Genomic DNA, 57,671 nt, shown 5'->3' on the forward strand with positions numbered 1-57,671 from the left:
AAAAGCCAACAACGATGAAGTGTTACGTGATGAGCTTAACAAAGCGTTCTATAAAGACCGCCTATCTGAGCTTGCTGAAGAAACAGACGAAGGTCTAGTCGAGAGCCAAGATGATTTGATTTCCGATCTGAAGCAATCTCTTCTGGACGATATCCCTGGTGATAAAAAGCAAAAGGAAACACATGTTTCTCCGATTGCTGTTTTGATCCCGTCAGTGATTTTGACAGTGGTATTGAGCTACGGTCTTTACTACAAGTTTGGCGCATCTCAAGACGTTGTGAAGTGGCAGGAAGTAAACGATAACCTTCCTGAACTTTCTAAAAAGCTAATGTCTGCAGCATCTGAGCCACTCAGTGATGATGAAATGGCTGATCTCTCTTTGGCTCTGCGTACACGCCTGCATTACCAACCTGAAGACTCAACCGGTTGGTTGCTATTAGGTCGTATTGCTTTGGCGAACCGAGATGTGACGACTTCCATTGATGCAATGGAAAAAGCGTACAAGCTAGAACCAAAAGATCCAGATGTTCAACTTGGTTACGCACAAGCTCTGATGCTTTCCCAAGACGAGATGGATCAAGCTACGGCTCGTTCTCTGCTTGGTAAACTGATGCAACAAGATTACGTTGACCTACGTGTCTTCTCTCTGCTTGCGTTTGATGCATTTGAGCGCCAAGATTTCCCAGCCGCGATTAAGTATTGGGGTATCATGCAGCAAATGATCGGTCCTGAAGATAGCCGCTATGAAATGCTAGGTCGCAGTATCGAAAGTGCACGTAAGCAAATGGGTGAAGCGGTTTCTCCAGACAAGAGTGTGGCAGTGACTATTAACGTAGCTCCAGAAGCTCAACTTGATCCAAATGCGGTATTGATTGTGTCAGTACATCGCGCAGATGGTTCTCCGATGCCTGTCGCGGCAGCTCGCTACCCATTAGGTACATTCCCTCGTACAGTTGTACTAGATGATGGTAATGCGATGATGGACGGTCAGAAGCTATCTTCTCTAGATAAGTTGATGGTTCGCGTTCGTGTTGACTCGGATGGTAACGTTGCAACTCGTGACCAAGATTGGCATGGTGAAAGCCAAGTCGTTGATTTTGGTCAGCCAGTAGAAGTGATGATAGATAAACAGTATCAATAATTCATGAACGTCTCTAATAATTGACACTTAAGGATTGTTAGGACGGTTTTGTGGTATGACTACCAACTATCGAGTAGAATAATAAAGGCCAGCGCATGCTGGCCTTTACTTATATACCCAAATGACTTTTTCCAAAGTACTAAACGTACGTAAAACACAGGTCATTTAGGGGTATTAATCGTCGTTATGGAACGTAGAATGTATAACAAGGGTAAATCCATCTTCTTGTTGCTGTTCGCTGTTGGACTGGTTGGCTGTTCAACTGCACCCGAGGAAGCGGTAACAGAAGAAAACGAAACTAATCAAACAACTTCTGATGTTTATGACCCATTGGAAAGTTTCAACCGCACAATGTGGGAACTGAACTACGATTATCTTGACCCGTATTTAGTTCGCCCAGTGTCTCTTGCGTATGTTGATTACACGCCTGTGCCAATTCGCTCTGGTATTGCTAACTTCCTAGCTAACTTAGACGAACCTGCGAGTGTGGTGAATAACCTAGTTATGGGAAATGGCACTAAAGCCGTTGATCACTTTAACCGCTTCTGGATTAACTCGACATTCGGTATCTTAGGTCTGTTTGACGTTGCAACGGCTGCTGGTATCACCAAGTACGACAACAAAGAGTTTAGTAGTGTGGTTGGTCACTATGGTGTAGGTAACGGTCCATATTTTATGGTACCGGGCTACGGTCCATATACATTGCGTGAAGTGACAGACACTGTGGATGGTATGTACTTGCCACTTTCATACCTAAACTTCTGGGCAGGCTTAGGTAAATGGGCGCTGGAAGGTATGGAAAAACGAGCTCTGTTAGTACCACAAGAAGCACAGCTTGAAGCATCGCCTGATCCATATGTATTAACTCGTGACGTTTACATTCAACGTCAAAACTTTAAAGCAGAAATCAGTACGACTGATGAAGTAGATGCGGAAGAAGAAGCGTACTTAGACGAGTATTTAGAAGAAGACTTCTAATCGCTTTATACAGAAAAACAAAAAGGCTTGGTGAAAACCAAGCCTTTCTTTTTATCGGTAACTTTCTTTTATCGATAAATAGCGTTCAGATTAGAACTTGTAGTTCGCTTGAACACCGATTAGCCATACGTTACCTGTTACTTCACCAGAGAATTCTCCACCAAATGTAGCAGGATCTTTCATTGGTGGCATACCATCAGTGCGACCTTCATACATTGAAGCATCTTTCGCAAAAATATAGGTAAAGCCAGCGTCTAGTGTTAGATTCTTAGACCATTCGTAACCAGCACCAATACTTAACCATAGACGATCCGTTTCAGGGATAGTAGCTGTACGGTTTTCGTCACTCACAGCAGAAGTGTCGTATGCAACACCTGAGCGTAGCGTCCATTTTTGGTCAAGTTTGTAAGTAGTACCTACAGCGAAGCGGTAGTTATCTTCCCAGTTTTCTTCTTTGATCAAATTTGATGCTTCACCTGGGAAGTCGGCTACTAGCTCTTTAAAACTACTCCAATTAGTCCAGTTGATGCTCGCATGAATCGCTAATTGTTCATTTAACTGATGGTAGCTTGCTAATTCCGCTGTTGCTGGCAGAGCTAGGTCCATCGAGCCATTTTTATGAGCACTTGGATCTGCTGGGTTGAAACCAAGACCTTTTGCATAACCTTCTAGTGTTAGATCTACTTCAGATTTGTAAGCAAAACCAATACGGTTATTAGCGTTGATTTGCCATGCAGTGCCTACTTGCCAGCCCCATGCCGTATCGTCACCTTCCATGTATTTAAGAGTGGTTCCTGCTAGCTTGTCACCCATCTGTGGTGGCATAACTGCGCCGAAGCTGCCATCTGCCATGACATAGCGGATACCGCCACCAACACTAAGCTTTTCGTTTAGCTTGTATGCTGCATTTAGGTTCGCTTCCATTGAGAATACGCTAGCTTGGTTACCAAAGTTAGCTGCGGCAAAATCTTTACCTAGGTCCGTTTCCATACCGTAGTTAGTGCCAAGGGCAAAGCCAATAGCAAATTTGTCATTGTATTGGTGAGAAAAGTAGAAGTTCGGAATGACAGCATCGTGTGCAAAGTCATGAGAGTTTGCAGCGTTTGGACCATTCACGTAAGTCGACGTGCCATCAACATCGATGTTTGGGTTTACATAGATAGCGCCAACAGACACTTGTGTGCCTTCTAGGTAAGTTAGCATAGCTGGGTTACGCCATTGTGCACTTGCGTTATCAGCCATTGCCGCTTCACCAGCGTATGCACGACCTAGACCAGTCGCAGAGTATTCTGCAAGTTGGAAACCTGCTGCGTTTGCAACGCCCGAAGTACTAAGTAGACCGAATGCCACTGCTGTTGATAGGAGAGTCTTGTTGGTTTTCATTGTAATGTTCGCTGAGTTATTTATAACGTGGGGCGAAAGTTTACGTCTAGAGTTATTACTTTAAAAATGAAAAGCCAATAAAACAGTGTTTTCAGGTAAATTATCTATATATTTTAATCTATACAGAATATCTAACTAACTGTAATGGCGGTGTGAAAAAAACTCAGCGAACACTTGTGAGTCATAATTGTGAGTTTTGATTACACGTGTGCGCCCAAATTGGGTGAATGTAAAACGATAGATAAGAAAAAAGGCTGGAATTCCAGCCTTTTATATAGAGAGTGTTTATATTAGCTTGCTACGTGATGCTTAGAAGCTGCGGCTGTATTGTAAGCCGAATAGGATAGCATCTGCATGCGTTGTCGCTGACAATGATGAAATGTTTTCTGGTCCAGTTAAAGGGTTGCCCGGTACATGTGCTGGGTTTGGTGTTGACTCATTAACTTTCACATCTTTACCCATCAAGTAAGTAAAGCCGAAGTCGACGTTAGACTTGCTATCGATATGGTATGTGAAACCTGCAGAGAACCATTGACGGTCTGAGTCAGGTACTGATACTGAAGTTAGTGAATCTTGAGCACTTGTGTCGTACATGTAACCAGTACGAAGTGTCCAGCTATTGTTTAGGTAGTAAGTACCACCGATTGAGTAGTGCCAGCCATCTTGCCATGCATACTGCTTGTCGTAGCTTGAGCCAAGTGGAGAACCTTTAAGGTTGCGGAACTCAATTTGGTCAAAGTCGCTCCAACCAATGTATTGGATAGAGTAGTGAACTGCAAACTTAGTGTCGGTGATTTTGTGGAAACCTGAGAACTCAGCCATATCTGGTAGAGGCAATGTGATCTTCTGACCTTTGTCGTCTTCTGCTTCCATTTCTGGGCTGTAGCGGTAAGACAAACCAAAACGGTTGTTCTCATCTAATTCATACACAGTGCCTAGGTTGAAGCCTACAGCCCAACCATCAGCTTTATCTACGTCTACAAGTGTACCAAGCATGCCATGTTCACGCTTCATCGTACCTTCACCATAGATTAGGTCCAGACCAGCACCAAAGCTCCATTGATCGTTTAGGCGATAAGAACCTGCAACGCCGAAGTTTGCACTTTTAACGTCGGTAAGACCGCCGTATTCTTTTGCAACAAAACTATCACCGAATTCTGTTTTAGTACCAAAGTTAGAGTATGCGTTTACACCCCATGCAAACTTGTCGTTAACTGGCACGATAAGGTGGATATTTGGTGCAATAGAAGTATCGCCAGCATCGTCATAATTTGAATCTGTTGGTTTAACCAAGCCGTTTGTTGCTTGGCATTGAACACCACAGTATTTTGCATCTTTAACTTCAATCATCGAAGTGATGCTTTCAAAGCCTACTGACAGTTCCATTTTGTCAAATAGAGCCATTGCCGCAGGGTTGCGAGCCATTACAGAAGCGTTATCTGCAATTACCGCATCACCGGCGAATGCACGACCGATACCAGTCGCTGATTGTGCGTTTAGCTGGAAACCAGCCGCCATTGCTTGACCAGATGCCATTGCAACCGTCACTGCTAGGAGAGTCTTTTTAAACAGACGCGTATTCTGAGTCATTTTTTATTCCTTATTAGTTTCGTCTCTTTGGACGATAAGTTGAGCTTTTGCTCAGTGGCGCAGATAGTAGTATTAAGAGTGGACCATACAAATCCGACCATTGGATAAATTTGAATAAAAATTGCAGAAATGATGTCTAAATGTCGGGAAATTGCATCTAAAGTGCATAATTTAGAGTTTTGACTCTAAACTCAATAGTTGGCGTGAATGCTTTTTGTATTATTCATAAACAAAAAGCCGCTAAATTTCGAAATTTAGCGGCTTTTTAGTAGCTAGTAGTGTCGTTTCGCTGAAGTTATTACATCGGCTCCATCATTGGAGCAAGTTTTGCTGCAATAGCATCGATGTCTTCACCGCTGTTACCAACAAGAATCATGCTGGCTTTACCCACAGGCTTCACAACACCGCTCATACCATCTTTATCAAAATCGACTTTCTGGTCGCTCTTCACGTCAGTAACAAACATGGTTACTTTGCCTTCTTTACCTTGGAAAACCATATGAAGGGCGTTTGACTCACCAAAGCCGCAATGGTTTAAGTAGTAAACATGGTATGGAAAGCTACCATTAAGTTGGTAATGGAACGGCATCATTTTCGCGTTTACTTGCTTGCTTGAAACATCCTCATCGAGGTTGCGTACAAATGACTCTTCCGCCACCACGTGTTTCATTGCGGTATCTGCTAGGCTCGCTTGAGCTGGAGAGACAATAACGTTCCCCCAGTTGATTTGACCTACCAATAAACCAGCAGTAAAAGCAACCGATGCAGCCAATGCCATTGCTTTGCGAGCAAAGTTCGGTCTAACCACATTATCGTCATCAAGCGCATTTGACGTTTGATTAAACAGAATTTTGTCGGCTAGATCTTCAGGCACATCCACATTCATGGCTTGCTTGATTTTAAGGTCGAGATCCAAAACGTCATCAACAAACTTACTGTTAGCGTCGTTCTCAGCTAAAGCTTGAAGAATCTCTTCATCCTTCTGTTTTGGATCCGACAAAATACGACGACGAAATTCTAAATCATCCATTTTTTTGTCCTCTCTGAGTATCTTGAGAATCCAACATCTCTTTTAATTGATTACGGGCGCGGAAAAGGCGCGTCATTACAGTGTTCTTGTTTAGATCAAGAATGCTGCCGATTTCTTCTCCACTGAAACCACCAACAACTTGAAGAAACAAAGGCTCACGGTATTCGACGTCAAGCTTCATTATCTGAGCTTGTAGCCATTCCTGCTGATGATGTGGGTCATCGCTAACTTTAGCATCATTGCCGTAGTCATCGATATCAACCAAATCAAATTGTTTACGCTCGAAGCGGCGCGCGTTTTCTCGTCTCAATATAGTAATAAGCCAAGATTTTGCTGCCTTTTCATCTTGAAGACTATCCAGTGACTTCCATGCGCGCAAACAGGTTTCTTGAACCAAATCTTCTGCAATCGCCTTGTCTTTGCATAACCAGTAAGCGTAGCGATACAAGTCTCTGTGATAGCCCCGAACAAGAGCTTCGTATTTTCTTTGTCTGTCCATATCAGAGTTGACCGGACTGTTGGAATTTTTCTTTCCAAACATTTTAAATATTGCCACAGGAGCCTCCATCTTGCTCTGTGAGGTCATATATACCGATTGTATTTATGAACGATCCGACTACATCGAGATGTAGTGTCGCAGCAGCACAATATACTTCTTCAATGATCAAGCACTTATTTGAAGTGATGATAAATTATTCTATATAGTTTTAATAAGCGTTTTCATGCAACTATTTTAGAGTGATCAAGACTCTTTCGTACTTTGATACGTTCAGAAACTATAAAATCACCATAAAATTGATCTATTTCAAAATCTGATGCAGTGAAGGGGCTATAGTACATCTTGTCATCTAGTTAGTCATTGACGACTAACATGTTGAGCAAGATGACACTTCCTTTTGAAGGCTGACTTTACTTTCTCCTAATCAGGAAACTGATTAATTTTACAATTGGCGTATGTTAATTGTTTTATAGATATTCCGACCACACAGTTTTGTGTGGTTTTTTTTTGCTTCAATTTTACCTTCCGCACACTTCTCTTCATTTTAACTCACTATAGTTAATCATTCTTAATCGCCTAAGAATCAATGAACTAGAGCAATAGATCTACTCGCTTCACGTTTATTTAAACGCACGTTTGATAAATTTAACAAACTGATTACAATGCATCAGGTCAGACCTCTTGTATTTAAGGAGAAACAATGGGCAAGCAGGAAGTGAAAACACGCCACGGTGAACGTGTTGCTATTGTCGCAGGGCTACGAACCCCCTTTGCTCGTCAAAGCACTGAGTTCAGCCAGGTGCCAGCGGTCGATTTAGGCAAAATGGTAGTGAGCGAAATGCTTGCTCGCACAGACATCGATCCGAAACTCATCGAACAAGTGGTATTTGGACAAGTAGTTCAAATGCCAGAAGCGCCAAACATTGCACGTGAAATTGTGCTTGGTACAGGAATGCACATCCACACTGACGCATACAGTGTTACTCGCGCGTGTGCGACTAGCTTCCAAGCTGCAGTCAATGTTGCTGAGAGCATTATGGCGGGCAGCATTGATGTTGGTATCGCGGGTGGTGCGGACTCTTCATCGGTTTTACCAATTGGTGTTTCTAAGAAACTTGCCGCGAACTTGCTTGCGCTAAGTAAAACCAAAACGCTGGGTCAAAAGCTCAACATTCTCAAAAAACTCAGCTTTAAAGATTTAATGCCAGTACCGCCAGCGGTAGCCGAGTACTCGACGGGTCTTTCAATGGGTCAAACTGCTGAGCAAATGGCGAAGTCACACGGCATTACTCGTGCAGAGCAAGACGCTTTGGCGCACCGTTCTCACTCTCTAGCTTCGCAAGCTTGGAAAGACGGCAAAATTCAAGACGAAGTGATGACCGCTTTCCCAGAACCTTACAAAAAGTGGATCTCTGAAGATAACAACATTCGTCATGATTCGACATTAGAGGGCTACGCAAAACTGCGTCCGGCTTTCGACCGTCAATATGGCAGCGTAACAGCCGCGAACAGTACGCCATTAACCGATGGCGGTGCTGCTGTGATGCTAATGCGCGAGGGCAAAGCGAAAGAGCTTGGTATGGAAATACTTGGCTACATCCGCGGTTATGCATTCTCAGCCATTGGTGTGGAAATGGACATGCTAATGGGACCAACATACGCGACGGCAAAAGTGTTGGAGAACACAGGTCTCGAGCTTTCAGACCTGACGCTTATCGATATGCACGAAGCCTTTGCTGCCCAAGCATTGGCGAACGTAAAGATGTTTGCTTCTGATAAATTTGCCCAAGAAAACCTAGGTCGCTCGAAAGCGATAGGTGAAATCGATATGGATAAGTTCAACGTCCTTGGCGGTTCCATTGCCTACGGTCACCCATTTGCCGCAACTGGTGCACGTATGATGACGCAAACGCTGCGTGAGCTTAAACGTCGTGGCGGTGGTCTTGCGTTGAATACTGCATGTGCCGCAGGTGGTCTTGGTGCAGCAATGATTTTGGAGGTTGAGTAATGAGCGAGCAAAAAGCATTTAGTCTAAAGATTGATGAGCAGAACATTGCTTGGCTAGCCATCGATGTGCCAAATGAGAAAATGAACACGCTGCAAGCGGCGTTTGCAGATGAGATGAAAGAGATCTTCGCTCAACTAAAAGACACCAGCGGCGTGAAAGGGATGATCATTCATTCCCTAAAACCAGATAACTTTGTTGCCGGTGCCGATGTTCGTATGCTTGAAGCGTGCACAACGGCGAGTGAAGCTGAAGCATTAGCTAAGCAGGGGCAAGAGTTATTCCAGCAACTGTCTGATCTGCCTTATCCGGTTGTTGCTGCGATTCACGGTCCATGTTTAGGCGGTGGTTTAGAGCTTGCGTTAGCGTGTGATTACCGTGTGTGTACTGATTCTGATAAAACGCGTCTTGGTTTGCCTGAAGTGCAACTTGGTTTGTTGCCTGGTTCTGGTGGTACTCAGCGCCTTCCTCGTCTGATTGGTCTGCTGCCTTCGCTAGACCTCATCCTTACAGGTAAACAACTGCGTGCCAAGAAAGCGAAAAAACTTGGCGTTGTTGATGCGTGTGTACCAGAGACGATTCTTCTTGATGTAGCTAAGCAGCTTATCGAAAAAGGGAAGAACAAAGGTAAGAAGAAGCAATCGACAAAAGAGAAGTTGATGTCGGGCAGTGGTTTAGGTCGTAAGTTTGTGTTTGAGCAAGCCGCGAAGAAAACCAATGAGAAGACCCGCGGTAACTATCCAGCAACGGTTGCGATTCTCGAAGTCATTCAGCACGGTCTTGAAAAAGGCTTTGCTCAAGGTCAAGAGCTTGAAGCGAAGCGCTTTGGCGAATTGGTGATGAGCTCGGAATCGAAAGCACTGCGCTCTATTTTCTTTGCTACCACTGAAATGAAGAAAGAAAACGGTGCGGAAGCCGAGCCAGCAGCTGTCAACAGAGTTGGCGTGTTGGGTGGTGGTCTAATGGGGGCAGGCATCAGCCATGTATCTGTTGCGAAGGCGAAAGTGCCAGTACGTATTAAAGACGTCAGCAATGATGGCGTGCTTAACGCGTTGAACTACAACTATAAGTTGTTCGAAAAGCAGCGTAAGCGCCGTATTATCTCTAAAGCGGGCCTGCAATCGAAAATGCTGCAACTGTCTGGAGGCGTTGATTTCACAAGCTTCAATCATATTGATGTGGTTATTGAAGCGGTGTTTGAAGATCTTGACCTTAAACAGACGATGGTTGCGGATATTGAAGCGAATGCAAAACCAGAGACCATCTTTGCGACCAACACGTCTTCGTTACCAATTCACAAAATTGCAGAAAAAGCAGAGCGTCCAGAAAACATCGTCGGTCTGCATTACTTCAGTCCGGTAGAAAAAATGCCACTGGTGGAAGTGATTCCTCATGAAACTACGTCAGAAGAGACCATTTCTACGGTTGTTGCGCTTGCTAAGAAACAGGGCAAGACACCAATTGTCGTGAAAGATAAAGCAGGCTTCTATGTAAACCGCATTCTTGCGCCTTACATGAACGAAGCTGCGCACATCTTGCTGGCAAATGAGCCAATCGAACAACTTGATGGTGCGCTGCTTGATTTTGGTTTCCCAGTTGGTCCTATCACATTGTTGGATGAAGTCGGTGTTGATATCGGTGCTAAGATCATGCCGATCTTGGTTAACGAATTAGGCGAACGATTTAAAGGTCCAGACGTATTCGACACACTACTGAATGACGGTCGAAAAGGTCGTAAGAGTGGGAAAGGCTTCTACACCTACAAAGGTAAGAAGAAAGAAGTCGATAAGTCCGTGTACAAGCTATTGAACCTGACGCCAGAATCTAAGCTGAGCGACAACGACATTGCATTGCGTTGTGTACTGCCAATGCTAAACGAAGCGGTTCGCTGTTTAGACGACGGTATTATCCGTTCTCCACGCGATGGTGATATCGGCGCGATCTTTGGTATTGGTTTCCCACCATTCTTAGGTGGCCCATTCCGTTACATGGATCAATTCGGTTTGAAAGAACTGGTTGAGAAAATGAACGAGTTTGCATCGAAATACGGTGATCGTTACGCGCCATGTGATGGCTTACTCACTCGTGCGGGTGAAGGTCGTAACTTCTACGATTAATGGCTAGCGCCAAAAATAGAAAGGCTTGCATGACGCAAGCCTTTTTTGTTTCTGAAAGAGTGGCAATTGACAGAGAATCAGTCGTCATTCTTGCCTTTGTTCTTTCCTTTTCCTTTGTCGTTTCCATGACCTTTACCCGGGTTGTCGTCGCCATGGATACTGGCATTGCCTTTACCTTTTCCTTTGTCGTGTTTGCCAGAACAGTCGTCTGACTTAATTGATACGTTATCGCCATCAAGGCGCAAACAGTCTTCACTTAGCTCGAAATCATCACCTTTAATGGTGATATCAGCGTAAGCAGCAGGTGCCAGTGGCATTAGTACAGCAGCAAGTAAAAGTAGCTTTTTCATGTAACCCTCGTGTTTGCGTATTTATTGAACAAGGTAATTACAGCATAAACGAAATGACTACTTTTACCATTTCATGCCATTCTTGTATTTGAGCTTTTACCCGAGACCGAAGTCTTTCGGGCGCAGTTGAAACTCTTCTATCGAGCCAATCTCTAAGCCAAGATTGATTCGCGGCGCGTCTTCATGGGCGATGCCTTGTGAATGCATCACCAAACGATTAGCAGTACGAGGTTTAAGCTCATTGACCACAAAGCGAATCATATCGGTGCGGGTCAATTCTTTAAGCTCTTCCAACACTTTTTCACGCTGATTAAAGTCGGTGTCTTTGTTGCCAATTGCTACCCATAGGCGCTGCGCTCTTCCGCGCAATGTGGTGTCAGGCGTTGCAATCTGGTTCCATAATCCGCGCTTACTGCTGTGCCATTGGTATTCATTGAGCTCTAACAACACCATGTAGAACGCATTTAAAAACTCATCGATTGAGGTAACCAGTTCGGCTGGTGCAGCATTCGGTGACTGCACGTAAAGCACAATCCCCGGATGACGGTTAAGCGGCATATTGCCCGTGCCAACCATGTAGCCTAACTGTTGTTTGGTTCGGATTTCATGGAAGAAGGTTGCCGACATTAAGTGATTAGCCAAGGAATAAAGCGCAATATTACGAGGCGAGATGTCTTCACATTGATGATAAATCACCACTGCTGAGTCTTGCTGGTTACAGTTTACTTCGCGTTGGAAACTGCCGTTTTCACCCAGCATAACGAGTGGGCGAAGCGCTTCTTCGTAACGTTGTTCTTTCACGCGCAATGCGTCTTTTAATGTCGTTGCCATGTCATGAGCTTGCTGACGCTGCCAATCGCCATAAACGAACATCTCAACGTGTAGCTCAGCCAGAATCGACTCAACGAACACTGACAACTCATCCACTTCAATCTCTTCCAATGCTTCAACCAATGTTGCGAATGGCGGATTGTTTGGCTGGAGCAAGCCTGTTAGTGCATTAAAAAGCTGCGAAATCGGACGATCTTGCGATGAATTCCGCCAATTGCGTAACAGTTGTTGCTTAATGGTCTCAAAGCGAGCAGGACTGAACTCACGTGCAGCAAAGCGATGCAGAATCATTTCCAACAGTTGAGGTAGTTTCTGGCTAAAACCCGATAGGGTAAGCGTGACGCCGCCTTGGTGAGCATACATGTTGTAACCCATACCTGCGATTTCAGCTTGATAAGTCTCTTTGGCTAGAGAATCGAGGAACATCTCAACACATAGACGCGTTTTCACGATGTTTTTCGGTGATGCTACCGCGTGTGAACTGTCGATGGCGACGTAAACGACGCCTTTTGGTACTCGGAATTCATCGTCTTGCAAGTGCCATAAACGGAAGCCTTCTACATCTTCCACCAATTCCGGTAATGAGCCACCGTTTTCAAACGGTTTTGGATCGAGTTCGTAGCAAATGTATGGGTTCTTTTCTGGGAGAACGAATTGCCAACTTGGGTCGATTTGTTGATAGAAACGGCGCTGTTCTTCGCTAAACGGCGTTACTGAGTAAGGTGTGAAGTACCACTCTGCGGTTTGGTTGTATTCCAAGCCTTTTGCTATCAATGTAACGCGAACATTTTCAACCGAAAGATATTGGAGTAATGAGCGTTGAAGCGCTTCATCATAGCCTGCCATTTTGTAGTCACCATAAACCGTGTCTTCCGGTTGATAGTGCTGCATATTGATCACCAAATGGCTGACCAAATCCATTGGACGCGATGGCTCTTGGAAGCGAAAAGCAGATTCCAACACCGCTTGTTTTTCCAAGTAGCGCCACTCATCCATACCGTCTTGTTTGATCATGGACAGATATTGGAATACCGCTTGAACGATGTCATCGATATGATCCAATCCGTTTGGCGTCAGGGTGCAACTTACGGTGAAATCGCGGTAGTTACTGCCGCTCGCACCGCCACCTGCAGAGAGGGAGGTAATCCAGCCTTTCTCTTTGAGTTGAAGCATTAAACTGCCTTCACCTTCATAACCCAACAGGTGAGCAAAGTAGGAAAGGGGCTTCACGCTATAGTGCGCGTCCATTCCCGGCATTGGGAACGTGAGAATCAGTTTACGGAACTCTTTGATTGGTTCGACTTGAACCAAGATGCCTGTGCTTTCTTCAGTGCCGATAGGCACATCGATCGACTTTCCGCGTAGTTGGTGGTTTGGAATGTCGGCAAACATGGTTTCTACCCACGTTTGCTGCTCATCAAGAGATTGCGGACCAAACAAAGTCAGCGTCATCAAGTCAGCAGAATACTGAGAGTGGTGAAATTCAACAATTTCGTCTCGAATTGATTTGTCTTCGCGATCGCCAAGTGTATCTAAGTTACCGACAGAAAATTTTGAAAACGGGTGCTCTGGGTTGATGACTTCTTTGTTGACTTGATACAGACGGCGAGAATCGTCGTTCAGTTTGAGCTTGTATTCGGAATCGACCGCTTGGCGTTCTTTGTCTAACGCTTCTTCGTTAAACAGTGGTGCGGTAAAGAATTGGCTGAAGCGATCAAGCGCAGTTTCAAAAGCAGTTGGTGTGACATCGAAGAAGAAACAGGTGTGCTCGGTGCCCGTCCAAGCGTTGTTGGTGCCACCATGTTGACTAATATAACTTTGAAACTCGCCCACTTTAGGGTATTTTTCCGTACCCAAAAAAAGCATGTGTTCTAGATAGTGTGCCAGACCTTGGCGATCCATCGGATCATCGAAGTGTCCAACGTTTACTGCTAGGGCTGCTGCCGACTGTTGAGCCGTGTCGGAATGAATCAGCAACACGCGCAGGGCATTACTCAATGTAATGTAGCGGTATTGATTTGAATCGTTTGGACTTAGGTGCACGATGCGTCTCCAGATTTCGCATTACAGTAATTATGATCCCCGAGCGGGGAGGCGCAAAGTTTGCGCTTCGACAAATACTGCTTGCCGCATTTTTGTTATTCGTAAGAGTACTGCATAAGCCCATCAGCAAATTGCTATGGGGTTCGAGCTATTTGAAGGAATGCACTGAGTTCATAACTTCATCGTAGAATGTGATGAACTGAGTATATTCTTTTTAATAGATTGTTAAGAAAGTCGCTATCTTTAGCAAGCGAATTGGTATAATGAACCGATAATTATATCAGTATTTTTGTTTCGACATTATTAAAGTTAGCCCGCTATCCGTATAAAGATAGCAGTCAACCTTTTGGTAGCGTTAGCTATCCCTAGGAAATAACATGAAAATATTTATCTTGCGTCACGGTGAAGCTGAGCATTTTGCGAACACCGACGCAGAAAGACAACTGACCCCAAGAGGCAGAACTGAATCGGAAGCAGTTGCCCGAGCATGTAAAGAGCAAGGTTTTGCTCAATTCGACAAAGTACTTGTGAGCCCGTACATTCGAGCGCAGCAAACTTGGCAAGAAATCAGCGCACACTTTTCGGCTAAGAGCATCGAAACGTGTGAAGACATCACGCCTTACGGTCAATCCGACCAAGTGTTTGATTTCGCTAATGCGCTAATTGAAGTTGAGAAGCTGGAATCACTGCTGTTTGTGTCGCACTTGCCGCTGGTGGGCTACCTTACCTCGGAATTTGTGAAAGACATGACGCCACCAATGTTTCCAACATCTGGCTTGGTGTGCATTGAATTTGATCCGCAAACACAACGCGGTGAAGTGCTTTGGCATATCACGCCATAGAACACTAGCTCTCGAGACAATGGCTCGAGAAAAACAAAAAGGCAGGGTTAACCTGCCTTTGTCGTTCTTGCTCGTCCGAGAAGTACTTCTCGAAGTCGGTGAGTTATTTTTCTGGAATGGACAGCAGCACCAGTAGGGCACCATCGCCGCCAAACTCTAGAGGCGCTTGGTGGAAAGCCATTACATCTGGGTGTTGAGCTAACCAAAGCGGCGCTTTCTGCTTCAGAATGTGCTTACCGATGCCGTGTTGTACACACGCACAGTGGATTTCGTTTTTCACACAGTATGCGATCATCGCACCGAGTTCTCGCTTGGCTTCTTGTTGTGTCATGCCGTGCATGTCTAGGAAGACGTCGGGCACGTACACGCCACGACGAAGACGTTTCACTTCATAAGTGGACACATCGTCACGCGCATAACGAGTTGGTCCCTCTTCATTAAGAAGCGGAACAAACTCATCAGAAAAGTAAAACTCAGAATCACTCGCTTCACGGTTTGAGCGTTTGATTTCTTTTTGTTTAGAATTTTTTTTTGGTTGCTGGATTATGGTATCCTGTCGCAACTTTTTTACGCCCTGTACTGCATCCTTAAACAAGGCGAAATCGTCATCGTGTTCGGTGTCTTTTTTGCTCATTAGGTAAACAATTTCATTTTTACAATTTATGGCAGTATTGTAGCGCTTTTCGGAGGCAATTTTGGATAAGATTTTTGTAGAAGAGGCGGTATCGGAGCTCCATACCCTTCAAGATATGATTCGTTGGACGGTAAGCCGCTTTAACGCCGCTAACTTGTTTTACGGTCATGGCACTGATAATGCGTGGGATGAAGCGGTTCAGCTTATCCTGCCAACATTATACTTGCCGATTGATGTGCCTCCGCACGTATTGAACTCTCGCCTTACGACAAGCGAGCGTCTGCGTATTGTTGAGCGCGTAGTAAAACGCATCAACGAGCGTACACCAACTGCATACCTAACGAACAAAGCATGGTTCTGCGGTCTTGAGTTCTTCGTTGATGAGCGTGTTCTTGTGCCACGTTCTCCAATCGGCGAATTGATTCAAGCGGAATTCCAACCTTGGTTGGTGGAAGAGCCTACGCGCATCATGGACCTATGTACGGGTTCTGGTTGTATCGCGATTGCTTGTGCGCACGCTTTCCCTGAAGCAGAAGTTGACGCGATCGACATCTCTACAGACGCTCTACAAGTGGCTGAGCAAAACGTACAAGATCACGGTATGGAGCAACAAGTGTTCCCAATCCGCTCTGACTTGTTCCGCGATCTTCCAAAAGAGAAGTACAACCTGATCGTGTCTAACCCACCTTACGTGGACGAAGAAGACATGAACAGCCTACCAGACGAGTTCACGCACGAGCCTGAGCTAGGTCTAGCTGCTGGTACTGACGGTCTAAAACTGGTTCGCCGTATTCTTGCTAATGCACCAGACTACCTAACAGACGATGGTATTCTTGTGTGTGAAGTCGGTAACTCAATGGTTCACATGATGGAACAGTACCCACAAATTCCATTCACTTGGATTGAGTTCGAGAACGGCGGTCACGGCGTATTCATGCTAACGCGTGACCAATTGGTTGAGTGTGCAGAAGAGTTCAAACTGTACAAAGACTAAGTCTGTCGAAATAAACCATTCGAATAAACAATGAAAACACCGAGCCCAGTGCTCGGTGTTTTTTTATCCGCTTCGCACTGAGCTTGGAAAATTTCGGCTGTTTTGTTTTTTCCGCCAAATCGGGCTTTACATCAAAACGTAATACCGCCACTATGATTCCACGAAGAATTGAAAAGCAGTTGCGCTCATGGAGAGCGTGGCGACAAGAACTTGAGGAAGTAATGGCAGGAAACAGTATCGGACAACATTTCCGAGTAACGACATTCGGAGAAAGTCACGGTATCGCACTAGGATGTATCGTAGACGGATGCCCTCCAGGTTTGGAAATCACTGAGGCAGATCTGCAAACGGATCTCGACCGTCGCCGTCCTGGCACATCACGTTACACTACCCAACGTCGTGAACCGGACGAAGTAAAAATTCTTTCTGGCGTTTTTGAAGGTAAAACCACAGGTACTTCAATTGGTCTGATGATCGAGAACACGGACCAACGTTCTAAAGACTACTCAGACATCAAAGACAAGTTCCGTCCAGGACACGCTGATTACACTTACCACCAAAAATACGGTGTGCGCGACTATCGAGGTGGCGGCCGTTCGTCTGCTCGTGAAACGGCAATGCGTGTGGCGGCTGGTGCAATCGCTAAGAAATACCTAAAAGACGAGTTCGGTGTAGAAATCCGCGCTTACTTGTCGCAAATGGGTGACGTTTCAATCGATAAAGTGGATTGGAATGAAATCGAAAACAACGCGTTCTTCTGCCCAGATGCAGACAAAGTGGAAGCGTTTGATCAACTTATCCGTGATCTGAAAAAAGAAGGCGACTCTATCGGCGCTAAAATTCAGGTCGTGGCAACCAACGTGCCTGTTGGTCTTGGTGAGCCTGTATTTGATCGTTTGGATGCAGACATCGCGCACGCGTTAATGAGCATCAATGCGGTGAAAGGCGTGGAAATCGGTGACGGTTTTGATGTGGTAAACCAAAAAGGCAGCGAGCACCGTGATACGCTTTCACCAGAAGGCTTTGGTAGTAACCACGCGGGCGGCATTCTTGGCGGTATCTCTACTGGTCAAGAGATTGTTGCAAACATCGCGCTTAAGCCAACCTCAAGCATTACGGTGCCAGGTGAGACTATCACTAAAGAAGGTGAACCAACTCAGTTGATCACTAAAGGTCGTCATGACCCTTGTGTGGGTATCCGTGCGGTGCCTATCGCAGAAGCGATGCTGGCTATTGTCGTTATGGACCATTTGCTACGCCACCGTGGTCAAAACCATGGCGTACAAACCGAGACTCCAAAGATTTAAGTTTGAAGCTTAACTCGATAGAAACACAAAAGGCTGCTCAATGAGCAGCCTTTTTCATGTCTTTTAATAGGTTTCTATTTGAATCAGTGAATCGACCCTTCGGTTTCCAAGTGGAATGAAGGCAAGCGCCATTTAAAGCGTACTGCCGCCATACGCAACATGTAACCAGTAATCAGAGTCACAATCGTCGCGGTTACGTCCGGTACGTTGAACTCAAGTAACGCTAGGTACAAACCTGATGCGATAAGTGCTACAGAGGCGTAAAGCTCTTCATGCAGCACAAGCGGCGTTTGACGACAAATCAAATCACGTAGCAGACCACCAAATACGCCAGTTACAAGTGCTGACACCATACAAATGCCAGGGTGTAAGCCCATGCCAATCGCGACCTTGGTGCCGATGATGCTAAATACGATCAAGCCTAGCGCATCCAAACGAATGAACAGACCTTTCAGCTTGATTACCCACTTCGCCAAGCCAGTTGTCAGTACACCCGCAACGCATGTAATTGCTAAGAATTCAGGATTCTTTACCCAACCTAATGGGTAGTGACCTAGCAAAATGTCGCGTACTGTACCGCCGCCGATTGCCGTTGCACTGGCTACCAACATAACACCAAACCAATCCATTTTTCTTCGACCAGCACTCAATGCACCAGTCATGGCTTCAGCCGTGATACCAATGATATACAACACACTTAGCAGCATAAGGGGACACTCAAATAAAAGGGCTCTGTTATGTCCTTGAGATTAAGGAAAACAGCAGCAAAACTTACCAACAAGATCTAAGCCTTGGGGATAGGCTTAAATCCAAAAAGAATCTCGCTTTAAGTAGCGTTGAAGTCGCCATCATTAAGCGTAAAAATAAGGCGTGAGTGTAGTGGGAAATGTGATCTGTGACGAATGAGAAATTGTATGGAGAAAGCGACTTTCAGATTAACTCAGCTAATAACCAAACATGTTGTGTGGCTTTACCTGTGTAAGAAAAACAGCGACAATGCGCACCGCATACCAATTTGAAGTACAGAATCGATGATGAATCACGAATATCAAGACCTTATCACCATCTTCAACGACACGTTTCTTGAGTCTTTTAATACCAAATTAGAACTTGGTGGTGATGAGCCTATCTACTTACCAGCTGACGAAGCGCACCCACATCATCGGATTATTTTTGCTCGTGGCTTTTACGCGTCAGCACTACACGAGATTGCCCATTGGTGTGTAGCAGGACCAGAGCGCCGTTTGCTAGAAGATTTTGGTTACTGGTACGAGCCAGATGGTCGTACAGTAGAGGTTCAAGCTGAGTTCGAAAAAGTTGAAGTTCGCCCCCAAGCTTATGAGTGGATTCTAGCGAAAAGTGCTGACTTCCCTTTTAACGTTAGTTGTGACAATCTACACGGCGATTTTGAACCAGATCGTCTTGGTTTTATGCACAAAGTGCACAATGAAGTAATGGGTATTCTAAAAAACGGTCTTCCGCCTCGCGTACAAATGCTATCGGATGCGTTGCGTGCCTTTTACCAAACCAAGCCGCTGGAAACGTCTGACTTTATCGTTAAATAACCTCAGAGAAGCTCCATGATTATTGAATTTGAAGAAAAACTACTAGAACTGATTGATGCACGCATTGAAACCGCATCGGATGATGAATTGTTTGCTGGTGGTTATTTACGTGGTCACATTTCTCTGTCTGCGGCGGCGTGTGAAGAAGAAGGCATTAACGATGTGGCTGAGTTGAAATCTCGCATCGAAAACAGTCTTGAAGAAGCGCGTTCAGAATTAACACCAGCAGACCGCGTGATTGTTAACGACCTTTGGCAAGAGCTTCAAGCACAAGCTTAAGCCACCATCAGTTTTTATAAGCTTCGACAGGTTGCGCTAAACCTCTGGTTGAGGCAAAAAGAGTTGAATTAAACTCCTTCGAAATTTTCGAATCTCTCCTTAAAATTTTTGTGGTTGTAGCACACTCGTTCACCTCTTACTCTTGTTAGTACAAAACGTGAACAAAGGACTACAACCATGAAAATTATCGCATTCGGCGCTTCTACTAGCTCTACCTCTATTAATAAAACTCTCGCGACTTACGCAGCCAATCTTGTTGAAGGTGCAGACGTGCAAGTGTTAGATCTCAATAGCTACGATGTTCCTTTGTTCAGCGAAGACAAAGAGAAGGAAATTGGTCAGGCAGAGGGCGCAAAAGCGTTTCTTGCTGACATCGCAACAGCAGACGCTTTGGTGATTTCTTTTGCTGAGCATAATGGCTCTTACCCAGCAGCGTATAAGAATTTATTCGATTGGGCGACACGCATCGAGCGTAACGTATTCCAAAATAAACCAGCGGTGTACTTAGCGACTTCACCAGGTCCTGGTGGTGCACAAACGGTACTCGCTGCGGCGACAGGCTCTGCACCTTACTTTGGTGCGGAAGTGAAAGCATCGCAATCTATTCCAAGCTTCTACGATAACTTTGATTTAGAAGCGGGCAAGTTCCGTAATTCGGAACTTGCAGATCAAGTGAAAGCAGCAGTGGCGACATTGAATTAAGGCTTCTCTTTTGCGTCATTAACCGAGAGATTCCCGACTACACTCCTTTGTCGTTATTGGGAATGACGAGGGAGTTTTCGTTTAGAAGGTCGCTGAATGAGTTGCTCCTGTTAGCTGTTAAAGTTAAAGACTTAAATTCGAACATTCCCTAGAAGGAAGAATGATTGAGTAGGGGATCTTTTTTGTGTAATGAATCGAGAGATCCCCCAACTGCATTCGTTCGTCTTTAACAGGAATAGCAACAGACTTTTGCTTTCAGCGAAATACTAAAAGCAAATTACACCTCAGTAATTGCCTTCCCTTTATGTAGCTTTCTTACCCACATACGGCTAGGGTGCAGCTCAGTCAGGACATCAACAGGCAGTGGTAACGGATCGCCACAGATTTGTGAAGCCAACACTTCTGCCATTAGAGGTGCTGAGCTCAAACCACGAGAGCCTAAACCTAAGAAACAGAATAGGTTAGGGAACTGGTGAATCGCGTCAACGTCTTGCTCTTGTTGATTTTGCAGATCCGCATATTGCGTTTTGATGGTTTCAAAGTCGCCTACGTTCCCTACAAACGGAAGGTGGTCACGGCTAACACAGCGAATACCTTGGCGTGACAAGTTACCAGAGGTATCCACCTCTTTCGTCCAAGTTTGGTTCGGCAGGCACTTCACCAATTTCTCAGCGTTGTCTTTTTGCGCATCCTCGTCAAACTCGTAATCGAGGTGGCTGCGGTCGTAGCTTGCACCGATGCACAAGTGCTGATTATTCGGGTTAACAGGTGTCATGTAACCGTCGTAACACAGTACCGTTTTCAGCTTGGACAAAGTTTCTGTCGCTGGTGCGTGGCTAACTTGACCTTTTACCTGACCCATTGGTAAATCAGCGGTTTGGCTTAGTGTTTGGAACTCACTGCCATTAGCAACCACTACAGTTGAATGTTCAAAGCTTTGACCGTTCGCTTTCAATATCCAAACCTTGCGCGATTCGTCCCAAGTGAGCGACTCGACTTGATGCTCGAACTTCGCTTCAAAAAGTTCTGTTTTATCCAATTGAGCTATCAAGCCTCGCGTGAGTTCAGCAGGGCATAACCAACCGCCGAGAGGATAGTGAACCGATGCCATATCAATCGGCAAGCCTATCTTCTCTGCGGTCTCTTCAGCAGATAGTTTATGAATTAACTCTGGTGTGAAATTGCCAGCAAGCATTTTCTCTAATTTATCTGCAGATTTGTCATCCCACATCAGCTGAGTAATGCCGCACCAATCGTGATCAAATTGGATATCTTGCGCTGCTTGGTCAACAAACTGACGGGCAAACAAAAAGCCCGGAGCGAATACACGAGAAACGCCTTTGTGTGGACCATTTAATAATGGGTACACTGCGCCTTGGCGGTTGCCTGATGCGCCTTCTGCAGGTTGAGCGTCTTTGCAGTAAAGCGTGATATTTTGACCGCGACGAATCAGCGTTTTAGCCAAAGCCGCGCTAGCGATACCGCCACCAATAATCGCGATGGAATCATGATTGGTCGAGGCAGTGCGGTTAAACCAAGGTAGGTGGTTTGAATGCGCTTCACGCTGCTCCATCGAACCTGCAATCATTTCACGTTTGGTGCCGAAGCCTTTGACTTTTTTCATTGCAAAGCCCGCTTCGTTTAAGCCGCGACGCACAAAACCCGCTGCCGTAAAGGTTGCGACCGTACAATCCTGTTTCGCCAATTTTGCCATGCCGTTGAATAGGTTTTGGTTCCACATTTCTGGGTTTTTGCTCGGTGCAAAACCATCTAAGAACCAAGCATCAATCAAGCCTTGCTCTTCATAAGGAACAAGCGGCATGCAGTCTTTGATATCGCCAAACCAAAGATCGAGTGTGATAGCGCCGTCTTCTAAAACAATGCGATGACACTCAGGCACTGCTGCTGGATAGTGCTGTTGCAGTTTTTCGGCAAACTCTGCCAATTCTGGCCATGATTGATGCGCTTTTTCTAAATCAGCTTTGCTTAGTGGGTACTTCTCAAAGCTAACAAAATGCAATTCTTTTAGGGTTGCCTCTGGATATTCGCGACGAAATTCGGTAAACCATTGCCACACGGCTAAGAAGTTCAACCCTGTGCCAAATCCGGTTTCACCAATAACAAAACGTCTTTGGTCAAATTCCTGCCATCTTTCTGGTAGATGATTTTGTTTGAGGAACACGTAACGCGTCTCTTCGAGACCGTTTACGTTGGAGAAATAAACATCATCAAATTGGTCAGAAACCGGTGTACCAGCTTCGTTCCAACCAAGTTCTGCGTTTTTAATCGAAGTCATAATGGTGCAAATATGTGATTTGGCGCGGTTAGAATTCGGCGATTGTACGAATTTCTGGGAAAGCTGACCACTTTTGTTGACTATCTTAGTTATTATCTAGCGGATTTTTGAATTATAGGAATGTCATAATGAAACGAGTCGTAATCACCGGTATGGGTATTGTTTCAAGTATCGGTAACAACGTCGAAGAAGTTCTAGCGTCTCTTAAAGCGGGCAAATCTGGCATCACTGCGTCTGAGCAGTTTAAAGAAAACGGTCTGCGTTCGCAGGTATGGGGTGATCTGAAAATCAACCCAGCAGAATTTATTGACCGTAAGCAGATGCGCTTTATGGGTGATGCGGCTGCTTATGCATACCTATCAATGCAGCAGGCAATTGAAGACGCTGGTCTATCTGAAGAACAAGTTTCAAACGATCGTACAGGTATCGTTGCTGGTTCTGGTGGTGCTTCTGCATTAAACCAAACAGTAGCAACTGACACGATGCGTGCAAAAGGCGTAAAACGCGTAGGTCCATACATGGTTCCACGTACTATGTCTTCAACAGTATCAGCGTGTCTTGCAACACCATTTAAGATTCGTGGCGTGAACTACTCAATGAGCTCAGCTTGTGCAACGTCTGCACACTGTATCGGTCACGCGATGGAGCTTATCCAACTTGGTAAACAAGACATCGTTTTTGCAGGTGGTGGTGAAGAGCTAGATTGGTCTCAAACTATGATGTTTGATGCGATGGGCGCACTATCAACTAAATACAACGAAACACCAGACAAAGCATCTCGTACTTACGATGCAGACCGTGACGGTTTCGTAATCTCTGGTGGCGGCGGCATGCTAGTTATCGAAGAACTAGAGCACGCTCTAGCTCGTGGCGCAAAAATCTACGGTGAGATCGTAGGTTACGGTGCGACTTCTGATGGCTACGACATGGTAGCACCATCAGGTGAAGGCGCCGTTCGTTGTATGAAGATGGCAATGCAAGATGTTGATGCTATCGACTACATCAATACCCACGGCACTTCTACTCCAGTAGGTGACGTGAAAGAGCTAGGCGCTATCCAAGAACTATTCGGTGATAACAGCCCAGCAATCTCTGCGACAAAAGCAATGACAGGTCACGCACTAGGTGCAGCTGGCGTTCACGAAGCGATTTACTCAACGCTAATGCTAGACAACAACTTCATTGCCCCAAGTGTGAACATCTCTAACTTGGATGAAGCAGCACAAGGTCTAGACATCGTAACGGAAGCTCGTGAAGCTGAGTTAACGACGGTTATGTCAAACAGCTTTGGTTTTGGTGGTACAAACGCGACATTGGTAATCAAAAAGTACCAAGCGTAAGCGACTCAAAGCTAACTGAATTTGTTGGTCGGAATGTCACTATGGTTTTCTCAAATGGCGTCAACGGACCGACAAACCAGTTTCCAGAGCTTGATCAGTCAAACTGATCGAACAGACGCAGACTCTATCCCAAGGAGAGCGGGATAGGATCCTTTTGTTCTGGAACTTTGCCCGGCTAATTTAGCCGGGCTTTTTCTTTTCTGAAACCTGTTTAGGAAAGTCACTTGGGTATAGTTGTTGAGATTTTTCAAGAAAAGGGCACAATCGCTTTAGCTTCGCATCTTGCGAATAAACGAACTCATACAAATGGATGTTAAACGCTGGCGCTATGAAAATTATTGTTGATGAAAATATGCCGTACGCTGAAGAGCTATTCAGCCAACTCGGTGAAGTGATTCTAAAACCTGGTCGTACACTAACCGCCGATGATTTAGTCGATGTCGACGCGCTAATGATTCGCTCAGTTACCAAAGTAAACGCAGAACTGATCAGCAAAGCAAACAAGCTGAAGTTCGTTGGTACAGCAACCGCAGGTATGGATCATGTTGATCAAGCGCTATTGCAAGAGAAAGGTATTTTCTTCACCGCAGCACCTGGTTGTAACAAAGTTGGTGTTGCCGAGTACGCGTTCAGCGTCATGATGGTGCTAGCACAACAACAAGGCTTCTCAGTTTTCGATAAAACCGTTGGTATTATTGGCGCGGGTCAAGTCGGTAGCTACCTTGAAAAATGTTTGAAAGGCATGGGTATAAACGTGCTCATCAATGATCTATTTAAACAAGAAGAGGGTGATTCTCGCAGCTTCACTCCGCTAGCCGAGCTGATCGAACGTTCTGACATCATTACGCTGCATACGCCTATCACTAAAGATGGTCCACATCCAACGCATCACCTGATTGATGAGGCAGTGCTAAATGGTCTTCGTAGCGATCAAATTCTTATCAATGCCGCGCGCGGTCCGGTCGTTGACAACCAAGCGCTAAAGCAACGTTTACTGAAAAACGACGGCTTTACAGCGGCACTCGATGTGTTTGAGTTTGAACCAGAGGTTGATATGGAGCTTCTGCCTCTGCTAGCATTCGCAACCCCTCACGTTGCAGGCTATGGTCTGGAAGGGAAAGCTCGCGGTACAACAATGATTTTCAATAGCTACTGTGAGTTCTTAAATAACGAATTACGTGCGCATGCCAGCGATTTACTGCCAACCGCGCCTGTTCCTACTATGGTATTGGACAGAGCATGGGATGAAGCAACGCTGCACAACATCACGCAGTTAATCTATGATGTGCGTAAAGATGACGCTCTTTTCCGCCGCGAAATCAGTAAGCCAGGCTCTTTTGACCTGATGCGTAAAAACTACTGGGATCGCCGCGAGTACAGCGCTGTCACGCTAATGGGTAACGAAACATGCAATCTTGCACCATTAGCAGAACTAGGTTTTCAGGTTGAGGTAAGTCAATGAGCCAGCAATACAATGTTGCCGTATTAGGTGCGACCGGTGCGGTCGGTGAAACAATTTTGGAAGTGCTTCAAGAGCGCAAATTCCCGGTAGGTGAAATCTTCCTACTTGCGAGTGAGCGTAGTGAAGGCAAGACTTACCGCTTCAATGGTAAAACGGTACGTGTTCAAAACGTAGAAGAATTCGATTGGTCTCAAGCGCACATCGCACTGTTCTCTGCTGGTGGCGAACTGTCAGCAAAATGGGCACCAATTGCCGCTGATGAAGGTGTTATCGTTATCGATAACACGTCGAACTTCCGTTACGAATATGACATTCCTTTGGTTGTGCCAGAAGTAAACCCAGAAGCGATTGCAGAATTTCGTAACCGCAATATCATTGCAAACCCGAACTGTTCAACCATCCAAATGCTGGTGGCACTAAAACCAATTCATGATGCAGTGGGCATTGAACGTATTAACGTTTCAACTTACCAATCTGTATCGGGTGCAGGTAAAGCAGGTATTGATGAGCTAGCAGGTCAAACAGCGAAGCTGCTAAATGGTCTACCTGCTGACAAGAAGCAATTCTCTCAACAGATCGCGTTTAACTGTATTCCACAAATCGACCAGATGATGGAAAACGGCTACACCAAAGAAGAAATGAAAATGGTGTGGGAAACGCAAAAGATCTTTAACGACCCATCAATCACAGTAAACCCAACTTGTGTACGCGTACCTGTATTCTATGGTCACGCAGAAGCGGTTCATATTGAGACTCGCTCACCAATCGATGCACAAGAAGTGATGAACTTACTTGAGCAAACAGATGGTATTGAAGTATTCCACGGTGAAGACTTCCCAACACAAGTTCGTGATGCGGGCGGCAAAGACCATGTAATGGTTGGTCGTATTCGTAACGATATCAGCCATCACAGTGGCGTGAACCTATGGGTTGTTGCCGATAATGTTCGTAAAGGCGCAGCAACCAACGCAGTTCAAATTGCAGAAGTTCTGATTCGCGATTACTACTAAGTCGACCACGTTAAGAACCTTAAAGCCTCGCACTATGCGAGGCTTTTTTGTTCGAATAGCGTAAAATTGTGTGAGATTAGTACGAATATGGTGAGAGCCACACATTTTTTACCCTCAAAGCTATAGTTTTGAGGGCTATATCCGATATATTTAACCGATCACTATTTCAAATTGTTACTAGCACCAAACTGAGCCTTCTATGCGTCAAAATTATAAGCGTTTGTTAGCAGCCCTTGTGCTGATGAGCGCGACTCAGACATCGTCATTGGTTCAAGCCGAAGGTATTCGTCTTGTAGGACCCTCTGGTGAAGTGCAAGCGTCTCCGAGCTTTGCTGAGGAGATTGAACGAGCGTTGCCCGCTCCACCTAAAAATGACCAACCGTCGCGCTTCTTTGGCCCGACAGGTCAAAATGAGACTTTATGGTCGATCGCTTCTCAATTGCGACCTTCTCGAAATGTTTCCGTACAACAAACGCTGCTCGCCATCTATAGAATCAACCCTCAAGCGTTTGATAAACAGAATATCCACGAACTGATTCCTGGTAGTCGATTACGTGTCCCTTCTCTGGAGCAAGTGCAAAGCGCAACAACTGCGCAAGCTGTTGCCATTATGAAAGCGCATGAAGCTCGACTCACTCAGCCAAAAGCAACGCCTACTCAACCTGTAAAACCGAAAGTTGAGCCGCCAAAACCAGTGGTTGAAACCGCAAAGCCAGATCCAAAACCAGAGGCTGCGAAACCAGAAGCTCCGAAACCAGAGCTGGTAAAAGTGGTAAAACCTGAGACGCCAGTGCCTGCAGTGACCACCTCACCAGAAGGCGAGAAGCAAGTCAGTGCGCTGAAAGACAAGCTGCAAGGCTCGCAAAGTGAATTGGAGTCTTTGGAAGAGAAGAATCATCGCCTGCGTTTGATGCTTTCTGAAGTACAAAGCGAAGTTGAAACGCTGAAAACATCGTTGAATGACGAAGAGCGTATTCGCTCAGAAGTTGAAAAATTGTTAGCTGAAGAGCGTCAGCGTGTTGCCGAGCAACAGCGTATGCAGCCAAGTACGATGGATAAAATTCTATCGAATGGCTGGCTTGTTGGTCTTGCTGCGTTGATTCCGGGTGCGTTAATCGCCTTGTTGGTCGTGATGATGCTTGGTCGTCGCTCGAAAGCGAAAGAGGAAGAAGCGGCTGCGCAAGAGCAGCAAAGTACAGATCCTCTTGCTGCGCCAATTGGTTTAGCAGCTGCAGATGAATTAGACGAAGAGCTGAGCCTTGATGACGACTTGTTCGGAGATGATGACGAAGCTGAAAACCTATTCGAACAAGAAGAACAGCAAACTGAAGAAGAGGATGTCTTCGGGAACCTTGATGATGACGAGCTTGACTTCAATCTTGAAGGTGATGATGGCGAGGACCCATTTGCTGGCATCGGTGACGATGGCGATTTAGACGTTGGCTTTGATGAATTTGATTCCTCTAGCAATGGCATCAAGGTTAATGGCGAAGAAAAAGCCCTGGGTCTTGAAGAAATGGAGCGCGCCTTGGATGAGGTGGCACCTGAACTTGAAGTGCTAGATGACGATGATGCTGGCTTCGATCTTTCTGACGAAGATGGTTCTGATGCGATGTCTGATGATGCTTTTGCTGAATTACTCGCAGCTGATGAACCGGCAGAAGAGCTGCAAACAGATGGCGTAGACCAAGCAATGTTGGACGACTTGTTTGCTGACCTAGATGGTGATGATCTCAATCTGGATGTTGAAGAAGATAAGCCAACTGTAACTGAGAACGCATTTTCAGCTGGTGAAGCAACGGACGATGACATCGATAAACTGCTAGCACAATACGAGCAACCAACATCAAGCGAATCAGATGATGATGTATTTGATGAACTTGAGGCGCTTTCCGGTCTAACAGAAAACGACTCAAGTGAAGATGACGCATCGGCGCTTCTTGATGAGTTGATCGGCGAAGATGATGGTGAGTCCCTTAACGAGCTTGACCCTCTTGAAGAGCTAGAGGATATCGCAGGCTTGAGCGAAGAGCCTGCGATCGACGAAGACAGTACCGATTTACTCGACGAGTTGATTGGCTTTGATGATGAGGACTCATCCGACGATGACTTTGATCCGCTTGATGAGCTAGAAAAGCTATCAGGTTTCGAGAATGACGATGCTCTGGCAGACATTGATGAAAATAGCGTTGATTTGTTGGACGAGCTGTTAGATGACGATAACGAAGAATCGCACAGCGAACCGAACAGTGAAATTGACCCATTTGATGATCTAATTCGTGAAGATGACGAACCAGAGAACATTCAAGATGATGAAGACCTGCTTGCCTCGCTTGGTTTTGATGATTTAGAGCCTGTAGAAGATGAAGCGTTAACTTCGACTCCTCAACCTACTGCTGGCGTCGAATCAACATTAGATCTAGAAGATGAAAAAGCGGCACTTGGATTAGATTCCGGTTTGGATATTGATGCGCTGCTTAGTGACAACCAACCAGAGGCTGAAAGTCAGCCTCTGACTGAGCCTCTCAGCACAGAAGCTGAAGCCGAGCAGTCTGAATCCGATGTTAATTTCAACAGCAATGATTTCTTTGGTGACCTAGAAGATGCTTCACCAAAGCATGACCCGTTAATGACGGAGCTGGATGATCTCTTCGATACCGACAGCGAAGCTCTAAAACCTGCAGAGCAAGAAGGTGCGGACTTTGCTGCAGAGCTTGACGCATTGATTGGCGGTGAAACGGAATTCGCGGATGAGGCGGAGCTTGAATCCGAGCCAGAAACATCAGTTGAAGAACTAGCAGTGGTGGAAGAATCTGTTGAGCAGCTTGATACAGCGGAGCTTCCATCAGACGACGTGCCACAAGTGAACCAAGCTGAAAGTGAATCTATTGCAACTTCTGATATTGAAGAAGAGCCTGCTTTCACTCCGACGCCGAACACAGTTGAAAATGAATTTGGTATTCCTCAAGAGGAAGATTGGCTAGTTGATGATATTGAGCCTGAGGGCAAAACAGAGCAAGAGCCAGTCGCAGCTAACTCAACTGCATCTAATATCGATGAAGAAGAGTTCAACCTCGACGACTTAGAGCTTCCTGAATTCAGCGAAGAAGATGCGCTAGCGTCAATGGCAGAGGAGCCAGCGCTAACAGAATCGGAAACAGCCGATGTTGAAGCGCCAGTTGCGGACGCGGAAGAAGAGTTCAACTTTGATGAATTAGAGCTTCCTGAGTTCAGCGAAGAAGATGCGCTAGCATCAATGGCAGAAGAGCCTGCGCTAACAGAATCGGAAACAGCCGATGTTGAAGCACCAGTTGCGGACGCAGAAGAAGAGTTCAACCTCGACGACTTAGAACTTCCTGAATTCAGCGAAGAAGATGCGCTAGCGTCAATGGCAGAAGAGCCAGCGCTAACAGAATCGGAAACAGCCGATCTTGAAGCGCCAGTTGCGGACGCAGAAGAAGAGTTCAACTTTGATGAATTAGAGCTTCCTGAGTTCAGCGAAGAAGGTGCGCTAGCGTCAATGACAGAGGAGCCAGCGCTAACAGAATCGGAAACAGCCGATCTTGAAGCGCCAGTTGCGGACGCAGAAGAAGAGTTCAACTTTGATGAATTAGAGCTTCCTGAGTTCAGCGAAGAAGATGCGCTAGCGTCAACGGCAGAAGTGCCAGCGTTAGCGGAATCGGAAATGGCTGAGCCTGAAGCACCAGTTGCGGAAGCAGAAGAAGAGTTCAACTTCGACGACTTAGAGCTTCCTGATTTCAGCGAAGAAGATGCGCTAGCGTCAATGGCAGAGGAGCCAGCGCTAACAGAATCGGAAATGGCTGAGCCTGAAGCACCAGTTGCGGAAGCAGAAGAAGAGTTCAACTTCGACGACTTAGAGCTTCCTGAGTTCAGCGAAGAAGATGCGCTAGCGTCAACGGCAGAAGAGCCAGCGTTAGCGGAATCGGAAATGGCTGAGCCTGAAGCACCAGTTGCGGAAGCAGAAGAAGAGTTCAACTTCGACGACTTAGAGCTTCCTGAATTCAGCGAAGAAGATGCGCTAGCGTCAATGGCAGAGGAGCCAGCGCTAACAGAATCGGAAACAGCCGATCTTGAAGCGCCAGTTGCGGAAGCAGAAGAAGAGTTCAACTTCGACGACTTAGAGCTTCCTGAATTCAGCGAAGAAGATGCGCTAGCATCAATGGCAGAAGAACCATCAACTGCTGAATCTGACACTATTAGTCCAGAAGCATCGAATGAGCGCTTAGAAACGCCTCAGCCAGTGTTGCAAGCTGATAATGACCACGATGCTTTGTTCGAAGTCTTTGCGCAACCAGAAGCTTTCAGTGCCGATGTGGAGCCAGAAGCGAACAATGCCTTTGAGTCAGAGTTAAATGACTTCGAAGAATCAGCGATGGCGAACCTGTTATCGGAAAATGCTGAATCTGAGGTCTTTGATGGCAAGCTAGATAGTGACACGATTGCAAGCGCTGGTATGGACTTCGAGACTATGCTGGATGTTGGTGATGACTGGGACGGCTTTAAACTGTCGCCAGAAAGTACTTCATCAGCAACAGAGGTACCAGAAGATCAGCGTGAAGTATGGAGTTCGTCTGACGCGTTAGCACAGCCAGAAATCGCGCAAGAAAACTGGGGTGAGCAAGAAGACTTAACGGACTTTGATCCTAAGAAGAATCAATTCATGACGATTGATGAGTTGATGGCGCAAGTGGATAAAGACGGTGGCGAGTTTGAAGAGCAAGATCTCAAACTCGATGTGGGTCTGAACGAATTTCCTGACGTGATTGGTGATATTGGCGATGTCGATGTAGATACCAATGCAGAAGCTGCAGGTAAGCTGGATCTCGCAAAAATCTACCTTGAGATGAACGATCCTCAAGGCGCGATTAAGTTGCTAGAAGAAGCGATTGTCTACGGAGAAGATGATATTCGCCGAGAGGCTAAAAACCTCATCGATACGATTAACGGTAGGTAACTAAAAGGGCAGCAAACGCTGCCCTTTTTGTATCTGGAAGGACTTACGTATATACTTCCCGCCCCATTTTAGAGTTCGAAGGTTAAAATGAGAATCGCATTAGGTATCGAATACAACGGTACAAACTACTTTGGCTGGCAACGTCAAAGAGAAGTGAAAAGCGTCCAAGAAGAGCTAGAAAAAGCATTGTCTGTGGTAGCTAATCACCCTGTTGAAGTTCAGTGTGCAGGTCGTACAGACGCTGGTGTGCATGGCACTGGTCAGGTTATTCACTTTGACACCAACGTGAGTCGTAAAATGGTGGCTTGGACTATGGGTGCAAATGCAAACATGCCAAGTGATATCGCTGTCCGCTGGGCAGTGGAAGTGAACGATGACTTTCATGCTCGATTCTCTGCAACTGCGCGTCGTTATCGCTACATCATCTTCAATCATGCACTGCGTCCAGGTATTTTGAATTCTGGGGTGAGCCACTACCATGGTGAACTTGACGAGAAGAAAATGCATGAAGCAGGGCAGTATCTATTGGGTGAGAACGACTTTAGCTCATTCCGTGCTGCGCATTGCCAATCATTGAGTCCATTCCGTAACTTGATGCACCTTAACGTAACTCGTCATGGTGACTACATCGTGATTGATATCAAAGCCAATGCATTTGTTCATCATATGGTGCGCAACATCACCGGTAGCTTGATCAAAGTGGGTCGTGGTGAAGAAAAACCAGAATGGATAAAATGGCTACTAGAAGCGAAAGACCGCAAATTAGCAGGCGCGACCGCCAAAGCTGAAGGCTTATATTTGGTGGATGTGGACTACCCAGAAGAGTTTGGATTGCCACTTGTGCCGATCGGTCCGTTGTTTTTGCCAGATAATTTGAACTAAATTTGCGATTTTGTTTCAAAATATCGGTACTTTAGGCTGGATACGTGCTGAAACTGTGCGTTATTAATGATATCAAAAATAGGTACAACCAGTTTTTTATCTACAGTCGCGGCAAGATATGTTTTAATCCATCCGCAATATTCCCGAATTTATATCTTTCGCAATGAAGCGGAAGAGTTGAGAGAAAAGGTCTTCCATGAGTTGGCTTGAAAAGATTTTAGAGAAAAGCAACCTAGTAAGTTCACGTAAAGCTTCTATTCCTGAAGGCGTGTGGACCAAATGTACTTCTTGTGAGCAGGTTTTATACCACGCTGAGCTTGAGCGTAACCTAGAAGTTTGTCCTAAGTGTAACCATCACATGCGTATGAAAGCGCGCCGTCGTCTAGAAACATTCCTAGATGAAGGTAACCGTGTGGAACTTGGTACTGAGCTTGAGCCGCAAGATAAACTGAAGTTTAAAGATTCTAAACGCTACAAAGAGCGTATCTCTGCTGCACAAAAGAGCAGTGGTGAGAAAGATGCACTGATCGTAATGCAAGGTGAATTGTTGGGCATGCCACTAGTGGCGTGTGCTTTTGAGTTCTCTTTCATGGGCGGTTCAATGGGTTCTGTTGTTGGTGCGCGCTTTGTAAAAGCAGTAGAAGCAGCAATTGAAAACAACTGTGCACTTGTTTGTTTCTCAGCAAGTGGTGGTGCGCGTATGCAGGAGGCGTTGATGTCTCTAATGCAAATGGCGAAAACCAGTGCGGCACTTGAGCGTCTTTCTGAGAAAGGCTTGCCATTCATCTCTGTACTGACTGACCCAACAATGGGCGGTGTATCAGCAAGTTTGGCAATGCTAGGTGACATCAACATTGGTGAACCTAAAGCACTTATCGGCTTTGCTGGTCGCCGTGTAATTGAACAGACAGTACGTGAAGATCTTCCTGAAGGCTTCCAACGTAGCGAGTTCCTTCTTGAGCACGGTGCGATCGATATGATCGTTGACCGTCGTGAAATGCGTCAGCGTGTGGGTGGTCTAGTAGCTAAGCTAACTAACCACAAGTCTCCTATGGTGGTCTCGGTTAACGAATCTCCAAATGAAGAGCCATATTCTGTACCAGAAGCGGACGAAAAAGGGTAAAGTATCAACTAACATAAAAACCAAAGAAATTAATGGTTAAAGTTAGATGACCCAAAACTCTATTCCTCAAGCCACATCTCCTCTAACGATGTGGCTTGATTATTTAACAAATCTCCACACTTCAGCGATTGACCTTGGCTTAGACCGCGTTCAAGCGGTAGCGCAAAAGGCTAACCTTACCAAACCAGCTCCTACTGTGATTACTGTTGCCGGCACCAATGGCAAGGGCTCAACATGTGCGTTGATGGAAGCCATTCTATTAGATGCCGGTTACTCTGTCGGTGTTTACAGTTCACCACACCTGATTCGCTACAATGAGCGAGTACGTATCAATGGCGTCGATGCAGAAGATAGCAAACACTGTGAGGCGTTCGATTACATCGAAAAACAGCGCGGCGAGATAAGCCTAAGTTTGTTTGAATTTGGTACGTTAGCGGCACTTCGTATTTTCCAAGTTGAGAAAGTGGATGTGGTCCTGTTAGAAGTTGGTCTAGGTGGACGCTTAGACGCGACTAATGTGGTTGACCATGACGTGTCTGTTATCACTAGCTTGGCTATCGACCATGTTGATTGGCTGGGCGATGACATCAATGTGATTGGCTTCGAGAAAGCCGGTATTTACCGTGCGGGCAAACCTGCAATTTGTGGTCAGCCAACACCGCCGGCGACGGTTGCTGCCCATGCTGATGATATTCAAGCTGAGTTTTTCCAAGTCGGTATTCAATTTGATTACCAGATAACTGAGAAAGGTTGGAAGTGGAGCAGTGGCGCATTTGATTTAGAAGATCTGCCATTGCCATCTCTACCGTTACCGAATGCAGCAACAGCGTTAATGGCTCTCGGCGCGTCAGAATTGCAAATCACTGACATTAATATCGTTAATGGCTTGAATAATGCTCGCTTGGCTGGCCGAATGCAGGTTTTGCAAACGGGTCCGGAAATCGTCCTTGATGTTGCACACAACCCTCATTCAGCTGAATACTTGGTTGAGAAGGTGAAACGTCAATACGCGGATAAGAACATCCACGTTGTGGTTGCTATGCTGCACGATAAAGACATCAAAGCAACAATCGAAGCATTAACTCCAATTGCAACGCAATGGTATCCAGCATCGCTGACAGGTCCACGAGCAGCGACAGCAGATGAACTGTGCCAATACTTACCTCAAGGTCAAGTTGAGTTCCAAGCTCCAGTAGAGGCGTTTGAGAGCGCGAAGACTCACGCAGCTCACGACGATGTCATTTTGGTGGTTGGTTCCTTCCATACTGTGGGCGAGGTGTTGGAGCATTGGCAATCAAATAATGAGTAATCAAAGGTAATTTGATGGCAAGTAAATTCCAAAGTCGTTTAGTCGGCACCATCATTCTAGTAGCGGTGGGGGTCATTGTGCTCCCTGACGTCCTAGATGGTAAGAAACTGCACTACAAAGAAGAGTTTGCCAGCATTCCTATCAAACCAGAACTTGATAGCGATGTGGAAAACTTTGAAATCTTGGAACCTGAAGAAGACAACGTTTCGTTACCAGAATCTCCGGTAACTGCGACGGTGGATGAATCTGAAGTGTCTCCAATTGACGTTTCTGTACCAAAAACAGAGCCTGCTACTCAACCTGAACACGCGAACAAGCAGCCTGAAAAGGTAGAGGTCGCTGTTCGTCCGGTTGAAGAAAAAAATCAATATGAGGATTCGGCTTGGATCATTCAATTGATGGCACTGAAAAATCATGAGAATGCAGTTGCATTGGTAGAGGATTTACAGAAGCGCGGGTATCAAGCTCATGTAAAAAAAGAGAATACCTTTACTCGAGTAATTGTTGGTCCTGATGTATCAAAAAGTAAACTTGAACGACAGGTCAAGGAATTACAAAAAATTACAGGCTCAAAAGGTCAATTGCTTAAATTTAAGCCATTAAATCCATAAGAAAACGTTTGCGTCAGCATTTTTTCTGTTAAAATGCGCGCCAACTTAAGATGAAGAAAACATGAATTGGTTAGATTTTGTCATTTTAGGTGTGATCGGATTTTCAGCTCTGATCAGTTTAGTTCGCGGTTTTGCTAAAGAAGCTTTGTCTTTGGTGATTTGGTTCGGAGCATTTTTTATCTCCAGTAACTACTACGCCAAATTGGCGGTGTACTTCACCAACATCGAAGATGAAATGTTTCGAAACGGAGCCGCAATTGCGGCGTTATTCGTCGCAACCCTAGTGGTTGGTGCAGTGGTGAATTACGTCATTGGTCAACTGGTACAAAAAACAGGGCTATCAGGAACCGATCGAATTCTCGGTGTGGTGTTTGGTGGTTTACGCGGAGTACTGATTGTTTCTGCGGTGCTGTTTTTTATGGATGCGTTTACTGCATTCCCAAGCTCGGATTGGTGGAAAGAGTCACAGTTGGTCCCTGAGTTCAGCCGTATCATCGCCCCATTCTTCGAGCATTTAAAAGCAACATCAAGTTTTCTGTCTGGCACTATCTAGTAGTGCCAGCTACTGTCGCAAATCGAGGATTAGGACATGTGTGGTATTGTTGGAATCGTGGGCACAACGCCTGTAAACCAGTCTATTTATGACGCGTTAACGGTGTTACAGCATCGTGGCCAAGATGCCGCTGGTATTTGTACCATAGAAAGCAATCGTTTTCGTCTGCGCAAGGCGAACGGTTTAGTGAAGGATGTGTTCGAAGCAAGACACATGCAACGCTTGCAAGGTGAGGTGGGTATTGGTCATGTTCGTTACCCTACTGCAGGTAGCTCAAGCGCCTCAGAAGCTCAACCTTTCTACGTAAACTCTCCTTTCGGTATTACACTTGCCCACAACGGTAACCTGACAAACGCTCATGAAGTTCGTCAGAAACTGTTTGAAAAAGACCGCCGCCATATCAACACCACTTCAGACTCAGAAGTGCTTCTTAATGTACTGGCTCATGAAATCGACACCGTTAAAGGTAACGTGACTTCTGAAGACGTGTTCCGCGCGGTGACTAATGTGCATCGCACTATTCGCGGTGCATACGCAGTAACAGCGATGATCATTGGTCACGGTATGATTGCATTTCGTGACCCTCACGGCATTCGTCCTCTTTGTCTTGGCAAGCGAGAAGTAAACGGCAGAACAGAGTATATGGTGGCGTCAGAATCTGTCGCATTGGATGCTGTTGGCTTCGATTTTGTTCGCGACGTGGCGCCTGGTGAGGCAATTTACGCGACATTTGACGGTGAGCTATACACTAAGCAGTGTGCTGACAACCCTAAGCTGAACCCATGTATTTTTGAGTTCGTTTACTTTGCTCGTCCAGATTCATTCATCGATAAGATTTCAGTGTACAGTGCTCGTGTTGAAATGGGTAAGAAGCTCGGTGAGCGTATCAGCGAAGACTACGCAGATTTAGACATCGACGTGGTTATTCCTATTCCAGAAACGTCTTGCGATATCGCACTGCAAATTGCTCAAGCGATTGATAAGCCATACCGCCAAGGTTTTGTGAAAAACCGTTACGTAGGTCGTACCTTTATCATGCCGGGACAACAGCAACGTAAGAAGTCGGTACGTCGTAAGCTCAATGCAATCCGCTCTGAGTTCAAGGGCAAAAATGTCCTGCTAGTCGATGACTCTATCGTACGTGGTACGACTTCAGAGCAGATCATTGAGATGGCTCGTGATTCCGGTGCGAACAAAGTGTTTATGGTTTCTGCCGCGCCAGAAGTTCGTTTCCCGAATGTTTACGGTATCGACATGCCAAGCGCAACAGAACTGATTGCTCATGGACGCGATAACGAGACCATCTGCAAGCAAATCGGTGCGGATGCTCTGATTTATCAACGTCTCGATGATTTAGTCGAGGCAGTTGGTCTTGGTAACCAAGATATCACTACGTTTGATACATCCGTATTTAACGGTGAGTACGTGACGGGTGATATTGACCAGCAATATCTGGATTTCCTTGATGGTCTGCGCAACGATGATGCGAAAACACAGCGCGAAATCCAGCAAGACCTAGCAAACTTAGAGTTGCACAACGAAGGCGCTTAAATCGCACTTCTCAAGAGATAAAAAAACCAGAGCTTCGGCTCTGGTTTTTGTTTTCTATCGGCTTATGTTTTTAGCTTAGTGAATGTTGTAAGCAATCACGAAGTCGATGAATAAGCGTACCTTTTCAGGTAAGTGGTCTTTGTGGTTGTAGAGCATGTAGATGTCACGCGGGTTTGCGCTCCAATCTGGTAGTACGCGCACAAGATCGCCGCTTTCGATGTACTCTTTGATCATCACGTCAGGCATCAAAGTAATACCTAAACCTTCTGAACAAGAGCTACGAACCACGTTAAGTGCGTTTGCTTGAAAACGACCGCGCTCTACGTTCACCACAGACTCTCCTTTGCTGTTAATCAGTGTCCACTTGATAAGCGGTGAGCCTTTTAGCAAAGAGTGGTTAGAAAGCTCCTCAGCGTGATTTGGAGCTGGGTTCGCCGTTAAGTAGTCAGGGCTTGCAACCAAAATATCTTTTACTTCACCAATTTTGCGTGCAATCAGACTTGAATCACGTTGCGGACCAACACGGAAGATCACGTCCCATTCGGTCGGATCAAGTTGATCCGCATTGCTTTCCGTCGTCAACTCAATGTTGATATCTGGGTACTGCTTCATGAACGAATTGAACATTGGCATCATCATGCGCTTCGTCAGATTGTACGGCGCAGAAATTTTGATTTTGCCCGATGCACCGCGGCAGTCATCCGTAATTTCCTCAGCTGTCGAGGTTAGGCGTTGCAGCAGAGGTGAGCATTCATGGTAAAAGCGTTCTCCAGCTTCAGTGAGAGAAAGCTTACGCGCATGACGGTTCAGCAATCGAAGATTGACAGAGTCTTCTAGCGCTTGAATGCGTCGGGTGATGGTTGCCACCGGAATCATGGTTTTTCGCGAAGTTGCGGTATAGCTCCCATTTTCGACAACCAATCGAAACAGGTTTAGATCATCTAATTTCATATTTCCAGACACATTAAATTACCGTTTATGGCTAATTTATAATTAACTTTGTGATCAAAGTTTGCTTTAAGTCAACATGTTGCACCATTTGAACACAGCAGGACGCTCTTAGTAAATACTGATAAACCATGGAATATTTGTATAAACGTCAATTTAAGGCTACGGTTTATAACAAGGTGAAAGGGCCTGACGTCTTGCTGCACAACGTTTTGTAAGATGTGAATACAACAAAAATAATAACGTATAAATTTGTTTTTTGACTGAGCTTTGTGAGGTGCAAAGGTATGTTTAAGACTCACGGTCAAACGGCAATGGTCTCGGCGCAGGAAGTGGTCAATCACAAGCTCATCATGTTGGTGGACGATGACCCCATATTTCGTAGAGTAACTAGTGCCTATTTAGAAAGTCAGGGTTACAAGGTAGTAGAAGCTGAAAACGGTTTAGAAGCACTGCAGCAATTGCGTGAGTGCGAGCCTGACCTTGTCTTATGCGACTTATCCATGCCCGTTTTAGACGGAATCGAGTTTGTGGAGGAAGTAAGCCTAGAATATCCATCGATGCCATTGATCGTGGTGTCAGGTACAGACGAAATGTCTGACGTGGCAAAAGCGCTTCGATTTGGTATCAAAGACTTCCTACCAAAACCTATTGGAAATTATCACCATCTCTCTCAAGCGATTGACAATACGCTGGAAGATTCGGACTGCCACTTTGCTGAACAACGAGATTTTTCGAGCCAGTGGTTCCGAGTTGATGATGGTGGAGAGATGCCAGATGACCAAGAGCTTCATTGGCATCTTGAGTATCTACAGCAAAACCCGAATGCAGCGCGTGATTTGTTGCACGCTCTATTGCCTGAGAAAGACACCTCTCAGGGAGATTGGAAGTGCTCGTACCGATTACTGCAATCGACAGACGTGATGCCATTGGTGTTTGACTACCGATGGTTAATGAACGGGCAATTTGCTTTCTACCTTGTGGATTCGGCTTCACTGCAGCAAGACGGCGTAGCAACCACATTACTGGTGAGAGCTCTGTTTGATGATTATCTACGCAACTTAAAAAGTTTTAGTGCCGATCTTAAAGACATGGTTGAGATCATTGAAAAGGGCATACAATGTTCAGAGTGTGCAGGTGCAGTAAATGCAGTGTTCGGCGTGGCTGATTTAGCATCATCGTCAGTCTCTATATTGCCGGCAGGTCTGGACAGTCAGTGGTCTGATGGACATGTTAATCAACACATCGCGGCCGGCAATCGTCTTGGCGATGGTAGTATGAAGAATTTTATTACCCGCGAACTTCCAATTACCACAGGTGGACAGCTTTCAATTGGCTGCTTAGGGACCTCAAGCTTTAGCCTAAACATTGTACGATTGAATCGTTTAATGTAATGAATTCAGAAATTCACGAGCAGCACTCATGTGCTGCTTTTTTTATTGTTTAAAATCCTATATCTTATTAATAATCATTCTCACAATAGCCTTACTTTTTGTTGGTGTTTAGCGTTTGCTGTTTAAGGTATAGTCAGCGCTTAAAACAATAATGATCCATTTGCGTAACGATAATTTAACGATATGTAATTGGGAGAAAGCTAAGTCAACAAGTGAGAAGAAGCATCATGGCAGACAAAGATTTTAAAGAGCCTTATAATATTTTTTACTTTTTAGGTTTCATTGCAGTTCTTTTGATCCCAACTTTACCTGCAACGCTAACCTGGATTCGCGTACTGAACGGTTACGCAGGTTTTTAATTAAACGATTGTTTTTTGGAGTCCACCATTCGTATTAAGCGTTACTTTTTCAATATTGCTGGTGGACTCTGCATGATACTTGGCATTGCTGGTATCGTCCTTCCATTACTTCCAACCACACCTTTTATTCTATTAGCCAGCGCCTGTTTTATGCGTGGTAGTCCTGCTTTTCATCGTTGGCTGCATGAGCATAAAACGTTCGGACCTATGCTAGAAAACTGGCACAAACACCGAGCGGTTACACGAAAAGTGAAGCAGCGTGGTGCTGTATTTATCGTGCTCAGTTTTACCGTATCTATTCTGGTTGCTCCCATTGTCTGGGTAAAAATTGCGCTTTTAGTGATGCTAATCGTTTTACTGAGCTGGTTTATGCGTCTACCTGTGACTGAGCTGGTTGCTGACCGAGAAGAAAATCACTAAGATTGTAGAGAATAGTGTGCCCGCTCTTCGAGTGGGCGTTTGTATTTTCAGCGCCTGTAACTTTTAAAATAATGAGTACGTCGCGCTGAAAACCTATTGTTTATTGCCCTCATATATACTGCGATAAGAACAGAGGGTGATGAGCCAATCTAAGTAAATCGGTATTATGACTACAGAAACAATTTCGCTGATCAAATCTAGCATCAAAAGCATCCAAGATTACCCAAAACCAGGCATTCTTTTCCGCGACGTAACTAGCCTACTGGAAGACGCAAAAGCGTACCAAGCAACGATTAACCTATTAGTTGAACGTTACAAAGACATGGGCTTCACGAAAGTGGTCGGCACAGAAGCTCGTGGTTTCCTATTTGGTGCGCCTCTAGCACTTGAACTGGGTGTGGGTTTTGTCCCTGTGCGTAAGCCAGGCAAACTACCTCGTCCTACTGTGGCTCAGTCTTATGAGCTTGAGTACGGTGTGGATACGCTAGAGATTCATACTGATGCAATCGTAGAAGGCGATAAAGTATTGGTTGTTGACGATCTGCTAGCGACTGGCGGTACAATCGAAGCAACAACAAAACTGATCCGTCAGCTTGGCGGTGAATTAGAGCACGCTGCGTTCGTTATTAACCTGCCAGAAATTGGTGGTGATAAGCGCCTAGAAGGTCTAGGTCTTAACGTATACAGCATTTGCGAGTTTGAAGGACACTAATACATTCAATGAGTTATTTAGCTTTAGCGCGAAAATGGCGTCCTAACAAGTTTGATCAAGTGGTTGGACAAAGTCATGTCTTAACTGCTCTGGAAAACGCGTTAGCGCAAAATCGCTTACACCATGCGTACCTATTCAGTGGCACGCGAGGCGTTGGTAAAACGTCAATTGGCCGCCTGTTTGCTAAGGGCTTGAACTGCGAAACAGGGATCACTGCTAACCCTTGTGGGAAATGTGATACTTGTCGTGAGATTGATGAGGGTCGCTTTGTAGACTTACTTGAAATCGACGCAGCTTCTCGTACTAAAGTTGAAGATACTCGTGAACTGTTAGACAACGTTCAATACAAACCCGCGCGCGGACGTTTTAAAGTGTACCTCATCGATGAGGTACACATGCTTTCGCGTCACTCTTTCAACGCGCTGTTAAAGACATTGGAAGAGCCGCCAGAGTATGTGAAGTTCTTGTTGGCAACGACAGATCCACAGAAACTGCCAGTGACGATTTTGTCACGTTGTTTGCAGTTCCATCTTAAGCCAATCAGTGTTGATGATATCCATCAGCAACTTGACCATATTTTGGAAAAAGAACAAGTCTCTGCAGAAGCAAGAGCACTTGGCATGATCTCGCACGCTGCAGATGGCAGTATGCGCGATGCACTGAGCTTAACTGACCAAGCTATCGCCCTTGGTAACGGTACGATTCAAACTGACATCGTTAGCCATATGCTGGGTACGATTGATACAGACCAAGCTATCCATTTGCTGGAATCAATCAGTAGTAAGCAACCTCAACAAGCGATGGATAAAATCCAACTACTCGCATCAAATGGTGTAGAGTGGGATGGGTTACTACAGCAATTAGCTTCTCAGCTTCATCGTGTTGCGATGCACCAAGCTCTGCCTTCGACTTTGGACCAATCGCAGCCTGATGCTGAAAAAATTGAATTATTAAGTAAAGCTCTGACACCGCAAGATGTTCAGCTTTACTACCAGATCGCCTTGAAAGGTCGTGAAGACCTGACGATGTCACCAAATGGTCGCGTCGGCATGGAAATGATTGTATTGCGTATGATGGCATTCCGTCCGTCAGCAAATAACAACGCAAACGTAATTTCTACCTCATCGCAGCCTCAAGTCGCGCCGACTGCGACAGTGAGCCAACCACAAATTGCTCCACAGCAGCAATCACCTCAACTGCAGCCATCGAAGCAACAAACACCTGCAGCACAAGCGCCAATGCAGCAGATGCAAAGCCGCCCAGTGCAATCAGCGCCACAGCATGCAGCTTCTCAACCGATGAGCCAACCAGCGACGCAGAACGAAGCGCCACAGTATCAACCTGAGTATCAGGGTGGATACGATATGGCACCACCGCAATATGACATGGCTCCACCAATGAGTGAGAATCCTGCGCCAACGCAGCACGCTCCTCAACAGTCTCAGCCACAACAAAGTGCGCCTTCTCGCGGTAATTTGAGTGGTTTACGCCATCAATTGCGCTCACAGCGTCAAGGACAACAACAAGCAACAACTCCGACTGGTGGTCCAAAAAAGCCTAAAGCGGCACCTGCACAAAAAGAATCGGTTATTGACCGTTTAGCGCAATTGCATGGCAATTCTGCGCAGGTGTCGCCTAAATCTACTCCTCAAGCTGAAAATCAAGAGCCGGAGGATGAGGCATACCGTTGGCGACCAACAAAACCGGTCGAAAAGAAAGCCAATACGGAACTGACACCGACGCAGCTCAAACAAGCGTTAGAACATGAAAAAACGCCAGAAATGGCGCAAAAGCTGGTGGATGAATCTCTAGAAAGAAGTGAATGGGCGAATCTAATTAGCCAAATGGACACACCTAAATTGGTGGAACAATTGGCTTTGAACTCGCACTTTGATAAAGAAGGTTCAACGGTTTCACTACAATTAAGAGGCAATCAAGCTCACCTCAACACCGATAGAGCGCAGAGCGAGTTATTAAATGCTCTCAATACAGTGCTAGGGGAAGAGTGCCATTTAAGCATTGATGTCGGTGAAAATGGTGAAACCCCGCTAGAGTTAAGAGATAGGCTCTACCAAGAGAAATTACAACAGGCTCTGATCAGTTTAGAAAACGATCCACACGTACAGTTCATCGAACGTCGATTTACAGCAGAGCTTGATAAAGATAGTGTACGCCCTATCTAAAAATTGAACGGAATGGGGTTGAAAACGTAAAGTGATAACCCCATTAACAGATGCAACACCTAATTAAACCAGAGAGATAAACATGTTTGGTAAAGGCGGTATGGGCAACCTAATGAAGCAAGCCCAGCAAATGCAAGATCGCATGCAAAAGCTTCAAGAAGAAATCGCGAATATGGAAGTAACTGGCGAGTCTGGTGCTGGTCTAGTTAAAGTTACAATCACTGGCAGTCACAGTGTGCGTCGTGTAGAAATCGATGAAAGTCTGATGGAAGACGACAAAGAGATGCTAGAAGATCTAATCGCTGCAGCATTCAACGATGCAGCACGTCGCGTTGAAGAGACTCAAAAAGAGAAAATGGCTTCTGTAACTGGCGGTATGCAACTACCACCAGGTATGAAAATGCCATTCTAATCTGCTGAATTCTAACTAAGCGGATTTTCAATGCGTACCAGTCATATGCTGGAACAATTGATGGAGGCCTTACGTTGTCTACCTGGGGTAGGTCCCAAGTCGGCGCAACGTATGGCCTTTCATTTGTTACAGCGTGATAGAAAAGGCGGTCTGCAACTAGCAGACGCGCTGAGCCAAGCAATGACAGAAATCGGTCATTGCACCGAGTGTCGTACCTTCACTGAAGAAGAAATTTGTCATATTTGTACTAACCCAAAACGCCAAGAAAACGGTCAAATTTGTGTAGTAGAAAGCCCGGCAGACATCGCTGCAGTAGAAGCGACCGGTCAATACTCAGGTCGATACTTTGTACTGATGGGGCACTTATCACCGCTGGACGGAATTGGTCCAAGTGATATTGGTCTTGATGTTCTTGACTACCGTCTGCGCCGAGGTGATATTTCTGAAGTGATCCTTGCTACCAACCCTACGGTAGAAGGGGAAGCAACAGCACACTACATTGCAGAATTATGTAAAGAACACCAAGTCGACGCCAGCCGCATTGCACATGGTGTACCTGTAGGTGGGGAGCTTGAGCTCGTAGATGGGACAACCTTGTCACACTCACTCTTAGGTCGACACAAGATTTAATAAAAAAGCCGCTGAATTCAGCGGCTTTTTTGATCTTGCGGTTTGATAATCAATTAGTCGTTTGATTCTACACCTAGAAGATTCTTATAGATAAGCGCACCTAAGATACCACCAACAATTGGTGCTACCCAGAATAGCCAAAGCTGAGAAACTGCCCAATCGCCAACAAATACGGCAACACCAGTACTACGCGCAGGGTTAACGGACGTATTCGTTACAGGGATACTGATCAAGTGAATCAGGGTTAAACATAGACCAATCGCGATAGGCGCAAATCCCTGAGGAGCACGTTTGTCGGTCGCGCCCATGATCACGATAAGGAACATCATTGTCATCACAACTTCTGTTACAAGTGCTGCTACCATTGAGTACTGACCTGGAGAATGTTCACCGTAGCCATTTGATGCGAAGCCAGAACCAACTACATCAAAGCCAGCTTGACCTGTTGCAATAACGTAGAGTACACCGCCTGCAATCACGCCACCAATCACTTGTGCGATGATGTAAGGGATAACGTCTTTAGTCTCAAAACGACCGCCAGCCCATAAACCGACTGTTACAGCTGGGTTTAAATGACAACCTGAGATATGACCAATCGCAAATGCCATGGTGAGTACGGTTAAGCCGAACGCAAGAGAAACACCTAGTAGACCGATGCCAATATCTGGAAAGCCCGCAGCTAATACCGCACTGCCGCAACCACCAAGCACTAACCAAAAAGTACCAAAAACCTCTGCCATGTATTTATTCATGTTGTTTCCTATTTCGGATTTAGATTACCCGCTGAACATAGTAGAGAATTGTCAGAAAAGTGTGATTCGAAGCACGGAAATTAAGCGAATAACCAGATCGGCGGGTTTTTGTCTCAGATATGAAACGAAATACTCTATGAAGTGGAAACGTAGAGAACCTCGGTCATCATCATGAAGACGAATAACCGAGGTGAGAGGAAGGGTTAACTAAATGCGATGAAAGGTGAGATACACAGTAGAATACCTGTCGCAATGATTAGGTAGAGTGAAGCACCTTTGTATTTATGCAGTGAAGGAACTTGATACACCAAGTACGCAGGGATCAAACAACCAATCAAACCAAAGATCGGGCTACATATTGAAGTAAAACTCAATACTGGCAAGTTCAACACGATAGCGCCCCAAGCCATCAAAATAGCAAATAGAATGATGCCTTTGGTTACCAAATTACGGTTAATCTGCTCTTCAGGCATGACTTTCTTAAGAGCCAGCATTGCAAGACCTTGGCAAGAATCGCGGAACCCTAGGTACACCCCAAAGAACGCCGTCATAACAGAGAAAATGTTCAACATTAAGCTAAGCAATTTCAATGTTGTCCCGTCCATGCCCTGTGCGACCATCGCTAATGCAGAGATGTTCTCTTCAGCTGCTTTTACTGCTTGATCGTGAGACATCGCAAGGGTGAATGAGATTGCATAGAAGAACACGGTGACAAACAGAATACCGAAAGCAATCTTCATCGCACGCATCGCTTTAAAACGCGCAACCTCAATTGATTTCTCTTTAGAGCGGTAAGAGATAACCATTGGGCTCAAGCTTTGAATAAACAAGATTGAGGTAAGAGTGAAGGGCAATAGTTCAATGGCGTCTTTCAAACCTGCACCTGCCGCAGGTACAGAGCCGACGTTAGCAAAGTCCCACTTTTCAATCATCATCACGCCAAGTAAGGCAACGGTACATAACTTGATCAAAACCAGACCAGTGCTCACTTTAAATAAGATCTTTTCACCACGTGACGCGATGGCCACTAAAGCACAAACTAAAACAAGACCATACAGTGGGTTTTCCGACAATAGCCCCTTAGTGATGCCAAAGCTATGTAGGAAAGAGGCTGAGTCATTGTTGATTGCTGTGGAGTAAACGAACACCCAAATCACCAGCATGATGAAGTAGAGTATCCCCAACAGAGCCCCCCATTTATTTCCTAGGTACCCTGAAATGACACCAGCATAGTCTTGGCATTTTGGTGACGTCGATAAGGTGTTAATGAATAATCGTTGGAATAAGTACATGGCAGGGTAACCAATAACTGCCGAAGCAAGGAATACCCAAATGCCCAGTACACCAACTTTTACAGGAAGAAAAACAATACCAGCACCGATTGCCATGCCGATACTCATGATCACCCAACCCCAGTCTGTGCTGTCAAACTTGGTTGCGGCTTTCCATTCTTCTACGGTCATTCCCGCCTTAACGTGAGGCGGCTCTTTGGTTATTGGAAGAGTTTGTGTAGGTACAGTAACGCTCATTGTCGTTGTCTCTTTGTTAGTATGAATTTTTCTCAAATCTATTTGAGAAAAAGAACAACAACAATTTTTTTGTGGAAAATTCAGATAAATTTGAGATCTCGGCAAAAATACTCAATAAAATCTGAAAAAAGATCGATTTATGTGATCTGAAGTAGTTGTTGTATTCGCATATAGTTGAAAGAATAGCTTTGAAATGAAAACTTATTTAAGAGTTTTCTTATTAAAACTAAAAATTATGTGAGGATTAACATGAAAGAATTGATTACTTCAGAGCACGCTCCAACTGCTATTGGCCCTTATTCGCACGGCACTGCTTACGGAGACTTGATTTTTACGTCTGGTCAACTGCCAGTTGATAGTGCAGTAGGCAAAGTAGTTGAGGGGGGCATTACTGCTCAGAGTCATCAATCTTTGACGAACCTAAAACACGTCTTAGAAGCAGGCGGTGGCAGCATTGACACTGTTTTGAAAACAACTTGTTATTTGGCGAACATCAGTGACTTTGCTGAGTTTAACAAAGTCTATGCTGAGTTCTTTAATAAAGAGTGTCCTGCGCGCAGCTGCTTTGCGGTAAAAGATCTTCCGCTAGGCGTATTGATTGAAGTTGAAGCGATTGCTTGCAAAAAGTAATACGGAGAAAAAACATGAATCAGCAATGGAACCAATATATCCAAATCATTAAGCAAGTTGTAAAACCTGCACTCGGATGTACAGAACCCATTGCTGCTGCATACGCGGCAGCAGTTGCAAAACGTGAGCTTGGATGCCAGACCCCAGAGATGATAGAAGTCCGTGTCTCTGACAATCTATTTAAAAACTCAATGGGAGTTTATGTCCCTGGAACCGGAAAGATTGGTCTAAAGATTGCCGCATCTGTAGGTGCGTTGGCCGGCGACCCTAATGCCGAATTGGAAGTTCTTGCCCATATTAATCAAGACAATGTGACTGCTGCTCAACAACTGATTGATGAAGAGCGCGTTAGCGTTGCGCGCATTGATACTCAAGAATTCATCTTTTGCAGCGTCACCATGACTGCTGGAGAAGACACGGTATCAGTGACAATCAGTGGTGGACACACCAACATTATTCAGATCACTCACAATGGCAAAGTGACATTTGATGCGCCCCAACAGCAACGAGTTGCAACTGGGTCTGTTTGTGAAGGTGTGGACATCTCTATCAAACAAATCTACGACTTTGCACTTAAAGCGCCTTTTGAAGAGATCAAATTTATCCTACAAGCGGCCGAGCTCAACAGCTCATTAGCGCAAGAGGGTATCGATAATGGTTATGGATTGGAGATCGGTCGTACATTAAAAGGTAATATCGAGCAAGGGTTGCTTGGTAATGATTTGATGAGCCGTATCCAAATGATGACCTCTGCCGCCTCGGATGCACGTATGGGGGGAGCTACGCTACCAGCCATGAGTAACTTTGGCAGTGGTAACCAAGGTATCGCGGCTACTATGCCAGTGGTCATTGCAGCAGAGGTTTTCCAAAGTACTGAAGAGCAATTAGCTCGTGCGTTAATCATGAGTCACTTAGGTGCGATTTACATTAAATCGTACTACCCACCGCTATCGGCGTTTTGTGGTAATACCGTCACCAGCGCCGCAGCTTCTATGGCGCTAGTATATTTGGCGGGAGGTTCGTTTGAACAGTCATGTTATGCGATTCAGAACGTGATTAGCGACAGTTCGGGCATGGTATGTGATGGAGCGAAATCGTCCTGCGCGATGAAAGTCTGCACTTCCTCTACCACCGCAGTACGCTCATATTTGATGGCTATGGGTAACCACAGCGTGAAGAATCAAGGTATAGTAGGTAACGAAGTCGAACAAACGATTAGAAATGTAGGCTCGATGGTTAGACTCGGTATGCCGTATACTGACAAATCTATTATCGATATTATGTCAGCCTAGCCTCAACGTTTTTGCTAAGGGAAGTAACATTGCTGCTTAAGAAACTCACTAAAAGTGATTTAGATATTTTGAATTCAATGAAGAACGTCGTGGATGGTATTGCACGCATGTATGGTGAGCACACCGAAGTCGTTCTTCACAGCCTTGATGCGGAAGCACCGGAAATTATCAAAATTGCCAATGGTCACATTACTGAACGTGGTGAAGGTGCACCGATTACCAACTTAGCAAGAATGAAGCTGTTAGAGGGCAATGACGTTTCAGACTCGTATTTAACGAAAACGGCGAGTGGAAAGACCTTGCACTCCATTACCACGATAGTTCGCAACCCTAAAAATAAACCGATCGGATTGCTGTGTATTAACGTGGACATGGACGTACCAATGCAAGATTTCTTGCGTTCAATTATGCCGCAACAGCAAAACGAATGTTGTACAGGAGCGCGTTCACCTGAGACATTCGCGCGTAATATTGATGAGACCATCATTAGTACGATTGAAACTGTTCAATCAGAAGTGTGGATGAATGAAGCGATCACACCATCCAAACGTAACCGAGAACTGGTCACCCGTTTGCAAGGGCTGGGTATTTTCAAATACAAAGATGCGGTTTTGATGGTGGCAAATCATCTCGGTATCTCACGCGATACGATCTACCTGTACCTAAGAGAGCTGGGGAACGATTAAGTGAGTTGCTCTAATTCTGTAATGTTGTTTAACGCTTCCTGATTTGTTTTGCCACACACAACCGGACATGGTTTGAAGTCGTGGCAAACTTTCGGGCGTTCTGGTTTTCCGAACAGCTTACACAGATTATCGTCATTTAATTGGATACAACGTTCACCTGCTGGTTTGCCATTTGGCATGCCTGGAATCGGGGAAGAGATGCTCGGTGCAATGCAGCATGCCCCACAACCTAATCGACAATCCATCTTAAAGCCCTCGTAAAAATGAAGGGGGCATTATGGACATTTCTCGCCAGATTGGAAGAGGCGCGCGTAAATTCATCGCAATATGATCGCATTGCTAAATGCGAACAAATCTTACTCAATATTCCTATCACTTCACTCACACCGTAAAACTTGAATTTTGATGCCCAGAGGGGTATAAAACGCACCCAATTCATTCCCACTCAGTAATAAGTAGTAAGCGTATGAGCACTCCATTTTGGCAAAGTAAATCGTTAGAGAACATGACAGAAGAAGAATGGGAATCTCTCTGTGATGGGTGTGGCAAGTGCTGTCTACACAAGCTAATGGATGAAGATACGGACGAAATTTATTACACCAATGTTGCTTGCAGTTGGCTGAACAGCAAAACGTGTTCGTGCAAAGATTACCCGAATCGTTTCACTTCAGGGGAAGAGTGCACCAAGCTAACACGTGAAGATATTGATGACTTTACTTGGCTACCGCACACTTGTGCCTACCGTTTGCTCGCAGAGGACCAACCACTACCAGAATGGCACCCACTGATAACGGGTTCCAAGTCAGCCATGCATGCTGCTGGCGAAAGTGTTAGAAACAAAGTGGTGTACGAGATAGACGTGGTGGACTGGGAAGACCATATCTTAAATCACCCTAATCGATAATATCGGAATAAAAACAAGCCTTTCATGTGAGTGAAAGGCTTGTTTGTTATTGGGGGAGGATAATTCACTTTGTTGACTAGATATTGTAGAAGTCCGTTTCATTTGCATCTGTGAACAAAGCTGCTTTACTTGAGATAAGTTTTCTGGTTAACACTTTGTTAACTTTTGTCTGGGGAGAGATGCGATGAAGCCTACGAGGAATAAAGTTCTAACTGTCTCTGTATTGAGTCTTATGCTTCTGGGGTGTGGGGGAGATAGTTCTGGGGATAGCTCCGGTTCTACTGTTATCAATGGTGTTACCTATAAGCTTACTTTTAAGAGCGACTGGAATGCGACAAACTTCCCTACCAATTACCCGAGCGGGAGTGCACATTTTTCTCCTTTGATTGGCATGACGCACAACGCTTCAGCTTCCCTTTTTAGCACTGGTAAGTTGGCGACTTCTGGGGTTGAAATTGTAGCAGAGGCAGGTTCAACGAATAGCATAAAAAGTGAAATTGGTAACATTCAGAATTTGGGATTCAGCCAGTCTTTAATTGAAGGTGGGGATTTGCCGAATGGCCAGACTCAAGTTGAAGTGACCTTTAGCTTAGACGAAGATTTCAGTTTAGTTAGTGTGATTACTATGGTTGCGCCAAGCCCAGACTGGTTTGTTGGCGTCGATAGTCTTAACTTGTTCCAAAATGGTCAATGGGTTGATGAACTGGTTGTTGAACTCAAAACTTATGATGCAGGAACCGACGACGGCGTATCATTTACTTCAGGGAATGCAGATACCTCTCCTAAAGAAAACATAACTCTGTTAACGTCTGCAGCTTCAGATACTGATTTTTCAAATGGTGTTCATCGCTCATCTGGGCAGCACATTGGTACGTTTACATTTAAGCGTCAATGAGTAATAACGAGCCTATCGTGATGTTTTGATAGGCTCTATCTGCTATGCATTACATTAGTTTTTCAAGAAGCGGTTGTAGACAAACAACAATACAAACGCGCCTAATGTGGCGGTGATGATGCTGCCGATATTTACGCCATCAGCACCGCCCAGCCCGACAAAGCTTCCCAAGAATCCGCCTACGAAGGCACCAGCAATGCCCAACACCATAGTCGCGATCCAACCGCCGCCATCATTGCCTGGCATCAGCCACTTAGCGAGTGCTCCGGCTATCAAGCCCAGAATGATCCAAGATAGAAAACCCATGATTTCTCCTTATTGATGAAACAAATAGCGTTCACTCCGTTCAATCATAGTCCATTCTTACTCAGGTGATGTATTTGTGGCGACGGTGATGCACACCTAATCTTCAGTTTGTATCAATATCAACACAATGGAACTTGTCATAGGTTTTAGCTAATGGCGAATAAAACAGAGTAAATAATGGACATTGATTATGAATTTTGACGCTTAATTTACTAAATGCTGCTCGGTTTGCGAATTCGTGTTGTAAACTTAGAGCATCTAATTTCAAGGATTTACATTCCATTTCTCGATCGTGTTGATTGGGATTGTCTCTTACGAGGTAAAAATGACGTTACTATCCCCCCTTAAAGTGCGTTTGACCCCATGGTTGGTTTTAATGGCTCTGCTGACTCTGACAATGAACCCTTTCATTGTACAAGCTACGGAAAGCGTTGAGACCACAGTAGATATGCCAAAAGTTTCTGCAGCAGAGAAGGCTATTGATAATATTAACCGAGACATTCTCGACTTATCTGAAAGTTTAAAGTTAGCTAGTGGAGACGAACGCGATGCACTTCAACTACAGCTTTTCCAGAAAAACGAAGAACTGAGAAGTCGTCTCGCTACTGCGATCAGTAATAAGTCCATTCCTCATGAGAAGTTGATTGAGCTCGTACAAACTCAAGAGAAGTACTCAGAAGGTGCCGTGGTTTATCTCGATGACAAAATCAAAGCGCTGAATGAGGAAATCAATAAGTCAAAAGACGAAGATAAGCTTTCTTTAATCAATAGCTATCGTGAGCTGCAACAGTATTTGGATGTAAGTTATGAATCGAGTTGGCAAAATTTAAACTGGTTGAAGAAGTTAGACGTTCAAGACGAAGATGCTGATGCTGAGTTTAAAGAGGGCGTAGATAAGCGTATGCGTCTGCTATCTGCGTCTATCGAGTACCTCAACCAGCAAAGCGAAATCATCGGTTCACAAGTCTCTTCTAGCCCAGAATCTGAAAAAGCGTCTTTACAACTGAGCCAACTGATCCTTAAACAACGCCTTAATATTGCTACCGATAGCCTTCGCAAATTAATTTCGATTGGTGACAAAGTAGGGCTGGAGACGTCTGAGTATAAACGTCAGATATTTGAAGTGACAGGTAGCATCACCCATGATCTTTTGAACTCAAAAGTCATTTTGTCTATCCTGAGTCATTGGTCGAACTCTGCGGTAGATTGGTTCGCGGAGAATGCGCCACAGCATGTTTTCCAGCTTTTTGTCTTTGCCCTGATCTTATTGATTGCTCGTTCATTGGCGAAGTTAACCCGAAAAGTCGTGAGTAAAACGGTAGCCTCTAAGAATTTGAAATTGTCGCATTTGATGCAAGATTTCTTTATTTCGATGTCGGGCAAGGCGGTATGGATCATCGGTATCATGGTCGGTTTGTCTCAAATCGGTTTAAACCTTGCTCCAATCCTAACTGGTTTCGGTATCGCCGGTGTGATCATTGGTTTTGCATTACAAGATACATTATCGAATTTTGCGGCAGGCATGATGCTGCTGATCTATCGCCCATTTGATGTTGGTGATTTCGTATACGCGGGTGGTGTTGACGGTAAGGTAAGCCACATGAGTTTGGTGAATACTACGATTCGTACATTCGATAACCAAATTATCATTGTGCCAAACAGCAAGATTTGGGGCGATGTGATTAAGAACGTGACGCACGAGCGTATTCGTCGAGTTGATATGGTCTTTGGTATTGGCTATGCCGATGATCTGCTAAAAGCAGAAGAAGTTCTGAATGATATAGTCACGTCTCACCCTTCAGTGCTTCGATCACCAGAGCCAAACATCAAGGTTCATACGCTAAATACATCATCGGTTGATTTTATTGTTCGCCCTTGGGTGAAAACCGACGATTATTGGGATGTGTACTGGGATGTGACAAAAGAAGTGAAATTGCGTTTTGACCGCGAAGGTATTTCGATTCCTTTCCCGCAACAAGATGTTCATTTACATATGGTCGACAAGAAAGACGCGTAACTCTCTCAACAGAAACTAAAGGCACTCACTTGAGTGCCTTTTTTATTTTTGTGCTTTAACGCTTATAGCTCTTCAAAGAAGGTGATTTTTGGCTCACTAGCTAGTAAACCATCGATAGTACTAAGCAGAGCTTGGAAATGTTCAGTATTACAGTGTTGGTCAAAAGCCGCTTGGTCAGCAAATTGCTCTTGGAACAAAAATTGGCAAGCGTCATTTTTGTCTTGGAAAAGTTGGTAACGCACGCATCCTTCTTCATTACGAGTTGGCACTAACATAGCTTCTAGTGCCTGCTTAAGTGTCGATGTGTGTTCTGGTTTTGCGTGAAATGCAGCAGTTAAATGAATCATAGTTATGTTTACTTCTTTGTTGTTATTAAAGGTAACGACCTTGTCGTTGTAAGAATTCGATTTTGTAACCGTCAGGATCGGTGACGAAGAAGAAGGTTGCTAAGTGTTTTTGCTGGTGGTCAAACACCTTGATATCACTTGCCTCAATATCAAGTGATGTTAAGCGGCGGTGTGCGGCTTCAATGTCTTCAACACTCACCGCAAGGTGACCATAACCCGAGCCGTGAGTGTACGGTTCGCTTTGGTCATGATTGTGAGTCAGTTCAAGTTCGAACCCTGTTTCTGAGTTCGCTAGGTAAGTAAGAGAAAAGCCGTCGAATACGTATTGGTCTTTGATTTCTAGCTCAAGTGCGTCGCGGTAGAACTTAAGAGAACGCTCCAGATCGCTTACGCGGATCATGGTATGAATTATTTTTGTCATGAGTACTCCTTAATCGTGCGCCTAGACTAGTCAGTTTCGACGCGCAATGGGTAGTACTCAGGTACGACAATAAAATGCAGGGATCAGTGTTGCTCGCTCAAAGCTCTTCCAATCGTTGCCTGAGGTCGGCGGGCGTAGGTGAGGCAAGCGCAGCGAAGTAGGGAAGCAAAGTTGTTGACTTCACCGTTGTGTTCCAGCGCTTCTTGGTAAACAGTACTGATGAATTTTGGTACCGTCATGTCTTGTGCTGAGGCAATTTCTTCTAGTGTTAGCCAGAAACTTGATTCGAGCTTCACACTGGTTGCATGGCCATCAATACGAATCGAACGGGTCACAAACTGATAATTTTCCTGGGGCTGTTTGGCAAATATTTCACACATAGCATTGGTCATTTTTATAAATATTTGGCAAATAGTGGAGCGCGAAGCGCGAAGCGTCAACCGTTTCAATGTAAAAAAACGCCTTCAAACGAGGGCGTTGAAGTTTCATCAGAAGATGAAAGTAAGTGCAGAGCGGAAATTATTTAATTTGTTGAATGAGGTATTCGCCCAGTTGTGAGTGATGCATGATCTTTGATACTGGCAGGATGGTCCCCGCAGGTCCCCAAGCGAATACATTGACCGGCGTATGCGTGTGTGTACCCGTTCCCCACACTGTATTTTGTTTGGTCGCTTGTTCTCGAGCCAACAAGTTTCCGCGATCGTTGTATGGGAAAAAAGCATCAAAATCATTGATTGCTGGAACATTCTCTTCACTCAGGTACTTGTGGCTTGCCAGTCGGTAAGGGTTTGGCTTACTTGCCAATACGCGCTCAGCTTGCTCCGGAGTAATGGCAAAGTCGCTACTTGCATTCACGATTTCTGCTAACTTTTCTGGTGTTTGCTGCGCTTTATCGAGTTTTTGGAACTCGCTGATCATACCGTAGTAGCTTTTTTTTTGATTGTAGAGTCCATCGAGAATGTCAAACTGACCAAAGTTGAAGTTTGGTGCGTAATCACGCTTAGCAAAAGCTTCGCCACTGCGCTTTTCTGGTTTAGGAAGGTTTGCTGAGGAGTAGCTGAAGCCAAAAGAGCCTGTTTCATGGTCGGCAGTGACGATTACTAGCGTATCTTCACGACCTTTCGCCCATTCATAAACGGAATTGACGGCTTCATCAAATTTGATCAACTCATGAAGCATGGTACCTGCATCGTTGCTGTGACCTGCCCAGTCAATTTGACCGCCTTCTACCATTAAAAAGAAGCCATCTTTGTCTTTTGATAGCACATCCAGTGCTTTTTCTGTCATCTCTTTAAGGGATGGTTGGGTGCGTTTCGGGTCATTTTTGCTATGGCTGTAAGCAATGCCATCGTTCATTCCTGAGTAAGCAAATAGACCAAGAACTTTTTCTCCTTTAGCGTTTTCTAACATGTCGCGATTAAACGCTAAGCTGTAGCCTTGCTGTTGCGCTTCTGTCAGCAAGTTGCGCTCATCTTTACGCTTTGATTTTAGGTAAACATCGCCTTGGGTGAGCTTTTCAAGTTGCTTATATGTGTCGCCTTTGTCGTTGGTAGATTTTGGGAGCCAATGACGAAGACCGCCAGAAAGCATGACATCAACACCCGTCTCTAGCATGTCGACGGCAATACTGTTTTCTAGTGAGCGGTGAGGTTGGTGCGAGGCGAAAGCGGCTGGGGTCGCGTGCGTCATTCGAGTGTCGGAAACAAGACCTGTCGCTTTACCTTTTGCCTTAGCTTTTTCTAAGATCGTTTCAACGTGGTTGCCTTGACTGTCGATACCAATTACTTCAGAAGCGGTTGGAATGCCAGTGGCAAGCATGGTTGCAGAACAAGCAGAATCCACCACAATGGCATCTTCAGGGTTGGTTAACGATGAACCAATAACACCTTCCTGTGCCAGTTTATAAAGTGCGGTGGTTTCGCCTTTGTAGATTGAATTAGGTGCATGATTCGCGTAGGTCTCAAGCAAACCGACTTGTTGAGGTCCCATACCATCGCCAATCATTAAGATAACGTTTTTGATCTCTGCCGACAGAGCGCTGAAAGAGAGCGTAGATGCCGCCACTGCTGTGACGATTGGGGTCGCTAAGTGCTTCATTGTATATTCCTTATTTATAAAAGCGCTCGAATTACAACAAGGATTTATGACAAAAATACTACCGTCACAAAAGATTCATATGAGATACACAGGCGCATACTACGTCAGACAAAAAAAAGCTCACCGAAGTGAGCTTTGAGTTATGTTTAGGAGTTGAAAGTCATGGGCTAAAGCTACACTGCGTAAGAGGTACTTTGGGCCACGATTTGATTAAACTCGGCTCTGGATTGCTGGGCAGTTTCCGATAACTCGAGTTTTCTCTCTTTTGCCTTCATCACATTATCCAATAGGGCTTGCAACTCCTCTTGCATATCCTGCGGTAAGTGATGATCGGCAAAATCATTGTCGTCACTATGTTCAAGAGCGAAAGCACGGATGCGTTTACGCAGTGTCATCAATTGTGCCAGTGCGTCACGCTCTTGCTCCGCGGCTTCTTGAGCGGCGTCTCGTGCGCGTTCAAACCTAGCCATTGCCATCCCTTCTGTTGACCAAGGATCAAACTCTGGTAGCTCTTCAATATTAATGGTTGGTTCGATGTAATCTTCCTGATGTCGAATATCCAATGTTGTCGCTCGAACAGCCGACACCATGAGCATAATTGAGATGCCAAGTAGAGGTAAGCCTCCAACAATCGCCGCTGTTTGTAAGGTGCTTAGTCCCCCCATAAACATCAGAACAGTAGGCAGGAAAGACAACGTAAATGCCCAGAACATTCGGTTCCAACGCATTGGCTCCTCAGTGACGTTGTTTTGTACAACAGAGGCCAGAATGTATGAAATCGAATCAAAAGTCGTCGCTGTAAAAATGATGCACAGCAAGGTAAATACAGCGATAACAAAATAGCTCATCGGTAATGCATCAAGCATCGAGAATATCGCTGCTGTAGCGCCTTCGGCATTCAAAATGCCGACGACATCGAGTTCTCCGGATAACTGTAAAGACAAGCCGTAGTTACCTAAGATCATGAAAAATAGGAAGCAGCCCAGTGAACCAAAGAAGATGGAACCGGAAACCATCTGCTTGATGGTACGACCGCGAGAAATGCGAGCGACAAACAGTCCCATACTTGGAGCGAAGACTAGCCACCACGCCCAGTAGAAGATGGTCCAATCTTGTGGGAAATGTGTGTTGTCAAAAGTGCCGTATCCACCAAATGGCTCTGCCCATGTCGCCATAACAAAGAAGTTAGATAACATACGACCAATCGAATCTAAGCCAGTCTCCAGCATGAAGATGGTTGGTCCTACTGCCAACACAAAGGCTAGTAGTCCCATCGCTCCCCAGAAGTTAATGTTGCTTAGTACTTTGATGCCTTTTTCCATGCCTGCGTAAGAG

The 57,671-nt window shown here is 45.2% G+C and carries 52 protein-coding genes (2 of these 52 cut by a window edge); 33 read left to right on the plus strand and 19 right to left on the minus strand.

Annotated features, from left to right (window positions below):
- Together ccmI and QMY49_RS02715 are read left to right on the plus strand one after the other, a co-directional pair.
- Nucleotides 1–1,141: the 3' portion of a c-type cytochrome biogenesis protein CcmI gene (gene ccmI, locus QMY49_RS02710; protein WP_005447982.1), read on the plus strand. It extends 77 nt beyond the left edge of the window; the window shows 1,141 of its 1,218 coding nt (coding positions 78–1,218); its start codon lies beyond the left edge, outside the window; its stop codon occupies nucleotides 1,139–1,141.
- A 198-nt stretch (nucleotides 1,142–1,339) separates the two neighbouring features.
- Complete coding sequence (locus QMY49_RS02715) at nucleotides 1,340–2,119, plus strand: MlaA family lipoprotein (protein WP_009698566.1); 780 nt, start codon at nucleotides 1,340–1,342, stop codon at nucleotides 2,117–2,119.
- A 90-nt stretch (nucleotides 2,120–2,209) separates the two neighbouring features.
- Here QMY49_RS02715 and QMY49_RS02720 read toward each other — a convergent pair whose 3' ends face one another.
- The 4 genes from QMY49_RS02720 to QMY49_RS02735 all read right to left on the minus strand — a co-directional run bounded on the left by QMY49_RS02720 (nucleotide 2,210) and on the right by QMY49_RS02735 (nucleotide 6,690).
- Nucleotides 2,210–3,502, minus strand: a complete 1,293-nt coding sequence (locus tag QMY49_RS02720) for an outer membrane protein transport protein (RefSeq protein WP_283312698.1) — start codon at nucleotides 3,500–3,502, stop codon at nucleotides 2,210–2,212.
- 309 nt (nucleotides 3,503–3,811) lie between these two features.
- The gene (locus tag QMY49_RS02725; protein WP_045489676.1) at nucleotides 3,812–5,092 is read right to left on the minus strand and encodes an outer membrane protein transport protein; all 1,281 of its coding nucleotides are present in this window, start codon (nucleotides 5,090–5,092) and stop codon (nucleotides 3,812–3,814) included.
- 298 nt (nucleotides 5,093–5,390) lie between these two features.
- Nucleotides 5,391–6,122 carry a DUF3379 domain-containing protein gene (locus tag QMY49_RS02730; RefSeq protein ID WP_009698563.1) on the minus strand — a complete coding sequence of 244 codons (732 nt, stop codon included), beginning with the start codon at nucleotides 6,120–6,122 and terminating at the stop codon, nucleotides 5,391–5,393.
- Nucleotides 6,115–6,690, minus strand: coding sequence for a sigma-70 family RNA polymerase sigma factor (locus tag QMY49_RS02735; RefSeq protein WP_026000239.1), 576 nt, complete (start codon nucleotides 6,688–6,690; stop codon nucleotides 6,115–6,117). The genes QMY49_RS02730 and QMY49_RS02735 overlap by 8 nt, the downstream gene beginning before the upstream one ends.
- 631 nt (nucleotides 6,691–7,321) lie before the next feature.
- On the opposite strand from QMY49_RS02735, the gene fadI reads away from it, so the two are divergent.
- Complete coding sequence (gene fadI / locus QMY49_RS02740) at nucleotides 7,322–8,629, plus strand: acetyl-CoA C-acyltransferase FadI (RefSeq protein ID WP_005433092.1); 1,308 nt, start codon at nucleotides 7,322–7,324, stop codon at nucleotides 8,627–8,629.
- Nucleotides 8,629–10,743: a fatty acid oxidation complex subunit alpha FadJ gene (gene fadJ, locus QMY49_RS02745; protein WP_005447996.1), complete on the plus strand. Its 2,115-nt coding sequence runs from the start codon at nucleotides 8,629–8,631 to the stop codon at nucleotides 10,741–10,743. The genes fadI and fadJ overlap by 1 nt, the downstream gene beginning before the upstream one ends.
- Before the next feature lie 77 nt (nucleotides 10,744–10,820).
- Here fadJ and QMY49_RS02750 read toward each other — a convergent pair whose 3' ends face one another.
- Both QMY49_RS02750 and QMY49_RS02755 read right to left on the minus strand, forming a co-directional pair.
- Nucleotides 10,821–11,093, minus strand: a complete 273-nt coding sequence (locus QMY49_RS02750; RefSeq protein WP_005447997.1) for a hypothetical protein — start codon at nucleotides 11,091–11,093, stop codon at nucleotides 10,821–10,823.
- A 96-nt stretch (nucleotides 11,094–11,189) separates the two neighbouring features.
- Complete coding sequence (locus QMY49_RS02755) at nucleotides 11,190–13,967, minus strand: insulinase family protein (protein WP_269992477.1); 2,778 nt, start codon at nucleotides 13,965–13,967, stop codon at nucleotides 11,190–11,192.
- 377 nt (nucleotides 13,968–14,344) lie between these two features.
- Here QMY49_RS02755 and sixA point away from each other — a divergent pair, with 377 nt between their 5' ends.
- Nucleotides 14,345–14,809, plus strand: a complete 465-nt coding sequence (gene sixA, locus QMY49_RS02760) for a phosphohistidine phosphatase SixA (RefSeq protein ID WP_005438776.1) — start codon at nucleotides 14,345–14,347, stop codon at nucleotides 14,807–14,809.
- Nucleotides 14,810–14,912: 103 nt separating this feature from the next.
- Here the strand turns inward: sixA and smrB are convergent, their stop codons facing one another.
- Nucleotides 14,913–15,443, minus strand: coding sequence for an endonuclease SmrB (gene smrB, locus QMY49_RS02765; protein WP_017817810.1), 531 nt, complete (start codon nucleotides 15,441–15,443; stop codon nucleotides 14,913–14,915).
- Nucleotides 15,444–15,504: 61 nt separating this feature from the next.
- Here smrB and prmB point away from each other — a divergent pair, with 61 nt between their 5' ends.
- Together prmB and aroC are read left to right on the plus strand one after the other, a co-directional pair.
- A complete protein-coding gene (prmB, locus tag QMY49_RS02770; protein WP_005433096.1) occupies nucleotides 15,505–16,437 on the plus strand; it encodes a 50S ribosomal protein L3 N(5)-glutamine methyltransferase in 933 nt (310 codons plus the stop codon).
- Nucleotides 16,438–16,658: 221 nt separating this feature from the next.
- Nucleotides 16,659–17,744: a chorismate synthase gene (gene aroC, locus QMY49_RS02775; RefSeq protein ID WP_005448015.1), complete on the plus strand. Its 1,086-nt coding sequence runs from the start codon at nucleotides 16,659–16,661 to the stop codon at nucleotides 17,742–17,744.
- Between the two features lie 83 nt (nucleotides 17,745–17,827).
- Here the strand turns inward: aroC and QMY49_RS02780 are convergent, their stop codons facing one another.
- Nucleotides 17,828–18,451: a trimeric intracellular cation channel family protein gene (locus QMY49_RS02780; protein ID WP_005433103.1), complete on the minus strand. Its 624-nt coding sequence runs from the start codon at nucleotides 18,449–18,451 to the stop codon at nucleotides 17,828–17,830.
- A gap of 327 nt (nucleotides 18,452–18,778) precedes the next feature.
- On the opposite strand from QMY49_RS02780, the gene QMY49_RS02785 reads away from it, so the two are divergent.
- The 3 genes from QMY49_RS02785 to QMY49_RS02795 all read left to right on the plus strand — a co-directional run bounded on the left by QMY49_RS02785 (nucleotide 18,779) and on the right by QMY49_RS02795 (nucleotide 20,290).
- Complete coding sequence (locus QMY49_RS02785) at nucleotides 18,779–19,309, plus strand: elongation factor P hydroxylase (protein WP_283314030.1); 531 nt, start codon at nucleotides 18,779–18,781, stop codon at nucleotides 19,307–19,309.
- Nucleotides 19,310–19,324: 15 nt separating this feature from the next.
- The gene (locus QMY49_RS02790) at nucleotides 19,325–19,588 is read left to right on the plus strand and encodes a YfcL family protein (RefSeq protein WP_005448019.1); all 264 of its coding nucleotides are present in this window, start codon (nucleotides 19,325–19,327) and stop codon (nucleotides 19,586–19,588) included.
- A gap of 177 nt (nucleotides 19,589–19,765) precedes the next feature.
- Nucleotides 19,766–20,290, plus strand: a complete 525-nt coding sequence (locus tag QMY49_RS02795) for an NADPH-dependent FMN reductase (protein WP_038898832.1) — start codon at nucleotides 19,766–19,768, stop codon at nucleotides 20,288–20,290.
- Nucleotides 20,291–20,567: 277 nt separating this feature from the next.
- Here QMY49_RS02795 and mnmC read toward each other — a convergent pair whose 3' ends face one another.
- Nucleotides 20,568–22,586, minus strand: coding sequence for a bifunctional tRNA (5-methylaminomethyl-2-thiouridine)(34)-methyltransferase MnmC2/FAD-dependent 5-carboxymethylaminomethyl-2-thiouridine(34) oxidoreductase MnmC1 (gene mnmC, locus QMY49_RS02800; RefSeq protein ID WP_283312708.1), 2,019 nt, complete (start codon nucleotides 22,584–22,586; stop codon nucleotides 20,568–20,570).
- A 128-nt stretch (nucleotides 22,587–22,714) separates the two neighbouring features.
- Here mnmC and fabB point away from each other — a divergent pair, with 128 nt between their 5' ends.
- The 10 genes from fabB to purF all read left to right on the plus strand — a co-directional run bounded on the left by fabB (nucleotide 22,715) and on the right by purF (nucleotide 37,402).
- The gene (gene fabB, locus QMY49_RS02805) at nucleotides 22,715–23,926 is read left to right on the plus strand and encodes a beta-ketoacyl-ACP synthase I (RefSeq protein ID WP_005448024.1); all 1,212 of its coding nucleotides are present in this window, start codon (nucleotides 22,715–22,717) and stop codon (nucleotides 23,924–23,926) included.
- 328 nt (nucleotides 23,927–24,254) lie between these two features.
- Nucleotides 24,255–25,388, plus strand: coding sequence for a 4-phosphoerythronate dehydrogenase (locus tag QMY49_RS02810; RefSeq protein ID WP_283312711.1), 1,134 nt, complete (start codon nucleotides 24,255–24,257; stop codon nucleotides 25,386–25,388).
- Complete coding sequence (locus QMY49_RS02815) at nucleotides 25,385–26,398, plus strand: aspartate-semialdehyde dehydrogenase (RefSeq protein WP_283312713.1); 1,014 nt, start codon at nucleotides 25,385–25,387, stop codon at nucleotides 26,396–26,398. The genes QMY49_RS02810 and QMY49_RS02815 overlap by 4 nt, the downstream gene beginning before the upstream one ends.
- A 199-nt stretch (nucleotides 26,399–26,597) precedes the next feature.
- Nucleotides 26,598–31,373: a FimV/HubP family polar landmark protein gene (locus tag QMY49_RS02820; protein WP_283312715.1), complete on the plus strand. Its 4,776-nt coding sequence runs from the start codon at nucleotides 26,598–26,600 to the stop codon at nucleotides 31,371–31,373.
- Nucleotides 31,374–31,460: 87 nt separating this feature from the next.
- Nucleotides 31,461–32,255, plus strand: a complete 795-nt coding sequence (gene truA, locus QMY49_RS02825) for a tRNA pseudouridine(38-40) synthase TruA (protein WP_283312717.1) — start codon at nucleotides 31,461–31,463, stop codon at nucleotides 32,253–32,255.
- A gap of 196 nt (nucleotides 32,256–32,451) precedes the next feature.
- On the plus strand, nucleotides 32,452–33,378 hold the full coding sequence (gene accD / locus QMY49_RS02830; RefSeq protein ID WP_005452095.1) for an acetyl-CoA carboxylase, carboxyltransferase subunit beta: 927 nt from the start codon (nucleotides 32,452–32,454) through the stop codon (nucleotides 33,376–33,378).
- 46 nt (nucleotides 33,379–33,424) lie between these two features.
- Nucleotides 33,425–34,687, plus strand: coding sequence for a bifunctional tetrahydrofolate synthase/dihydrofolate synthase (folC, locus tag QMY49_RS02835; protein ID WP_005452094.1), 1,263 nt, complete (start codon nucleotides 33,425–33,427; stop codon nucleotides 34,685–34,687).
- Between the two features lie 14 nt (nucleotides 34,688–34,701).
- Nucleotides 34,702–35,298 (plus strand): SPOR domain-containing protein, encoded by a 597-nt coding sequence (locus QMY49_RS02840; RefSeq protein WP_050940892.1) that lies wholly within the window; start codon nucleotides 34,702–34,704, stop codon nucleotides 35,296–35,298.
- A gap of 61 nt (nucleotides 35,299–35,359) precedes the next feature.
- Nucleotides 35,360–35,851, plus strand: coding sequence for a CvpA family protein (locus QMY49_RS02845; protein ID WP_005432921.1), 492 nt, complete (start codon nucleotides 35,360–35,362; stop codon nucleotides 35,849–35,851).
- Nucleotides 35,852–35,887: 36 nt separating this feature from the next.
- Complete coding sequence (gene purF / locus QMY49_RS02850; protein WP_009698549.1) at nucleotides 35,888–37,402, plus strand: amidophosphoribosyltransferase; 1,515 nt, start codon at nucleotides 35,888–35,890, stop codon at nucleotides 37,400–37,402.
- Between the two features lie 75 nt (nucleotides 37,403–37,477).
- On the opposite strand, the gene QMY49_RS02855 is transcribed toward purF, so the two are convergent.
- Nucleotides 37,478–38,353: a LysR family transcriptional regulator gene (locus QMY49_RS02855; RefSeq protein WP_005452091.1), complete on the minus strand. Its 876-nt coding sequence runs from the start codon at nucleotides 38,351–38,353 to the stop codon at nucleotides 37,478–37,480.
- A 284-nt stretch (nucleotides 38,354–38,637) separates the two neighbouring features.
- Between QMY49_RS02855 and QMY49_RS02860 the strand changes: the two genes are divergently transcribed.
- From QMY49_RS02860 to recR, 7 genes are all read left to right on the plus strand, one after another.
- Nucleotides 38,638–39,744, plus strand: a complete 1,107-nt coding sequence (locus tag QMY49_RS02860; protein ID WP_005452090.1) for a response regulator — start codon at nucleotides 38,638–38,640, stop codon at nucleotides 39,742–39,744.
- Nucleotides 39,745–39,971: 227 nt separating this feature from the next.
- Nucleotides 39,972–40,103, plus strand: a complete 132-nt coding sequence (locus QMY49_RS02865; protein ID WP_005452089.1) for a hypothetical protein — start codon at nucleotides 39,972–39,974, stop codon at nucleotides 40,101–40,103.
- Between the two features lie 15 nt (nucleotides 40,104–40,118).
- Nucleotides 40,119–40,523 (plus strand): YbaN family protein, encoded by a 405-nt coding sequence (locus tag QMY49_RS02870; protein WP_005452088.1) that lies wholly within the window; start codon nucleotides 40,119–40,121, stop codon nucleotides 40,521–40,523.
- A gap of 166 nt (nucleotides 40,524–40,689) precedes the next feature.
- Nucleotides 40,690–41,235, plus strand: coding sequence for an adenine phosphoribosyltransferase (gene apt / locus QMY49_RS02875; RefSeq protein ID WP_005452085.1), 546 nt, complete (start codon nucleotides 40,690–40,692; stop codon nucleotides 41,233–41,235).
- Between the two features lie 8 nt (nucleotides 41,236–41,243).
- The gene (dnaX, locus tag QMY49_RS02880) at nucleotides 41,244–43,418 is read left to right on the plus strand and encodes a DNA polymerase III subunit gamma/tau (RefSeq protein ID WP_017189330.1); all 2,175 of its coding nucleotides are present in this window, start codon (nucleotides 41,244–41,246) and stop codon (nucleotides 43,416–43,418) included.
- Nucleotides 43,419–43,500: 82 nt separating this feature from the next.
- A complete protein-coding gene (locus tag QMY49_RS02885) occupies nucleotides 43,501–43,830 on the plus strand; it encodes a YbaB/EbfC family nucleoid-associated protein (protein ID WP_005432961.1) in 330 nt (109 codons plus the stop codon).
- A gap of 30 nt (nucleotides 43,831–43,860) precedes the next feature.
- Nucleotides 43,861–44,460 (plus strand): recombination mediator RecR, encoded by a 600-nt coding sequence (gene recR, locus QMY49_RS02890; RefSeq protein WP_017817816.1) that lies wholly within the window; start codon nucleotides 43,861–43,863, stop codon nucleotides 44,458–44,460.
- A 53-nt stretch (nucleotides 44,461–44,513) separates the two neighbouring features.
- On the opposite strand, the gene aqpZ is transcribed toward recR, so the two are convergent.
- Complete coding sequence (aqpZ, locus tag QMY49_RS02895) at nucleotides 44,514–45,212, minus strand: aquaporin Z (RefSeq protein WP_045489652.1); 699 nt, start codon at nucleotides 45,210–45,212, stop codon at nucleotides 44,514–44,516.
- 203 nt (nucleotides 45,213–45,415) lie between these two features.
- On the minus strand, nucleotides 45,416–46,675 hold the full coding sequence (locus tag QMY49_RS02900) for an amino acid permease (protein ID WP_283314033.1): 1,260 nt from the start codon (nucleotides 46,673–46,675) through the stop codon (nucleotides 45,416–45,418).
- A gap of 315 nt (nucleotides 46,676–46,990) precedes the next feature.
- On the opposite strand from QMY49_RS02900, the gene QMY49_RS02905 reads away from it, so the two are divergent.
- From QMY49_RS02905 to QMY49_RS02915, 3 genes are read left to right on the plus strand one after another with little or no spacing between them, the layout of a single operon-like run.
- Nucleotides 46,991–47,371, plus strand: coding sequence for a RidA family protein (locus QMY49_RS02905; RefSeq protein WP_283312725.1), 381 nt, complete (start codon nucleotides 46,991–46,993; stop codon nucleotides 47,369–47,371).
- 14 nt (nucleotides 47,372–47,385) lie between these two features.
- On the plus strand, nucleotides 47,386–48,663 hold the full coding sequence (locus tag QMY49_RS02910; RefSeq protein WP_009698544.1) for an L-cysteine desulfidase family protein: 1,278 nt from the start codon (nucleotides 47,386–47,388) through the stop codon (nucleotides 48,661–48,663).
- 29 nt (nucleotides 48,664–48,692) lie between these two features.
- Nucleotides 48,693–49,349 carry a helix-turn-helix transcriptional regulator gene (locus tag QMY49_RS02915; protein WP_005452072.1) on the plus strand — a complete coding sequence of 219 codons (657 nt, stop codon included), beginning with the start codon at nucleotides 48,693–48,695 and terminating at the stop codon, nucleotides 49,347–49,349.
- Here the strand turns inward: QMY49_RS02915 and QMY49_RS02920 are convergent.
- Nucleotides 49,346–49,594 carry a YkgJ family cysteine cluster protein gene (locus QMY49_RS02920; RefSeq protein ID WP_005452071.1) on the minus strand — a complete coding sequence of 83 codons (249 nt, stop codon included), beginning with the start codon at nucleotides 49,592–49,594 and terminating at the stop codon, nucleotides 49,346–49,348. The two genes, QMY49_RS02915 and QMY49_RS02920, sit on opposite strands and share 4 nt — an antisense overlap.
- Nucleotides 49,595–49,815: 221 nt before the next feature.
- Between QMY49_RS02920 and QMY49_RS02925 the strand changes: the two genes are divergently transcribed.
- Together QMY49_RS02925 and QMY49_RS02930 are read left to right on the plus strand one after the other, a co-directional pair.
- The gene (locus QMY49_RS02925) at nucleotides 49,816–50,253 is read left to right on the plus strand and encodes a YcgN family cysteine cluster protein (RefSeq protein ID WP_005452070.1); all 438 of its coding nucleotides are present in this window, start codon (nucleotides 49,816–49,818) and stop codon (nucleotides 50,251–50,253) included.
- 184 nt (nucleotides 50,254–50,437) lie between these two features.
- Entirely contained in the window at nucleotides 50,438–51,148 is a 711-nt protein-coding gene (locus QMY49_RS02930) for a spondin domain-containing protein (protein WP_283312727.1), read from the plus strand.
- Nucleotides 51,149–51,202: 54 nt separating this feature from the next.
- Here QMY49_RS02930 and QMY49_RS02935 read toward each other — a convergent pair whose 3' ends face one another.
- Nucleotides 51,203–51,454: a GlsB/YeaQ/YmgE family stress response membrane protein gene (locus QMY49_RS02935; RefSeq protein WP_005452067.1), complete on the minus strand. Its 252-nt coding sequence runs from the start codon at nucleotides 51,452–51,454 to the stop codon at nucleotides 51,203–51,205.
- Nucleotides 51,455–51,779: 325 nt separating this feature from the next.
- On the opposite strand from QMY49_RS02935, the gene QMY49_RS02940 reads away from it, so the two are divergent.
- Nucleotides 51,780–53,471 (plus strand): mechanosensitive ion channel family protein, encoded by a 1,692-nt coding sequence (locus QMY49_RS02940; protein WP_283312730.1) that lies wholly within the window; start codon nucleotides 51,780–51,782, stop codon nucleotides 53,469–53,471.
- Between the two features lie 62 nt (nucleotides 53,472–53,533).
- On the opposite strand, the gene QMY49_RS02945 is transcribed toward QMY49_RS02940, so the two are convergent.
- From QMY49_RS02945 to QMY49_RS02965, 5 genes are all read right to left on the minus strand, one after another.
- Nucleotides 53,534–53,818, minus strand: a complete 285-nt coding sequence (locus QMY49_RS02945; protein WP_005452063.1) for a putative quinol monooxygenase — start codon at nucleotides 53,816–53,818, stop codon at nucleotides 53,534–53,536.
- A gap of 25 nt (nucleotides 53,819–53,843) precedes the next feature.
- The gene (locus tag QMY49_RS02950; RefSeq protein ID WP_005452061.1) at nucleotides 53,844–54,239 is read right to left on the minus strand and encodes a VOC family protein; all 396 of its coding nucleotides are present in this window, start codon (nucleotides 54,237–54,239) and stop codon (nucleotides 53,844–53,846) included.
- Nucleotides 54,240–54,322: 83 nt separating this feature from the next.
- Complete coding sequence (locus QMY49_RS02955) at nucleotides 54,323–54,619, minus strand: ribbon-helix-helix domain-containing protein (protein WP_283314036.1); 297 nt, start codon at nucleotides 54,617–54,619, stop codon at nucleotides 54,323–54,325.
- 139 nt (nucleotides 54,620–54,758) lie between these two features.
- Complete coding sequence (locus QMY49_RS02960) at nucleotides 54,759–56,336, minus strand: alkaline phosphatase (RefSeq protein ID WP_283312733.1); 1,578 nt, start codon at nucleotides 56,334–56,336, stop codon at nucleotides 54,759–54,761.
- A gap of 173 nt (nucleotides 56,337–56,509) precedes the next feature.
- A protein-coding gene (locus QMY49_RS02965) for a BCCT family transporter (RefSeq protein WP_005452055.1) crosses the window boundary here: on the minus strand, nucleotides 56,510–57,671 show its 3' portion. The gene runs 737 nt beyond the window's last position; 1,162 of the gene's 1,899 nt are visible here — the last part of the coding sequence; the start codon falls outside the window, past its right edge; the stop codon is at nucleotides 56,510–56,512.

The sequence above is a fragment of the Vibrio harveyi genome (assembly GCF_030060435.1).
Lineage (GTDB): Bacteria > Pseudomonadota > Gammaproteobacteria > Enterobacterales > Vibrionaceae > Vibrio > Vibrio harveyi.

Coding starts and splice junctions, on each gene's coding strand:
- QMY49_RS02750 (WP_005447997.1), bottom strand. CDS start 11,093: ATGAAAAAGCTACTTTTACTTGCTGCTGTACTAATGCCACTGGCACCT.
- QMY49_RS02860 (WP_005452090.1), top strand. CDS start 38,638: ATGTTTAAGACTCACGGTCAAACGGCAATGGTCTCGGCGCAGGAAGTG.
- mnmC (WP_283312708.1), bottom strand. CDS start 22,586: ATGACTTCGATTAAAAACGCAGAACTTGGTTGGAACGAAGCTGGTACA.
- sixA (WP_005438776.1), top strand. CDS start 14,345: ATGAAAATATTTATCTTGCGTCACGGTGAAGCTGAGCATTTTGCGAAC.
- QMY49_RS02720 (WP_283312698.1), bottom strand. CDS start 3,502: ATGAAAACCAACAAGACTCTCCTATCAACAGCAGTGGCATTCGGTCTA.
- purF (WP_009698549.1), top strand. CDS start 35,888: ATGTGTGGTATTGTTGGAATCGTGGGCACAACGCCTGTAAACCAGTCT.
- QMY49_RS02790 (WP_005448019.1), top strand. CDS start 19,325: ATGATTATTGAATTTGAAGAAAAACTACTAGAACTGATTGATGCACGC.
- fadJ (WP_005447996.1), top strand. CDS start 8,629: ATGAGCGAGCAAAAAGCATTTAGTCTAAAGATTGATGAGCAGAACATT.
- QMY49_RS02840 (WP_050940892.1), top strand. CDS start 34,702: ATGGCAAGTAAATTCCAAAGTCGTTTAGTCGGCACCATCATTCTAGTA.
- QMY49_RS02925 (WP_005452070.1), top strand. CDS start 49,816: ATGAGCACTCCATTTTGGCAAAGTAAATCGTTAGAGAACATGACAGAA.
- smrB (WP_017817810.1), bottom strand. CDS start 15,443: ATGAGCAAAAAAGACACCGAACACGATGACGATTTCGCCTTGTTTAAG.
- QMY49_RS02900 (WP_283314033.1), bottom strand. CDS start 46,675: ATGACCGTAGAAGAATGGAAAGCCGCAACCAAGTTTGACAGCACAGAC.
- fabB (WP_005448024.1), top strand. CDS start 22,715: ATGAAACGAGTCGTAATCACCGGTATGGGTATTGTTTCAAGTATCGGT.
- QMY49_RS02920 (WP_005452071.1), bottom strand. CDS start 49,594: ATGGATTGTCGATTAGGTTGTGGGGCATGCTGCATTGCACCGAGCATC.
- QMY49_RS02885 (WP_005432961.1), top strand. CDS start 43,501: ATGTTTGGTAAAGGCGGTATGGGCAACCTAATGAAGCAAGCCCAGCAA.
- QMY49_RS02785 (WP_283314030.1), top strand. CDS start 18,779: ATGAATCACGAATATCAAGACCTTATCACCATCTTCAACGACACGTTT.
- aqpZ (WP_045489652.1), bottom strand. CDS start 45,212: ATGAATAAATACATGGCAGAGGTTTTTGGTACTTTTTGGTTAGTGCTT.
- aroC (WP_005448015.1), top strand. CDS start 16,659: ATGGCAGGAAACAGTATCGGACAACATTTCCGAGTAACGACATTCGGA.
- fadI (WP_005433092.1), top strand. CDS start 7,322: ATGGGCAAGCAGGAAGTGAAAACACGCCACGGTGAACGTGTTGCTATT.
- QMY49_RS02930 (WP_283312727.1), top strand. CDS start 50,438: ATGAAGCCTACGAGGAATAAAGTTCTAACTGTCTCTGTATTGAGTCTT.
- truA (WP_283312717.1), top strand. CDS start 31,461: ATGAGAATCGCATTAGGTATCGAATACAACGGTACAAACTACTTTGGC.
- QMY49_RS02865 (WP_005452089.1), top strand. CDS start 39,972: ATGGCAGACAAAGATTTTAAAGAGCCTTATAATATTTTTTACTTTTTA.
- apt (WP_005452085.1), top strand. CDS start 40,690: ATGACTACAGAAACAATTTCGCTGATCAAATCTAGCATCAAAAGCATC.
- folC (WP_005452094.1), top strand. CDS start 33,425: ATGACCCAAAACTCTATTCCTCAAGCCACATCTCCTCTAACGATGTGG.
- QMY49_RS02845 (WP_005432921.1), top strand. CDS start 35,360: ATGAATTGGTTAGATTTTGTCATTTTAGGTGTGATCGGATTTTCAGCT.
- QMY49_RS02855 (WP_005452091.1), bottom strand. CDS start 38,353: ATGAAATTAGATGATCTAAACCTGTTTCGATTGGTTGTCGAAAATGGG.
- QMY49_RS02725 (WP_045489676.1), bottom strand. CDS start 5,092: ATGACTCAGAATACGCGTCTGTTTAAAAAGACTCTCCTAGCAGTGACG.
- QMY49_RS02955 (WP_283314036.1), bottom strand. CDS start 54,619: ATGTGTGAAATATTTGCCAAACAGCCCCAGGAAAATTATCAGTTTGTG.
- QMY49_RS02935 (WP_005452067.1), bottom strand. CDS start 51,454: ATGGGTTTTCTATCTTGGATCATTCTGGGCTTGATAGCCGGAGCACTC.
- QMY49_RS02910 (WP_009698544.1), top strand. CDS start 47,386: ATGAATCAGCAATGGAACCAATATATCCAAATCATTAAGCAAGTTGTA.
- accD (WP_005452095.1), top strand. CDS start 32,452: ATGAGTTGGCTTGAAAAGATTTTAGAGAAAAGCAACCTAGTAAGTTCA.
- dnaX (WP_017189330.1), top strand. CDS start 41,244: ATGAGTTATTTAGCTTTAGCGCGAAAATGGCGTCCTAACAAGTTTGAT.
- QMY49_RS02820 (WP_283312715.1), top strand. CDS start 26,598: ATGCGTCAAAATTATAAGCGTTTGTTAGCAGCCCTTGTGCTGATGAGC.
- QMY49_RS02905 (WP_283312725.1), top strand. CDS start 46,991: ATGAAAGAATTGATTACTTCAGAGCACGCTCCAACTGCTATTGGCCCT.
- QMY49_RS02960 (WP_283312733.1), bottom strand. CDS start 56,336: ATGAAGCACTTAGCGACCCCAATCGTCACAGCAGTGGCGGCATCTACG.
- QMY49_RS02780 (WP_005433103.1), bottom strand. CDS start 18,451: ATGCTGCTAAGTGTGTTGTATATCATTGGTATCACGGCTGAAGCCATG.
- QMY49_RS02715 (WP_009698566.1), top strand. CDS start 1,340: ATGTATAACAAGGGTAAATCCATCTTCTTGTTGCTGTTCGCTGTTGGA.
- QMY49_RS02945 (WP_005452063.1), bottom strand. CDS start 53,818: ATGATTCATTTAACTGCTGCATTTCACGCAAAACCAGAACACACATCG.
- QMY49_RS02815 (WP_283312713.1), top strand. CDS start 25,385: ATGAGCCAGCAATACAATGTTGCCGTATTAGGTGCGACCGGTGCGGTC.
- QMY49_RS02810 (WP_283312711.1), top strand. CDS start 24,255: ATGAAAATTATTGTTGATGAAAATATGCCGTACGCTGAAGAGCTATTC.
- QMY49_RS02940 (WP_283312730.1), top strand. CDS start 51,780: ATGACGTTACTATCCCCCCTTAAAGTGCGTTTGACCCCATGGTTGGTT.
- QMY49_RS02730 (WP_009698563.1), bottom strand. CDS start 6,122: ATGGATGATTTAGAATTTCGTCGTCGTATTTTGTCGGATCCAAAACAG.
- recR (WP_017817816.1), top strand. CDS start 43,861: ATGCGTACCAGTCATATGCTGGAACAATTGATGGAGGCCTTACGTTGT.
- QMY49_RS02735 (WP_026000239.1), bottom strand. CDS start 6,690: ATGGAGGCTCCTGTGGCAATATTTAAAATGTTTGGAAAGAAAAATTCC.
- QMY49_RS02950 (WP_005452061.1), bottom strand. CDS start 54,239: ATGACAAAAATAATTCATACCATGATCCGCGTAAGCGATCTGGAGCGT.
- QMY49_RS02795 (WP_038898832.1), top strand. CDS start 19,766: ATGAAAATTATCGCATTCGGCGCTTCTACTAGCTCTACCTCTATTAAT.